This is a genomic window from Dyadobacter sp. HNCC25DJ187, assembly GCF_056895255.1.
Map to the genome: position 1 here is coordinate 1,211,100 of NZ_JBXHAT010000002.1, position 57,671 is coordinate 1,268,770.

At 41.9% G+C, this 57,671-nt stretch carries 48 protein-coding genes (2 of these 48 cut by a window edge); 30 read left to right on the forward strand and 18 right to left on the reverse strand.

The annotated features are described in order from the left end of the window. Nucleotides 1-773, reverse strand: the 5' portion of a protein-coding gene (gene bshA, locus AC1XUE_RS16070) for an N-acetyl-alpha-D-glucosaminyl L-malate synthase BshA (protein WP_483357004.1). The gene continues 364 nt to the left of window position 1, outside the view; the window shows 773 of its 1,137 coding nt (coding positions 1-773); it begins with the start codon at nucleotides 771-773; the stop codon falls past the left edge of the window. 193 nt (nucleotides 774-966) lie between these two features. Here bshA and AC1XUE_RS16075 point away from each other — a divergent pair, with 193 nt between their 5' ends. From AC1XUE_RS16075 to AC1XUE_RS16110, 8 genes are all read left to right on the forward strand, one after another. Then, nucleotides 967-1,848: a geranylgeranylglycerol-phosphate geranylgeranyltransferase gene (locus AC1XUE_RS16075; protein ID WP_483357005.1), complete on the forward strand. Its 882-nt coding sequence runs from the start codon at nucleotides 967-969 to the stop codon at nucleotides 1,846-1,848. Between the two features lie 96 nt (nucleotides 1,849-1,944). Beyond that, the gene (locus AC1XUE_RS16080) at nucleotides 1,945-2,640 is read left to right on the forward strand and encodes a TapB family protein (RefSeq protein WP_483357006.1); all 696 of its coding nucleotides are present in this window, start codon (nucleotides 1,945-1,947) and stop codon (nucleotides 2,638-2,640) included. A gap of 117 nt (nucleotides 2,641-2,757) precedes the next feature. Beyond that, on the forward strand, nucleotides 2,758-3,327 hold the full coding sequence (purN, locus tag AC1XUE_RS16085; protein ID WP_483357007.1) for a phosphoribosylglycinamide formyltransferase: 570 nt from the start codon (nucleotides 2,758-2,760) through the stop codon (nucleotides 3,325-3,327). A gap of 14 nt (nucleotides 3,328-3,341) precedes the next feature. Beyond that, on the forward strand, nucleotides 3,342-4,256 hold the full coding sequence (locus AC1XUE_RS16090) for a hypothetical protein (RefSeq protein ID WP_483357008.1): 915 nt from the start codon (nucleotides 3,342-3,344) through the stop codon (nucleotides 4,254-4,256). 35 nt (nucleotides 4,257-4,291) lie between these two features. After that, nucleotides 4,292-5,368 carry a hypothetical protein gene (locus tag AC1XUE_RS16095; RefSeq protein WP_483357009.1) on the forward strand — a complete coding sequence of 359 codons (1,077 nt, stop codon included), beginning with the start codon at nucleotides 4,292-4,294 and terminating at the stop codon, nucleotides 5,366-5,368. 40 nt (nucleotides 5,369-5,408) lie between these two features. Continuing rightward, nucleotides 5,409-6,743, forward strand: coding sequence for an APC family permease (locus AC1XUE_RS16100; protein WP_483357010.1), 1,335 nt, complete (start codon nucleotides 5,409-5,411; stop codon nucleotides 6,741-6,743). 195 nt (nucleotides 6,744-6,938) lie between these two features. Next, nucleotides 6,939-7,589, forward strand: a complete 651-nt coding sequence (locus AC1XUE_RS16105; RefSeq protein ID WP_483357011.1) for a porin family protein — start codon at nucleotides 6,939-6,941, stop codon at nucleotides 7,587-7,589. 176 nt (nucleotides 7,590-7,765) lie between these two features. Then, entirely contained in the window at nucleotides 7,766-9,103 is a 1,338-nt protein-coding gene (locus AC1XUE_RS16110) for a DEAD/DEAH box helicase (RefSeq protein ID WP_483358002.1), read from the forward strand. Between the two features lie 78 nt (nucleotides 9,104-9,181). Here the strand turns inward: AC1XUE_RS16110 and AC1XUE_RS16115 are convergent, their stop codons facing one another. Both AC1XUE_RS16115 and AC1XUE_RS16120 read right to left on the reverse strand, forming a co-directional pair. Next, nucleotides 9,182-9,934, reverse strand: coding sequence for a LytR/AlgR family response regulator transcription factor (locus tag AC1XUE_RS16115; protein WP_483357012.1), 753 nt, complete (start codon nucleotides 9,932-9,934; stop codon nucleotides 9,182-9,184). Between the two features lie 36 nt (nucleotides 9,935-9,970). Continuing rightward, complete coding sequence (locus tag AC1XUE_RS16120; protein ID WP_483357013.1) at nucleotides 9,971-11,581, reverse strand: sensor histidine kinase; 1,611 nt, start codon at nucleotides 11,579-11,581, stop codon at nucleotides 9,971-9,973. 276 nt (nucleotides 11,582-11,857) lie between these two features. Here AC1XUE_RS16120 and AC1XUE_RS16125 point away from each other — a divergent pair, with 276 nt between their 5' ends. Next, a complete protein-coding gene (locus AC1XUE_RS16125) occupies nucleotides 11,858-12,049 on the forward strand; it encodes a hypothetical protein (protein WP_483357014.1) in 192 nt (63 codons plus the stop codon). 34 nt (nucleotides 12,050-12,083) lie between these two features. Further along, a complete protein-coding gene (locus AC1XUE_RS16130; RefSeq protein WP_483357015.1) occupies nucleotides 12,084-12,314 on the forward strand; it encodes a hypothetical protein in 231 nt (76 codons plus the stop codon). A 457-nt stretch (nucleotides 12,315-12,771) separates the two neighbouring features. On the opposite strand, the gene hemA is transcribed toward AC1XUE_RS16130, so the two are convergent. Beyond that, nucleotides 12,772-14,031 (reverse strand): glutamyl-tRNA reductase, encoded by a 1,260-nt coding sequence (gene hemA, locus AC1XUE_RS16135; protein WP_483357016.1) that lies wholly within the window; start codon nucleotides 14,029-14,031, stop codon nucleotides 12,772-12,774. 342 nt (nucleotides 14,032-14,373) lie between these two features. Between hemA and AC1XUE_RS16140 the strand changes: the two genes are divergently transcribed. Beyond that, nucleotides 14,374-15,660, forward strand: a complete 1,287-nt coding sequence (locus AC1XUE_RS16140) for a sensor histidine kinase (protein WP_483357017.1) — start codon at nucleotides 14,374-14,376, stop codon at nucleotides 15,658-15,660. A 5-nt stretch (nucleotides 15,661-15,665) separates the two neighbouring features. Here AC1XUE_RS16140 and AC1XUE_RS16145 read toward each other — a convergent pair whose 3' ends face one another. After that, nucleotides 15,666-16,241 (reverse strand): hypothetical protein, encoded by a 576-nt coding sequence (locus tag AC1XUE_RS16145; RefSeq protein ID WP_483357018.1) that lies wholly within the window; start codon nucleotides 16,239-16,241, stop codon nucleotides 15,666-15,668. 111 nt (nucleotides 16,242-16,352) lie between these two features. On the opposite strand from AC1XUE_RS16145, the gene AC1XUE_RS16150 reads away from it, so the two are divergent. The 6 genes from AC1XUE_RS16150 to aqpZ all read left to right on the forward strand — a co-directional run bounded on the left by AC1XUE_RS16150 (nucleotide 16,353) and on the right by aqpZ (nucleotide 22,602). Beyond that, nucleotides 16,353-17,423: an acyl transferase gene (locus AC1XUE_RS16150; RefSeq protein WP_483357019.1), complete on the forward strand. Its 1,071-nt coding sequence runs from the start codon at nucleotides 16,353-16,355 to the stop codon at nucleotides 17,421-17,423. 238 nt (nucleotides 17,424-17,661) lie between these two features. Further along, complete coding sequence (locus AC1XUE_RS16155; protein ID WP_483357020.1) at nucleotides 17,662-18,261, forward strand: gluconate 2-dehydrogenase subunit 3 family protein; 600 nt, start codon at nucleotides 17,662-17,664, stop codon at nucleotides 18,259-18,261. 92 nt (nucleotides 18,262-18,353) lie between these two features. After that, complete coding sequence (locus AC1XUE_RS16160; RefSeq protein WP_483357021.1) at nucleotides 18,354-20,072, forward strand: GMC oxidoreductase; 1,719 nt, start codon at nucleotides 18,354-18,356, stop codon at nucleotides 20,070-20,072. Nucleotides 20,073-20,205: 133 nt separating this feature from the next. Then, nucleotides 20,206-21,390, forward strand: coding sequence for an acyltransferase family protein (locus AC1XUE_RS16165; protein WP_483357022.1), 1,185 nt, complete (start codon nucleotides 20,206-20,208; stop codon nucleotides 21,388-21,390). Between the two features lie 46 nt (nucleotides 21,391-21,436). Continuing rightward, nucleotides 21,437-21,826 carry an SMU1112c/YaeR family gloxylase I-like metalloprotein gene (gloA2, locus tag AC1XUE_RS16170; protein ID WP_483357023.1) on the forward strand — a complete coding sequence of 130 codons (390 nt, stop codon included), beginning with the start codon at nucleotides 21,437-21,439 and terminating at the stop codon, nucleotides 21,824-21,826. A gap of 92 nt (nucleotides 21,827-21,918) precedes the next feature. After that, nucleotides 21,919-22,602, forward strand: a complete 684-nt coding sequence (aqpZ, locus tag AC1XUE_RS16175; RefSeq protein WP_483357024.1) for an aquaporin Z — start codon at nucleotides 21,919-21,921, stop codon at nucleotides 22,600-22,602. On the opposite strand, the gene AC1XUE_RS16180 is transcribed toward aqpZ, so the two are convergent. Further along, nucleotides 22,599-23,075 carry a hypothetical protein gene (locus tag AC1XUE_RS16180; protein WP_483357025.1) on the reverse strand — a complete coding sequence of 159 codons (477 nt, stop codon included), beginning with the start codon at nucleotides 23,073-23,075 and terminating at the stop codon, nucleotides 22,599-22,601. The two genes, aqpZ and AC1XUE_RS16180, sit on opposite strands and share 4 nt — an antisense overlap. Before the next feature lie 344 nt (nucleotides 23,076-23,419). Here AC1XUE_RS16180 and AC1XUE_RS16185 point away from each other — a divergent pair, with 344 nt between their 5' ends. The 5 genes from AC1XUE_RS16185 to AC1XUE_RS16205 all read left to right on the forward strand — a co-directional run bounded on the left by AC1XUE_RS16185 (nucleotide 23,420) and on the right by AC1XUE_RS16205 (nucleotide 30,928). Beyond that, entirely contained in the window at nucleotides 23,420-25,714 is a 2,295-nt protein-coding gene (locus AC1XUE_RS16185; RefSeq protein ID WP_483357026.1) for a peptidylprolyl isomerase, read from the forward strand. An 82-nt stretch (nucleotides 25,715-25,796) separates the two neighbouring features. Continuing rightward, entirely contained in the window at nucleotides 25,797-27,167 is a 1,371-nt protein-coding gene (locus AC1XUE_RS16190) for a peptidylprolyl isomerase (RefSeq protein ID WP_483357027.1), read from the forward strand. Nucleotides 27,168-27,236: 69 nt separating this feature from the next. Next, complete coding sequence (locus tag AC1XUE_RS16195) at nucleotides 27,237-28,199, forward strand: AAA family ATPase (protein ID WP_483357028.1); 963 nt, start codon at nucleotides 27,237-27,239, stop codon at nucleotides 28,197-28,199. A 92-nt stretch (nucleotides 28,200-28,291) separates the two neighbouring features. Then, the gene (locus AC1XUE_RS16200) at nucleotides 28,292-29,881 is read left to right on the forward strand and encodes an aldehyde dehydrogenase (NADP(+)) (protein ID WP_483357029.1); all 1,590 of its coding nucleotides are present in this window, start codon (nucleotides 28,292-28,294) and stop codon (nucleotides 29,879-29,881) included. Nucleotides 29,882-29,971: 90 nt separating this feature from the next. Further along, nucleotides 29,972-30,928, forward strand: a complete 957-nt coding sequence (locus AC1XUE_RS16205; RefSeq protein WP_483357030.1) for a 3-keto-disaccharide hydrolase — start codon at nucleotides 29,972-29,974, stop codon at nucleotides 30,926-30,928. Here AC1XUE_RS16205 and truA read toward each other — a convergent pair. Continuing rightward, the gene (truA, locus tag AC1XUE_RS16210) at nucleotides 30,912-31,673 is read right to left on the reverse strand and encodes a tRNA pseudouridine(38-40) synthase TruA (protein WP_483357031.1); all 762 of its coding nucleotides are present in this window, start codon (nucleotides 31,671-31,673) and stop codon (nucleotides 30,912-30,914) included. The two genes, AC1XUE_RS16205 and truA, sit on opposite strands and share 17 nt — an antisense overlap. Nucleotides 31,674-31,833: 160 nt before the next feature. On the opposite strand from truA, the gene AC1XUE_RS16215 reads away from it, so the two are divergent. The 5 genes from AC1XUE_RS16215 to AC1XUE_RS16235 all read left to right on the forward strand — a co-directional run bounded on the left by AC1XUE_RS16215 (nucleotide 31,834) and on the right by AC1XUE_RS16235 (nucleotide 35,930). Then, entirely contained in the window at nucleotides 31,834-33,507 is a 1,674-nt protein-coding gene (locus AC1XUE_RS16215; RefSeq protein ID WP_483357032.1) for a glutamine--tRNA ligase/YqeY domain fusion protein, read from the forward strand. 514 nt (nucleotides 33,508-34,021) lie between these two features. Next, on the forward strand, nucleotides 34,022-34,279 hold the full coding sequence (locus AC1XUE_RS16220; protein WP_483357033.1) for a hypothetical protein: 258 nt from the start codon (nucleotides 34,022-34,024) through the stop codon (nucleotides 34,277-34,279). A 116-nt stretch (nucleotides 34,280-34,395) separates the two neighbouring features. Next, nucleotides 34,396-34,920 (forward strand): ferritin, encoded by a 525-nt coding sequence (locus AC1XUE_RS16225; RefSeq protein WP_483357034.1) that lies wholly within the window; start codon nucleotides 34,396-34,398, stop codon nucleotides 34,918-34,920. A gap of 113 nt (nucleotides 34,921-35,033) precedes the next feature. Next, complete coding sequence (locus AC1XUE_RS16230; protein WP_483357035.1) at nucleotides 35,034-35,471, forward strand: MarR family winged helix-turn-helix transcriptional regulator; 438 nt, start codon at nucleotides 35,034-35,036, stop codon at nucleotides 35,469-35,471. Between the two features lie 30 nt (nucleotides 35,472-35,501). Then, a complete protein-coding gene (locus AC1XUE_RS16235) occupies nucleotides 35,502-35,930 on the forward strand; it encodes an organic hydroperoxide resistance protein (protein WP_483357036.1) in 429 nt (142 codons plus the stop codon). Nucleotides 35,931-36,011: 81 nt separating this feature from the next. Here AC1XUE_RS16235 and AC1XUE_RS16240 read toward each other — a convergent pair whose 3' ends face one another. The 6 genes from AC1XUE_RS16240 to queG all read right to left on the reverse strand — a co-directional run bounded on the left by AC1XUE_RS16240 (nucleotide 36,012) and on the right by queG (nucleotide 46,844). After that, nucleotides 36,012-39,827, reverse strand: a complete 3,816-nt coding sequence (locus tag AC1XUE_RS16240) for a PVC-type heme-binding CxxCH protein (RefSeq protein WP_483357037.1) — start codon at nucleotides 39,825-39,827, stop codon at nucleotides 36,012-36,014. 204 nt (nucleotides 39,828-40,031) lie between these two features. Further along, the gene (locus AC1XUE_RS16245; RefSeq protein WP_483357038.1) at nucleotides 40,032-43,202 is read right to left on the reverse strand and encodes a PVC-type heme-binding CxxCH protein; all 3,171 of its coding nucleotides are present in this window, start codon (nucleotides 43,200-43,202) and stop codon (nucleotides 40,032-40,034) included. A 51-nt stretch (nucleotides 43,203-43,253) separates the two neighbouring features. Next, complete coding sequence (locus tag AC1XUE_RS16250; RefSeq protein ID WP_483357039.1) at nucleotides 43,254-44,144, reverse strand: ThuA domain-containing protein; 891 nt, start codon at nucleotides 44,142-44,144, stop codon at nucleotides 43,254-43,256. Nucleotides 44,145-44,362: 218 nt separating this feature from the next. Then, complete coding sequence (locus AC1XUE_RS16255) at nucleotides 44,363-45,277, reverse strand: hypothetical protein (RefSeq protein ID WP_483357040.1); 915 nt, start codon at nucleotides 45,275-45,277, stop codon at nucleotides 44,363-44,365. A 128-nt stretch (nucleotides 45,278-45,405) separates the two neighbouring features. Next, on the reverse strand, nucleotides 45,406-45,819 hold the full coding sequence (locus AC1XUE_RS16260; RefSeq protein WP_483357041.1) for a DUF1761 domain-containing protein: 414 nt from the start codon (nucleotides 45,817-45,819) through the stop codon (nucleotides 45,406-45,408). A gap of 77 nt (nucleotides 45,820-45,896) precedes the next feature. Next, the gene (gene queG, locus AC1XUE_RS16265; RefSeq protein WP_483357042.1) at nucleotides 45,897-46,844 is read right to left on the reverse strand and encodes a tRNA epoxyqueuosine(34) reductase QueG; all 948 of its coding nucleotides are present in this window, start codon (nucleotides 46,842-46,844) and stop codon (nucleotides 45,897-45,899) included. Nucleotides 46,845-46,957: 113 nt separating this feature from the next. Between queG and AC1XUE_RS16270 the strand changes: the two genes are divergently transcribed. The 3 genes from AC1XUE_RS16270 (at nucleotide 46,958) to AC1XUE_RS16280 (ending at nucleotide 50,169) form a co-directional block, all read left to right on the forward strand. After that, nucleotides 46,958-47,578: a nucleotide exchange factor GrpE gene (locus AC1XUE_RS16270; RefSeq protein ID WP_483357043.1), complete on the forward strand. Its 621-nt coding sequence runs from the start codon at nucleotides 46,958-46,960 to the stop codon at nucleotides 47,576-47,578. A 110-nt stretch (nucleotides 47,579-47,688) separates the two neighbouring features. Next, nucleotides 47,689-48,852 carry a molecular chaperone DnaJ gene (gene dnaJ / locus AC1XUE_RS16275; protein ID WP_483357044.1) on the forward strand — a complete coding sequence of 388 codons (1,164 nt, stop codon included), beginning with the start codon at nucleotides 47,689-47,691 and terminating at the stop codon, nucleotides 48,850-48,852. Between the two features lie 135 nt (nucleotides 48,853-48,987). Next, complete coding sequence (locus tag AC1XUE_RS16280; RefSeq protein ID WP_483357045.1) at nucleotides 48,988-50,169, forward strand: endonuclease/exonuclease/phosphatase family protein; 1,182 nt, start codon at nucleotides 48,988-48,990, stop codon at nucleotides 50,167-50,169. A gap of 80 nt (nucleotides 50,170-50,249) precedes the next feature. Here AC1XUE_RS16280 and porV read toward each other — a convergent pair whose 3' ends face one another. From porV to AC1XUE_RS16305, 5 genes are all read right to left on the reverse strand, one after another. Continuing rightward, nucleotides 50,250-51,407, reverse strand: coding sequence for a type IX secretion system outer membrane channel protein PorV (porV, locus tag AC1XUE_RS16285; protein ID WP_483357046.1), 1,158 nt, complete (start codon nucleotides 51,405-51,407; stop codon nucleotides 50,250-50,252). Between the two features lie 267 nt (nucleotides 51,408-51,674). Continuing rightward, a complete protein-coding gene (locus AC1XUE_RS16290; protein ID WP_483357047.1) occupies nucleotides 51,675-54,647 on the reverse strand; it encodes a glycosyltransferase family 117 protein in 2,973 nt (990 codons plus the stop codon). A gap of 476 nt (nucleotides 54,648-55,123) precedes the next feature. Continuing rightward, nucleotides 55,124-56,440, reverse strand: a complete 1,317-nt coding sequence (locus tag AC1XUE_RS16295; protein ID WP_483357048.1) for an ABC transporter permease — start codon at nucleotides 56,438-56,440, stop codon at nucleotides 55,124-55,126. A 60-nt stretch (nucleotides 56,441-56,500) separates the two neighbouring features. Then, nucleotides 56,501-57,415 (reverse strand): ABC transporter ATP-binding protein, encoded by a 915-nt coding sequence (locus AC1XUE_RS16300; RefSeq protein ID WP_483357049.1) that lies wholly within the window; start codon nucleotides 57,413-57,415, stop codon nucleotides 56,501-56,503. Between the two features lie 209 nt (nucleotides 57,416-57,624). Further along, a protein-coding gene (locus AC1XUE_RS16305) for a hypothetical protein (protein WP_483357050.1) crosses the window boundary here: on the reverse strand, nucleotides 57,625-57,671 show its final stretch. The gene runs 358 nt beyond the window's last position; 47 of the gene's 405 nt are visible here — the last part of the coding sequence; its start codon lies off the right edge, out of view; it ends in the stop codon at nucleotides 57,625-57,627.

The following is a 57,671-nucleotide window of genomic DNA, read 5'->3' on the forward strand; positions in this document are numbered from 1 at the left end:
AAGCGGACATCTGAAAGCATATCCAGATCCTTACAGAGACGTTCTATACGCGCCCTATCCGGACCATCACCGACCAATAACAACTTACTTGGCAGCAGATTTCTCAGCTTATTGAATATCATAATCACATCGTCAATACGCTTCACTTTACGGAAATTAGATGTATGTACGATGAGCTTTTCGTTATTAGGACAGATAGCCAGCTTAAAGTGTTCTTTCTTCTGACGATTAAAACGACTCAGATCAATAAAATTAGGAATGACCTCAATATCCTTTGTTACATTAAAATGCTTATAAGTATCTTTTTTCAAAGAATCTGAAACAGCTGTAATACCGTCTGACTGATTAATACTGAAAGTGACCACAGGTTCGTAAGATTCGTCTTTTCCTACAAGAGTAATGTCAGTACCATGCAAAGTTGTGATAACAGGGATATGTATACCCTGCTGGGCGAGAATCTGTTTTGCCAGATAAGCCGACGATGCATGTGGTATTGCGTAATGTACATGAAGAAGATCCAACTTAGCACTTTGCACAACATGTACCATGTGACTGGACAATGCAGACTCATAAGGTGGATATTGAAAAAGTGGGTACGTAGGTATATTTACTTCGTGATAATATACGTTTTCGTTAAAGAAATCCAGCCTTTGAGGCTGAGAATAGGTAATAAAGTGAACCTGATGACCTACTTTGGCGAGCGCTTTACCAAGTTCGGTAGCCACCACACCGCTGCCTCCGAAAGTAGGATAACATACAATTCCAATTTTCATAAATTTTGTTCTAATCGTGGTGATATGTTTGGAAAAACGGAGATATCTCCTTTAAGTTTCCCTTGATGACAAATCACTAACACAAAATAAATCCAATTTATCCCAAACGGAATGAGAAAGATTCTAATAATTGTCAATACTGCGGTAAAATGAATAATTTTACCCTCTCAATCATATTTCACAAAGAATTATAATGAATGCGTCTGCACGCTCAAAGGTAACCATTCGTGATTTTGTTGCTGGAAGCGTACGACTTGTTCGTATGACAAACCTGGTTATATTGGCGTTAACGCAATATTTCACCAGAATTCTTTTGATTGGGCCCAGCAGCGAATGGAAGCAGATCATTTCCGATCCCAAAATGTTTGTGCTGTCTCTCTCCACAGTCTGCATTGCCGCAGCCGGATATATTATCAACGATTACTTCGATATCAAGATAGACATCGTCAACAAACCAGAGCGCGTTGTTGTCGGTCGCTATCTTAAAAGACGCTGGGCCATGGGTGCTCATCAGGTGCTCAATGTACTGGGAGCCATACTTGGCCTGCTTGTAAGTCCCTGGATATTTTTGGTTAACGTTTTTTCGATTACGCTCCTCTGGTTCTATTCGGAAAGATTTAAACGAAAGGCGTTTATAGGGAATTTTATTGTATCGCTGCTCACCGGCTTGTCATTATTGATTCTTACTGTTCAGTTTCCTGCCAATCGGCACCTGGTTTTCATCTATGCCGTTTTCTCCTTCTTTATTTCTTTGATCAGGGAGATAGTGAAGGATATGGAAGATATCAAAGGAGATGCGGCACATGGCTGCCGTACACTTCCGATCGTATGGGGTATACCCAGAACCCGCACTTTTCTGTACACGGTCATCTTCCTGTTTGTCTTCACATTGTTTCTAATGGCGAAGGTGCTTGATAATCCTGTATTGATCTGGCTGTTTCTACTGCTATTAATTCCGATTGCCTATATGGTGTTCAAATTAGGCCGTTCGGATACAAAAAGAGAATTTAAAGAAATCAGCAACCTATGTAAAATCATCATGCTGTTAGGCTTGCTCACCATGCTTTGGGCGTAATCGAGTTGCCGTTCGCTCAATAGTTGACAGGATTAGTATTCCGCAAAATTTCAACTCCTATCTTTATAATCCACTGGTACTTAAACACGCTTAAAAATGAAAAAAAATATACTATTTATATCACTGCTGATCATGACGATTGTGCGCTTTGCAAATGCGCAGGACTGCATGGGTTTTAATCTGAAAGCCGGGAGTGGATTTGAAATGGAGAATTTCGATGGCAAAGGAAAGGCCGCAGGTAAACTTATTTATAAAGTTGCCGATGTAAGTAATGAAGGAGGTTTTGTTGTATATACAATTGATTTCGAATCCCTCAGCACAAAAGGGAAATCTGAGATTAAGAATACATATAAAATGCGTTGTAAGGGGAATGTACTTTCTCTGGACACCAAATCACTGGTCAGTCAGGAACAAATGAAACCTCTTGAAAATTTTGAAATGAAATTCACTTCAGATGATATAGAATATCCGGCCAAATTAAAAGCAGGCGAAAAACTAAAAAATGCGACCCTTAAAGGGGAAGGCGCTTCAGGCCCGTTAACAATGACGATGAATATGCTGATCAGCAATCGCGTTGTGGGAGATCAGGAAAAGCTGACTATACCAGCGGGAACATTCGACGTCCATCAAGTTTCATCGGATATGCTGATGGAAACCCAAATGGGAATAAAGATAAAAATCGATATGCATACCGTTTCCTACCGCGCCGACGGCGTGCTTTGGGACTTAAAAACCGAAACGTATCGCAAAGGGAAATTAATAGCATCTTCCGTTCTCACAAAGATTTATTAAAAGCCTATTACCCTCAACAAAACGGCTTTCGGTGAATCGGGAGCCGTTCTTTTTTATAGCTTTGCCAGATGCTTTCTTTCCTGAAACATCTTTGTTCCAATTATTCGCTTACTATCAATGAAACGTATTGCCATTTTCGCTTCCGGCTCAGGCTCCAATGCCGAAAAAATATCAACCTATTTCTCAGACCGGACCGATGTGGAGGTTACATTCATTTTAACAAATAATCCCCAGGCAGGTGTTATCGCCCGTGCTCGAAAACTGCATGTTCCGGTGCTGATTTTTGACAGGACAACATTCTACGAATCAGAACGTATTTTGGAAATACTTAAGAATAACAATATCGATCTGATTGTTCTGGCCGGATTTATGATGCTGATCCCCACTTACCTGGTGAATGGTTTCGAGCATAAAATGATTAATATTCACCCGGCACTTCTTCCAAAATATGGTGGTAAAGGTATGTATGGGCATTTTGTACATGAAGCAGTGGTCGCAGCCAAAGAGGTCGAATCAGGAATCACTATTCACTTTGTCAATGAGCATTACGACGAAGGCAACATTATATTCCAGGCCAAATGTGAGGTACTTACCTCCGACTCTCCTGACGACGTGGCAGCAAAAATACAGGCTTTGGAACACACACACTTTCCAAAGGTTGTGGATGAACTACTATCTCAGGACTGAGCTACCATAGTGATATGATCAATTTTATACTGGCCGTATTATTTACCGTTGCCTTATACCTGATTATGAGGGCTTACCCTCAATATAAGATCAACTCTTTTCACGCCATTGTATTCAACTATTATTCCTGTGTAGCAACAGGATTACTGCTCACACCGGATATCGGCGTTTTTAGTCAGGTATCGGCCACCTCACCAGGAACATTACTTACTCTCGCACTTGGAACTATGTTTGTGATCGCCTTTATGTTGATAGGACTAACGGCACAAAAGGTCAGTGTAACAGCAGCTTCTCTGGCAGGAAATATGTCTCTGGTTATACCTGTATTGTTCGGATTATTCATATTTAAGAATAACAATAAAGAATTTACTGCACTTAACTACGCAGGGCTTCTGATCGCGCTCATTGCACTGGCACTGGGAGCCATGCAAGTATCTGATAAAAAGACAACAGTAGCAGCTCAAAATAACTCAGAAAGTTATCTTTTATGGCTTTTGCCAGTACTCACCTTTTTGGGAAGCGGAACCAATAATACACTGATTAATTATGTATCCGCCACCTATTATCTTCCCGGCCAATCAACAGTTTTCATGATCATTGCCTGCGTAGGTGCAGCCGTGGTCGGAACAGCTTTACTACTTTATAAAATACTGGTTCATAAAGAAAATCTTACTTTACGAAGCGTTGCAGGCGGACTCCTCCTAGGTATACCTAATTTTCTCTCTCTGTATTTTTTACTGAAAGCACTTGCTGCATTTGGCAATAGTGCAGCCTACGTTTTCCCGGTTTATAATATTCTTACAATGCTGGTTTCTTCTTTTGCAGCATGGATTTTCTATAAAGAGCGACTTAATATTTATAATAAGGTAGGATTGCTTCTTGCAGTAGTTGCCATAGCGCTCATCTCTTATCAGGAACTGGGATTGTAATTACCCGGTTACCCATACAGCATTAATTACCAGAAATGACAAATACAGCTTCATTATTACGCATAGGGAAATCTACCTCAGATCTCAACAAACGTCAAAAAGAGTTCAACCTGCTTTGTGAAAGAATAGAAAAACTTGACGTGCAGATTCCAGAACTGGAAAATGCGCGGGAAGAAATTATTCGCCGTATTCCTCTTGACCTGAATCCTTTGGTGATGGAATATCAGGGCATACGTGCTGAGATCATACACTTGATGGATCGTACCTACGAGGCAGACATTTACCGGAAAATATATCTGACCAAGTTGTCTTATCTTATTACAGAAGGTGCTTTTGACCTGATTGCGAACTATGGCTTCGATGAGCTTAAGACGGTTTACAACAAATATGCTGAGATTGATATTGAAAAAGCATTGTCTCTTGCCAGTCAGCTACCGGAAAAAGTAACGGATCCTGCTTTCTTGCTGGAAGAAGACAATCCCGTTGCGGTCGAATTCCCCGAGAATTTTTATGAATGGGACGATGCAGATCAGCAGCGATATAAGGAAGAAAGAAGGGCTGGTAAGATCCAGGAACGTATTCAAAAGGCTAAACAGCAGCTTGATCAGCAGAAAACGACTAAATCCGTGAGAACGGTGTATATGGATCTGGTGAAAGCCTTCCATCCTGACCGGGAAATGGATGAAGCCGAAAAGGTCCGTAAAACTGAAATTATGCAGCGCGTTACTGTCGCTTACCAGCAAAATGATCTGATGGCTTTACTTAAACTGCAAATCGAATTCGATCAGATCGGTGAAGATCACCTCGAAAAACTAACCAAAAACCAGCTTAACTACTATAACAAAGTACTGTCTTTACAAATTGCTGATCTGGAAGCAAAAAAAGAAGTGGTGCAGAAAGAAATCTCAGCACTTTGCGGGCTGCCCTATCAGCATATTAATTCCTACATCACAGCCGTTGTTAAATTCAATTCCAACGTGAATGAAATGAAGTCGGAGATAAAAAATATCAGGCTGGTCTTTAAACAGTGGAAAACTCCATCAGTATTAAAAGCATATCTAAAAACCTATCAGATTCCCAATGAAGTGCATTTGGATGATGATGAAGATTAATTATTACCTATATTGAAAACAAAAAGATAAATTCTTCAATATGACTGAACCAGCCAGCAATATCCGTCCGCAAATTGGAATTTTCGATCTCGGAATGATTGTCGTAAGCCTGGTAATTGGAATAGGTATTTTCCGTACACCATCCATTGTAGCAAGGCAGGCGGCAAGCGAAGATATTTTTTTTCTTGCCTGGGCGGCAGGTGGTGTGGTAAGTCTGATTGGTGCCTTGGTGTTTGCAGAAATTGGTTCTCGCCATCACTTTCCGGGTGGTTTTTATAAACTGATATCGACCGCGTTTCACCCGGTGTATTCTTTCATGATCAATTGGGTTATTGTTCTTACCTATGGTGCAGGAATGGCAGGCGTAGCACTGATCGGGTCAGAATATATTAATCCACTACTACCAGATTCCCTTCATACAAGAATTGGAATACAGTCAACAGCCGTGATTACACTCCTACTCTTTTATATTGTAAATATGCTTGGTATTAAATCCGGCTCACGAATACAAAATCTTTTGAGCTCATTAAAAATTGTGATGATGCTGGTTTTGTGTACCGGAGTATTTTTTGCCACCCATGAAGCGTCAGAGAAAATTGCGGCACCAGTCCAATCCGGCAGCTGGCTCGCAGCTTTTGGAGCAAGTCTTATCGCTGTTTTCTATACATTCGGAGGTTATCAGCAGACACTTAATTTTGGTGCTGATATTAAAAATCCTGTCAAAAACACACCCAGGGGCATTCTACTAGGTATGTTTCTGATCATAGCATTGTACCTGTCTATCAACTATGCCTACTACAGTGTGTTAGGTTTTGAAGGCTTAAAGTCATCCAATCTGATCGCCGCAGACACAGCAAAGGCACTGTTCGGACCATGGGGAGAAGTATTCTTTTCAGTCGCTATATTTCTTTCGGTGCTGGGTTTCATCAATGCTACCATGTTATCACTTCCGCGGGTGTATTATGCTATGGCAGATGATCGCATATTACCTGGAATTTTCAAAAAAGTTAATTCAAAAACACAGGTTCAGGAATTTGCGCTTACATTTCTCATCGTAACCACTCTGCTTTCATTGCTGATGCTGGATACTTTCGAGCAGATTGTTAATTATGTGATGTCGGTTGACAGCATCGCTCTTGCCAGTTCTGCAGCCTGTATTTTTGTATTCAGAAGAAAAGCAGGCAATCCGGACCTTCATACAGGTTTCAAAATGAAGGGTTATCCATGGCTTCCGGCATTCTTCGTTCTCTTTCTTTGTGTGATCGCCGTGAATGTGATCGTCACAGATCCATCATCTGCCATTGTTGGCTGGGGATTGTTTCTCGGTGGCGCGCCCCTTTATTTCCTTCTTCAAAAGCTGGGTAGCCGCACATAATCTCATAGCAAATTGGTACATTTCCCTCTAATTTGTAGATATCATGCCACATATCTTTGACCATATCCCATTGTTTATAAATTGCAATGATCCCATATCGGCCTGATCAATAGCATATTGCATTTTTCGAGCTATATCGACTGGTGTGGTATAGAAATTGATGTTTTTGCTCATGTAATATTTAACCTGAACTACATGAAAAATTGCATTATTCTTTTACTGGCGGTTACATTTTCCATCTTCCGTGCGGAAGCACAGGAGAATGTATCCATCGGTCCTATTGCCGGAGTTTCTCTTGCGAATTTCCGCGGTAACACCAGCGCCATCGGTACAGATACCGACTGGAAGCCAGGTTTAACCATTGGTGGTTTCTACAATTACAGCTCCAAAAGCGGATTTGGCTTTACGGGACAGTTATTATTCACACAGATGGGTGCTCAAGTCTTTAATAAGACGAATGAGATTAATCTGAGCTACATTCAGGTTCCGTTATTCGCCACATTCTTTTTTGGTAAATATGGCGCACCGGTTCGTCCGAAACTATTTTTAGGGCCTTCTTTAAACTTTCTTGTAGGAGCTCATGATAAAGACAAGAACCGTCTGAATCCTGAGTCTGGCCCAAGAGTGTACAACCCATTTGATTTGGGAGTTACTTTCGGTGCTGGTGTAAACATTAAGCTTGTTGAAAAAATCTGGCTAAATCTTGATGCACGTTACGGACTCGGCCTACTTGATGTATCCGCAGACAATAACAGAATGACCAATCAAAACTGGGGATTCAATGCAGGTGTCAGTTTTCCACTTGGTACATACAATAAAAATACGGGACGTCTACGTACCAGATAAGATCAATTTCATACACTATAAAGAATACACTTCATACACTATAAACACTTCATGCACTATAAAAACAGAGGATGTCTTCAGGCATCCTCTTTCTACTTTTTGAGGTTCTGCAACACTTTGAATTCCTTGCTAACAAAGATTCGAGTACCTTTGTACTTTATTATTATTCTATAGGTATGACTTTCGAAGAACTGAATCTAACCAAACCCCTCTTAAAAGCACTCTCTGATTTAGGATATACAACGCCAACAACCATTCAGGAAAAGGTATTTTCTGTGATGATGTCCGGTAAGGATGTCTGTGGAATTGCCCAGACAGGGACTGGAAAAACATTTGCCTATTTACTTCCATCTCTCCGCCAACTTAGCTTCTCGAAGGACCGGCTGCCGCAGTTGCTCATCATCGTTCCTACCCGTGAACTTGTTGTTCAGGTAGTGGAAGAAGTAAGAAAGTTAAGTGCATATATGACTTTACAGGCGGTTGGCGTATATGGTGGTGGTAACATTAAAGTACAAATGGCCGAACTGAAACAGGGTGCTGACATCGTAGTGGCAACTCCCGGCAGACTGGTTGATCTGGCCATGAATGGATCGCTCAAAACCAAGGCAATTAAAAAATTAGTGATTGATGAAGTGGACGAAATGCTGAACCTCGGCTTTCGGACACAGCTCAAAAATATTCTTGATCTACTACCTCAGAAACGTCAGAACCTTCTTTTTTCTGCTACCATTACACAAGAGGTGGAGCAACTGATGCATTCCTACTTCAACAACCCTGTGCGTATAGAGGCAGCGCCCGTAGGCACACCGTTGGATAATATTGAACAGTCGTCCTATAAAGTTCCGAACTTCTATACTAAGGTAAACCTGTTGGATTCCCTTTTGGAAAAAGATCCGGAAATGAGTAAAGTGCTCATCTTTGTGGCTACTAAAAAACTGGCCGATCAGCTATTTAACCAGTTAGAACTGGGACACCTCAATAAGATTGGCGTCATACATTCCAATAAAGATCAAAATCACCGTTTTAACTCTGTGAATCAATTTCATGAAGGCAATTATCGGCTTTTAATCGCAACGGATATTATAGCCCGCGGACTTGATGTGGCTGAAGTATCCCATGTCATCAATTTTGATATACCCGAAATTCCTGAAAATTATATACACAGAATAGGGAGAACAGGCCGTGCCGATAAAAAAGGAAAAGCAATTTCTTTTGTTACAGAAAAAGAAGAGGAATTCCGTGAGGTGATTGAGGAATTAATGCAGTATGAAATTCCCGTGTTACCTCTTCCTGAAGATCTCAAAATTTCGGAAATATTGACTCCTGATGAAGAGCCAAAGATTTTCATGAAAAACATTGACCTGACACCTCAAAAGAGAGAAAGTACGGGTCCGGCCTTCCATGAAAAAATTGCCAAAAACCTAAAGGTTAATGTTCGAAGAGACCACGCAGCGGAAAAAATGATGAAATACGGCCGTCCCATCAAGCGCTCAGGCCAAAAACCAAAAAAATGATCGGTGATGTTCATTAACTGTTGGTTGTTAATGGTTAACGCATTAACAACTAACAATTGATAATCAATCAGTCTTAACTCACTTTCTGTTCATCATATTTTCTTCCAGCATTTTGAAGAACTTTTCGCGATAAGTTTCGCCAAGAGGAATATGAATATTTTTACCTAAAAATATTTGATTTCCTTCAATGTATTCTACCTTATTGAACGCAACGATATAGGAGCGATGCACACGCATAAAATACAAATCTGAAAGGTATTCCTCTACCTCCTTCATGGTCGAAAGTGTAACCAATCGGCCGGTCTCTGTAAATATACTGACATAATTTCCCAGCCCTTCAATATAGAGAATATCCTGAAAACGTACTTTCATGATTTTGCTGTCAACCTTCACAAACACGTGATCAGATGCTTGCTGAGGCGTGTTCACTGCCACAGGTGTGTGATCTAAAGCAGCCGCTGGAAATGTTTTTTGCTCAACTATATCCTGCACCTTTCTGACCGCGTGCAAAAAGCGATCGAACGGAACAGGTTTAAGCAGATAATCAACAACATCCAGATTATAACCATCCAATGCATATTGGCTATAGGCTGTCGTCAAAATTACCTTTGCCTTCCCTCTTAATAATTTAATCCAGTCCAAACCTGAGATTTCGGGCATGTGAATGTCAAGAAACACAATATCAATTTGTTCCCGGTTAATCAGGTCAAGTGCCGCGATTGGATCGGTATAAGCTCCTGCCAATTCAAGAAAGGGAGTTTTTGAAATATAATTCGTTAGTACATGGAGCGCAGCTTGCTCGTCATCAACAATAAGGCAACGTAGGTTCATATTATTATTGTAAAATAAGTATCTAAATCTGTCCGGTTACAGTTCAACAGTCAGTTCAGTTGTATAAAATTCCTCTTCGTCTGAGATAGTAAGGTTATGTTTTTGCGGATAACCCAATGCTAACCGGCGGCTGATGTTTTCCAGGCCAATTCCGGTTGAATCTTCCTTAGGACCTCTCCTCTTCCTGTTTCGCACAAAAAATGTTAGTTTTTGCGAATCTACTTTGAGGTGAATCTGTAACGGGTAGTTTGTCTGATGCAACTCTCCATACTTGAAAGCATTTTCTACAAAGGTGATCAACAATAAGGGCATAATACGCCGAATGACAACTTGTCCCTCTATGACGAAGTCGATCTGTAACTGGTTCGAAAACCGCAACTGGTTAAACTCAATGAAATTTCGTAAATGCTCTACCTCACCTGCCAGAGAAACTTTCGCTTCCTCGCTATTTTCCTGCAGGCCATAACGCATCATTTTAGATAAAAGCATAGTAGCGCGAGCCAAGTCCTCAGACAAAGGAAGCGATTGTGAGTAAAGGAAATTGAGGCTATTGAATAAAAAATGAGGGTTGATCTGGTATTTCAAAGATTGGAGGCGTGCATCTACAACTTCCTTTTCCATTTCCTTTTGTCTAAGCTGTTCCTGCTGCCGTGTTTCGGCTATAGTAGTCAGCTGTTTCCGGTATCTGGTAATCGTACGATCATAACCATAAATAAAACTGGCCATCAGAATAATGAGCTCTTTGAAGGCTGTTGACGCCACAATCATACCGATTGCTTTGCCCATTATATAATACACATTATTCTTGTCTCCTACCTTGGCAACCTCTTTATACACATCCTTTCCATCCAATATTGGTGGCATCCCAAGCCCCTTCGTAATCAGCAAAAACCAGCACGCTTTTACAAAAAGTAGCATACCCCACCAGCAAAGCGTGACCAGCAACGCAAGAAGAATTTTGCTGTTTGCCAACAAATCGAAGCTCGTCTTAAGATTGATATAAAAGAAGAGAATAGATGGAACCATCATCAGCAGTGTCGTTTCCCAAACTACAGTTTTACCACTAACCAATACGGGGGAAAGTGTAAAAAACAGCCAGAAAATCCAGCCCATTGACAGGTACAGAACATGTACCCCTGATGTGTTCAAAGATTGCTTTTTCCACCAATGCGTGAAGCGCTTTCTCAGATGCTTTTTTCTATGCCAGGATACAAACAGCCAGCTTATACCTAAGAAATAAAGTGCGGTTACAATCGTGCCACTTAAAAGCTCTGCTTTAACCTTAGACGCGCTTACCTCTTTATAGGGCATTGACATTGAATTGTGCATTCCTTTAAAAGAAGCTATGTACTCCTCGTCAGAAACAGCGGCAATTCCGGACAAATAAGAGGTGCCGCAAAAAACAATGAATGTACCAACCAGCATGATCCAACTTTTCCAGGGAGACTTTCCTACTCTGAACTGGGGATACAACCAGAAATAAATCACTGCATAAAGTGCTAACGCATTTAATACGGTGAGAGGCAAACCGATATATAGCCATTTGGAATAGTACCCCGGATAATCCCAGGACGACAAAATCGCTAAAATAATGAATAAGCTCAAAAATAAAGCAGACTTGCCGTATCGACTTAAAAACCGTGTCATATCAAAAATTGGAGTCAGAAGAATAGGTTAAAAGTACGCTTGTTCCGACCGATAGTCTAAAAATAGTGATGAACCTGCTATCATTCATGACGAAGCTAGTCTACGCAGTAAAAATTGTCAAAATACCTTTGAAAATCAGGTTAATCCAGCCGCCTTTCCTATTCATCATGGCATATCCCGGATTGGTCAAAACAAATTTTGATCCCCGTTTTCATACGCCACCTTTGTCGGGTCATCAGTGAAGACATAATTTTTAAAAACATATAACAAAACAAAATGATGAAAACGACTATCAAATTTTTCGCAGCCCTATTTATAGTGTCTATCCTTTTTGGCTGTCAGTCAGAAGCAATCAACCCGGTAGCTCCACAAGGCATTCACGTAAATGTAACTCCAACGGAAAATTTTGAAAACGGCTCCGTTCAAGAACCGGAAAATACGCAACATGCCGAAAACGCAATCATGTAATTTTTTAAAAAATCATTAATCACATACAGCTACCATGATGTTAATCAGTATTCTTTTAATCAGCCTTTGTTTAATAGCTATCAGCAGAGCCAGCACAAATTTCCTTCATCTTCCCGAAAAATTCCGTAAAGGGTTGACGTTAGCAGGCCAATTCGGATTTGGTTTCGTGGTGGGATTTGCCTTGTATGCACATGGAAATGAAATAATTGAAGGCTTTTGGACAGGCTTTTCAGCAGGTAAAAATCAGATAACACAACATCCTTAACAAGGCTACAAATGAACACTATACCATTACAGCTGAAAAGGCTCAGTTGTATAGCTTCTTCCCTACAGCGATCTGGATACCACTAATGAGTATCTGGATATAATACCACATTTGCATTTCTATTGGCCATTATTTCTCGAAATAATCTCATTAACCCTACGAGACGAAAAAAATCTGAAATATTTTTTAGTCTTATCAATCTGAAAAACCTTTTCCGTCGTATATATGATATTAGTGTTGGTTCGTGTAATCACGTTACCAATATTTAATAGCATAGATTTGGAATGAAGATCATTTGAAAAAAATGAAAAGAAATTCTAGATTATTGTGGAGGGTAAGGTAATGCTTAGAGCGGGATTCAAACAGATTCCCGCTCTTTTCTTTTAGTACCGATCAATAAAAAACCCCGAAGGAACAAGTCCTGCGGGGCATATATAAGCCATAGTAATTATTCAGATTAATGACGTATCTGTTCCTTTTCCAGGTTGAACAGATCGTTCAATACGTCGATCAGCGTTTCCGCTTCTCCCCGCTTGCAAGCCGCCTTCAATTGAAGAACCGGTAATTTGAGAATCTTTTGCATCATGCTGATGGTAATTCTTTCTACCTTTTCCAGCTCAGCGTCATTCAGATTTTTGGTAAAGCGTGTTAGCTCTTCCTTTCTGATCTGTTCCAAAGCACCTTTCAACTTCTGGATGGTAGGTGAAACAACCATTTCTTTAGACCAGTCATTGAACTCCAAGACCGCTTCATCAATGATTTCCCTAACTTGAGGTATCGATTCTAATCTTCTGTTTAAAGCTTCGTCCGCTCTGCTTCGGATAGAATCAATCGTATAAAGCATAACGCCAGGAATTTCCTCCACTTCAGGAGAAACACTACGCGGTACAGAGAGATCTATGAAATATTTAAAAGACATTCCACGCAGACGAACCATCATTTCCTTGGTAAAGAAAGGTTCATCACGTGCGATTGATGAAATGATCACATCGGCTTTTGAAACTTCCGCTTCGATATCTGATACATCGGCAACCCGGAAACCAAGTTCATCTGCCAGTGCATCCGCTTTACTTCTCGTTCTGTTGATAATCGTAACGTCCGCATCCTGCTTCTGTGCGAGGTTGCGGCAAACATCACTTCCTATCTCTCCCAAACCTACCACCAAAATTTTCGGACTCGGCATCAGACCTTCAACCAGATCCACAGCCGCATAAGACACCGAGGCTGCTCCATCACGGAAGAATGTTTCCTGTGCAACTCTCTTATTGGCAAAAAATATCGTGTGAAGCAAACGATGCAGAAAAGGACCTGCAAGGTTCAGATCTGCAGTCCACTGATAAGCATGCTTAATCTGGTTCGGGATCTGCATATCTCCTACAACCTGGGAATGTAATCCTGTAGCCACCTCAAATAGGTGCTGCACTGCGTTTTCGCCGGCAGAAAATTGCTCAAAATAATCTAAAAACGGCTGAACGTCAGAAATACCTTTTTCTATCAGCAAAAGCTTGATGATTTCCTCATTCAGGTCGTCAGCAGAAGAATAGTAGATTTCAGTGCGATTGCAGGTAGAAACGGTCAGAACGTCTGTAATATCAAAGAAATCCTTCAAACGCAGCATTATACCCTTAGCGCTGTCCTCATTCAGAGCAAGCTGTTCCCTTATCGCAAGAGGGGCTTTCCGGTGTGATAAACTTATTGATTTGAACTGATTATACATCACTGTTTCTAATTCTGATTACAAAAATACGGCACAAAAACTACAATAGGAAAGTGATTGAAAGGCCTGAGGTCTATTTAGAAATTATATAAATAAATCCAAACTTTGCTTTACAAATTTCCTGAGCTTACTTCGCTGCTTTCATGACCATTGTCATGTTTTAAACTGATCTTGCATCCCGTAAGTTGCACAATGGCCGATCCGGCACAGATATTTGTCATCATTATTGAACTGTTTGTCAGAACTATAATCCAGCTAATTACAAACTACAACTAAGATTAAAACAGAAGTGATGTAACTTCGTTTGTTTTTATACACCTATACGATCAGATCCTGATATTAATGAATTCTGATACCTCGAAACAAAAACCAAAATTCCGGCTGCATCCGGTCGCATTGCTCAACAGCAACCGGTTGAGACGATCCATGACTGACGTGTATGACCAGAAAATATTCCTCAAGTACATGATCGGTGTTATACTGCTTGTACTGAGTATAGGTTCTTTATTCTACACTAACAATCTGGTAGACAAGCTGGAAGAAAGGGAAGAAAGAGAAGTAATTCTTTATGCTGAACTGGTACGTACCATTACAACGACTGATATTAACGAAAACGTAAATGTGATCCTGACGGTGATTCAGGACGCTGTAAATTTTTATCAGATACCCGCTATTTATGTAGATGAAAATAACATCAGTCAGGCTAACCTGACCATAGAGAAAGACTATCCACCAAATGTTACGCCACAGCAAAAGGAAAAGATTATCGATGAGCACCTGGCTGTGATGAAGCAGGAACATACGCCAATACCAGTAGATCTCGGAAAGGGTAAAACAGGCTACATTTATTATAGCAATTCCTTTTTGCTTACGCAGCTACGTTATTACCCTGCCATCCAGCTTTCTGTAATGCTTCTGATTGGTTATCTGGCTTATCTTGCCTTTAGTTCTGCCAGAAAAGCGGAACAGAACAGAGTATGGGTAGGACTCGCCAAAGAAACAGCACACCAACTCGGCACGCCGCTGTCTTCGTTGATGGCATGGGTGGAGTATTTCAGAAGTGATCCCAATATAGAGCCTTATATTGCAGAAGAGATTGAGAAGGATGTGATAAGGCTGGAAATGATCACCACCCGTTTTTCAAATATAGGATCTGTACCTACAATGAAAGAAGAACCGGTTTCAGAAATTGTGATTGACTTTATCACTTATCTTCAAAAAAGAGTTTCTTCGAAAGTGAATTTCACGGTTGATAACCAACTCGCTCCGGAACAAACCACTTCATTGAATAAAAACCTGTTTGAATGGGTGGTGGAAAATATCTGTAAAAATGCGGTAGACGCAATGGGAGGAATTGGAGAAATCAACGTGACCTTACAGGCTCCGCCAAATACAAATCATATCCTGATCGATATTTCAGATAATGGAAAAGGAATGACCAAAGTAAACATGAGCAAGATATTTAATCCGGGGTTCAGTACGAAAAAGCGTGGCTGGGGATTGGGACTAACGCTGGCAAAACGTATTATTGAGAATTACCACTCCGGTAAATTGTTCGTCAAAAGCTCTGAGCTGGGCAAGGGTACCACTTTTCGAATTGTGCTACCTGCCCAGGTTATTGAAGATTAGTAAAATTAATTTCTTGGAATCGGCACTGTAACAGCATCTTCTTCCGGCACTTCAATCTGATTACTGATGTGGAAAGCGCGGTCGATGATTCTTACCTTGTATCTTCTCTCTGCCATTACACTGGTATTACCAATCGGATTTCTGATATACATATCTAAAACACCCTTGATTGGTCCCGGTTTACCATCTGTTTTTAACACAGGAAAGAAGTTCACACTATCCCCCGAAAACACCGCTTCATTCCAGGATCCATTTGGTTGCTTTGTCATAGTAACGGCTTCATAATTAGCGGGAAGTCCCCATCCTGAAGCCCTGGCATACGCAGCTGATACCTCAGGATTTTGCAGATCCTGAACATTTTCTCCCAAATCACCATCACCATCTTCAAACCGGACAGATAATATCACAGTTTCATACCTCTGAACAGATTGCGCCGGAGTTCCTACATCGAGCGTATCAATTTCGGTAAACTGGCTGATACCATTGTAATATATAGTAGGTGTATTGCTGAAATCGGGGATATCAACGCATCCGCTTAACGCGATCACAGGTAACAACAAGGCGGGTAATTTATACTTCATACATTTTTAGCATTAATATGAAAGAAAAGGATCTTGGTAAACTTTATACGCTGTTTCGCATTTCTGACTTTCTACATCTAACTTTGTCCTTCAAACACGAAAGTAACAGTATTGAAATTGTCAAGCAACAAATCTTTTTCAGAACAACGTAACCATTTACGTCAACAAATCATAGAGCTGAAACCTTCCGGCTTTTCTGACCTGGCTTTGCAGATTTTCCAATTTCAGGCAGCCAATAATCCGGTTTACAATCAATACCTCAACAATCTGAAAGTTGACGTTTCCCGTGTTAAGGAACTGACAGAGATACCATTTCTGCCCATTCAGTTTTTCAAGCAACATGCGATTGCAACTGGCCCCTTAACTGATCCGGTTGTAACTTTTGAAAGCAGCGGTACTACTCAAACAAGAGGATCATATGCTTTGCCAAGTCGCCACATGCTCTTCGATGCAGACCTATATACATCCGTTTCCAAACGAATTTTTGAAGAACATTATGGCCCGCTGAAAAATTTCCATATCCTGGCGCTGCTACCTTCCTACCTGGAACGAAATAATTCGTCACTGGTGTATATGCTGGACCACTTTATTACGGAAACTGACTCAGAATTATCAGGCTTTTATCTCCACAATATCAATGATCTGCTAAAACGTCTTCGCGCGCTGTCTGCCCGACCGGATGGAAAGAAGATTTTACTTATGGGTGTTACTTTTGCACTGCTGGATCTGGCAGAAAGTGATACTGATTTATCCTTTCTTTCCGCTATCCATGATCTGTATGTAATGGATACGGGAGGCATGAAAGGTCGCAGACAGGAATTGTTGAGGGAAGAAGTGCACGACATCCTCACCCATGCATTTGGTGCCCATGTGATTCATTCAGAATATGGGATGACTGAACTGCTCTCTCAGGCATATTCAAACGGACACGGTATTTTCAACCCAGGCTACTCCATGCGTATTCTTCTACGCGATGTAAATGATCCTTTCGCCGTATTTGACCACAATATCACTGCTTCTAAAACTGGTGGCGTCAACGTGATTGATCTCGCCAACCTTGACACCTGTTCATTTATTGAAACTCAAGATCTGGGTCGCTTCGGACAAGATATTGATTCTTTCTACATTATGGGACGTTTTGATAACTCAGATATACGTGGCTGCAACCTGATGGTAATCTGAAATATTCGACTCAATAAAAGACCTTCGGCTTCTGTCACATGAACATCTCGTAACTTTAATTTATTTTTAATCACTACAGCAAACTGATTCACAGATATATAGCTCATTCTGTTTTATATAGAATTATTCTAAAAATCAATGAGTAATAATATTTCCTAAATTAGCCAAATTGTTGTAATTGCATTTATCAAATGTATTATTACACTATGGGATTATTAACCTTACATGTGATATTAAAATGAAAAGACGTGATGCAATAGGCCGTGTTGCACTTTTGATGGGAGGTGCACTTTCCGCCCCAACCATGCTGGCTTTTTTGGAAGGTTGCAAACAAGCTGGTGATGCTGCTACCGGAATAACCTTCCCTTTTCCTACCGAAAGAAAAAATCTTGTTTCAGAAGTTGCCGAAATCATTATTCCTAAAACAGATACTCCTGGTGCTAAAGATGCCAAAGTGGGTGAATTCATAGAGATGATGCTGAAGGATTGCTATCCGGAAAAAGACCAGGCTAGCTTTAACAAAGGCTTAGACGAGCTAGAGAAAAAAGATTTCCTGAAAGCTTCTCCGGAAGAACAAGTAAAAATTCTTACCGAAATGCAGACTGCAGCTAAAGAGGAAACGGCTAAAGCAGGTGAAGAGAAAAAGAAATATACGGAAGCAGGTAAAGAATATACCGACGGTGGTGTCCCTTTCTTCCGCCTGATGAAAGAACTTACTTTACTCGGATACTTCACCTCAGAGCCTGGCGCTACGCAGGCACTTGAATATGTAGCTGTTCCTGGTCGTTACGACGGTTGCATCGACCTGAAGACAGGTCAGAAAAATTGGGCCATGTAATTATCCAGATTGGTGAAATACCTGAAGAAAAAGATAGTGAGATGTGGTATTTCAAAAATTAATCAATTCAATAAAATCTGAAATCATTCATCATGAATTTAAATATAAAGGCAACAAAACAAGCCACGTACGACGCAATCGTGGTGGGTTCCGGAATAAGCGGAGGCTGGGCTGCAAAAGAACTGACTGAGAAAGGTCTCAAAGTTCTGATGCTGGAGAGAGGACGTGATATCAAACACATCGAAGATTATAAAACTGCAACTCTTGCTCCCTGGGAGCTGGAGCACAGAGGCCGTGTAACTACCGTAGCAAAGGAAGAATACTGGGCAGGAATGAGAACAGGTTATACAGCCAACGAGGAGCACAGATACCTGTTTGAAAATGATAAGGAAAATCCATACAAAGAAACAAGAGGTTTCGACTGGATTCGTGCCTACCATACAGGCGGACGTTCACTATTGTGGGGACGTCAGAGTTATAGGCTTAATGCAGCGGATTTCGAAGCAAACGCAAAAGACGGAATATCTATCGACTGGCCTGTACGCTACAACGAAATAGCTCCGTGGTACGACTACGTTGAAAAGTTTGCCGGTATCAGTGGAGCAAAGGATGGTTTGGATGTATTGCCAGATGGAAATTTCCTGCCGCCAATGCAGATGAACTGTGTGGAAACAGCTGTAAAAGGAGAGATTGAGAAAAAATTTGCAGGTCGCCATGTGATCATGGGCCGCGCTGCACACTTAACCCAGCCTCAGGGATTTCACACAGAGCTGGGCAGAGCTGCCTGCCAGTTCCGTAACATGTGTATGAGAGGCTGCCCATATGGAGCCTATTTCAGTACGCAATCTGCCACGCTGCCAGCTGCTCGTAAAACCGGAAATCTTACGTTGATCAACGATGCGATCGTTTCTGAAGTGATTTATGACGAAAAAGCGGAGAAAGTAACAGGTGTTCGTATCATCGATCAGAACACGCTGGAGTCGAAAGAGTATTATGCAAAAATCATATTCCTTAACGCTTCCGCCATTGCATCTGCATCTATTCTGATGAACTCCAAATCCAAGCGTTTTGCAAACGGACTTGGTAACGAAAGTGATCAGCTTGGCCGTAACATTATGGATCACCATCTTGCTGTAGGCGCACGAGGAACAATGCCTGGCTTTGAAGACAAGTATTACTTCGGACGTCGCGCGAATGGTATATATGTACCTCGCTACCGTAACTGGGGTACCGACAAACGCGATTATCTTCGCGGATTCGGATACCAGGGAGGTGCAAGCCGCGATAACTGGGGACGTGGCGCAGGTATGGATGGATTCGGTGCTGACTTTAAAAAGCAACTTACTGAGCCCGGTGCTTGGAATATGAACCTGGGAGGATTTGGAGAAATGATCCCTGACGAGAAAAACCGCTTCACCCTGCACCCTACCGAAAAAGATAAATGGGGATTACCTGTAGTGGTATTTGATGCTGCTTATGGCGATAATGAAAAGAAAATGCGTGTGGATATGATGAACGATGCAGCTGAAATGCTCGAAGCTGCAGGTCTTACCAATGTAACTCCATACAACGATGAGTCAAAACATCCTGGTATCGGTATCCACGAAATGGGAACGGCAAGAATGGGTAATGATCCTAAGACATCAGTGCTTAATAAGCACAACCAGGTTTGGGGAGCTACCAACGTATATGTAACGGATGGAGCATTTATGACATCTGCTTCATGTGTGAACCCATCACTTACCTATATGGCCATGACCGCACGCGCTGCTGATCATGCTGTAAAGGAATTGAAAAAAATGAATATATAATATAAGATCAAGCTATCATAATCAAAACCTCACCCGGTAAAACTGGTGAGGTTTTTTCTTTGTAGGTATAGCCTATCATCATGGTGTAGCGGTAATACTTCAATAGAAAACCTCATTCAATAAAATAAGTTAAGTGAAAAGCTCTGTCATATCTGCACGAATATCTTCCGTTGACGCTTATCGTGGCTTCGTTATGTTGCTCATGATGGGCGAAGTATTACGATTTGGAGATGTCGCCGAAGCATTGCCAGAAAGCTCTTTCTGGCGGTTTATGGATTTTCAACAGAGTCATGTGCCATGGGTAGGCTGCTCATTGCATGATTTGATCCAGCCTTCATTTTCATTTTTAGTCGGAGTCGCTCTTCCCTTTTCTATATCGAGTAGATCATCGCAAATGCAAAGCCGGAATGTGATGTGGATGCATACCCTGAGACGATCAATCATTCTTATTCTTCTTGGGATTTTTCTGCGCTCAATGCATAAAGAGCAAACCAATTTTACTTTTGAAGATACATTGACTCAAATTGGACTTGGCTATCCTTTTCTGTTTGCATTGGGATTTTCGACAACTCGCGTGCAAGTCATTACTATAGTATCCATACTGTTCAGCTACTGGTTAATTTTTGCGCTTTATCCCTTACCCGGCCCTGATTTTAACTGGTCGGAAGCAGGAGTTTCTCCCGATTGGGAACATCATCTGGACGGATTCGCAGCGCACTGGAATAAGAACACCAATGCTGCGTGGGCCTTCGACCGCTGGTTTATGAACCTTTTCCCTCGCGAATCTTTATTCCATTTCAATGGAGGAGGCTACAGCACACTGAGCTTTATTCCAACACTGTGTACGATGATACTCGGACTCATAGCCGGACAGTGGATCAGAAAAATTGGTGCAGGAAATGCGTTGCTTAAAAACTTTCTCGTTACGGCCGCTTTTCTTTTTGCGGCAGCCATATTATCAGATGTAACTGGAATCAATCCTATCGTGAAGCGAATCTGGACTCCCGCCTGGACGCTTTTCAGCGGTGGGTGGTGCTTCCTTTTACTTGCAGCATTTCATTATATAATTGATCTCAAACAAAAGGTATCCTGGTTCACTGCGCTAATCATGATTGGTAGCAACTCCATTGCAGCCTATGTGATGGCAGATACACTAGCTGGTTTTTTCTCACATTCATTCGAAATACATCTGGGATCTCAATACAACCAATTTTTAGGCACCAGCTATCAGAATTTGGTTACCGGAACGATGGTTCTTCTGATTGAGTTTTGGATACTGCAAAGCATGTACAAGAAGAAAATTTTTATAAAAATCTGATTGATTGAAGGTATATATTTGAAAAACAAACCAGTCAATTAAAAATATGCAGTTTATAAAAGCAGTACATCATATAGCCATTATTTGTTCTGATTACGAAAAATCAAAACAGTTTTATACCGACATTCTTGGCTTTCGTATAGAGAGAGAGGTTTTCCGTGAACAAAGAAATTCATACAAACTGGACCTCTCCCTGCAAGGTCATTATTGCATCGAATTATTTTCCTTCCCGGATCCTCCCGCGCGCCAATCCCGTCCTGAGGCATGTGGACTTCGCCATATAGCTTTCGCTGTGGACAATATCGAACATGCGATCGAGTACATCAATGGAAAAGGTGTAATTACAGAACCTGTGAGAATTGACGAATTTACCGGGCGAAAGTTCACCTTTTTCTCTGATCCTGACGATTTGCCAATAGAATTCTACGAGGTGTAAGCCAAATTCTACTTCAATTTCTTATATAAAAATGTGACTATTAATAGCCTCCTGTCGTCTAGGCTGAAACAATCACAAACACTATAAGAAATATGAAAAAGTATTTAGCAGAATTCATCGGAACATTTTGGCTCGTTCTGGGCGGTTGTGGTAGTGCCGCACTTTCAGCTGCATTTCCGGAAGTAGGGATAGGCCTATTAGGCGTTTCCCTGGCCTTTGGTCTTACTGTAGTCACCATTGCTTACTCGCTGGGACATATTTCAGGAGCTCATCTTAACCCGGCTGTTTCTGTAGGCTTGTGGTTAGGAGGACGATTCTCTGCCAAAGATTTGATTCCATATATTATCTTTCAAATACTTGGAGCACTTGTAGCAGCAGGCGTTCTGCAAATGATAGTTACTGGTAACGGAAGTGCAATCGGTGATTTTGCAGCCAACGGATATGGTGCTCATTCACCCGGCAAATACAGTATGAATGCTGCACTCATTACCGAGTTTGTCATGACATTTATATTTCTTATCGTGATTTTGGGAGCAACAGATCGTAAAAGTGCGCCGGGTTTCGCTGGCTTAGCTATCGGTTTGGCACTTACGCTTATCCACCTCATCAGTATTCCTGTCACTAACACTTCTGTGAATCCTGCGCGAAGCATCAGCCAAGCGATATTCGTAGGTGGTTGGGCACTGGAGCAGTTATGGCTTTTCATTGTTGCTCCAGTTGCTGGCGCCGCAGTGGCAGCCATTGTCTATAAATTAATTAATACAGATGACAATTAAGCTGCACCTCTGATCACCACATGCCCGTAATGATCGTGTTGATATTTGGAAAGGATTTTGTAAAATTCAGAAATCCTTTCCAAATGGTCAGTTAGAATATGCTTTACATCGGTCACATATTCAAGATGACTCTCAAGTGATTGATAGGATTGAAGAACCGTTGATTCTATATTCATCAGATGTTTTACAATCTGACTTCCTTCCTCTACGTTTGCCAGCTGATTACTGAATGTCGTATCCGAATGTTTATTACTCAGATCCTCGTCAGTGAACAAACACTTTATGTAATCATATATGCCTTGTATTTCCTTCTGAAATAAAAGAGCACTAAAGTATCCCTGACTCAATGTTTTTCGTAGAGACCCTATATTATCTTTTTGCAATGCCTCCCGGTATAGAGATGCTCTTACACGCTGTGCCTTCCAAAGTATAGCTACTTTACTCACAAACTCCCTTGCTGCTTCCTGTTCCATATCTCTCCGCGTTATTATGATACCATGAGTGACAACATAATTGTGCCCGGAATCTACATAACAAACTACAAATTGGATAAGTGTAAGTTTTCATTCATTTTTTCCATAAATAAAAAGTAAAGGTCATGTTGTAACAGTATTCCTGTTATGTGCGTATCAGTAAATACAAAGGAATGGGCTATTTAATACCCACTTATCACGCTTTTATGAACGCTCTGTCCTGGTTACATTTTTAAACTGAAAGGAAAGAGGCTAACTTTGCTGCCTTTGTTATAATAGAAATCCCTTGAAAGAGTTTATATTCTTATACGAGGCTATTACCAGTTTACGAATTTTGGATTAATATGTTTAAACCCCGCTTAATACACGCTCTGCTTATTACCTGTGCTGTTACTGCCTGCCGAAAACCTGCTTCCAATCAAGTAGTGGCAACCTCAGAAACCCCGTCATTGGTCAAAATCGGAGCTAGTGACTTCTCTCCATCAGAATTTACTGAATCATACGAAAAAAATAAGGCAGCTGCTGATTCATTGAAAACGCTGACTCCGGAAGAATACCTGCCCTTGTATACAGACCTGAAAATAAAAGTCTTACAGGCAAAAAATGAAGGAAGAGATACCACGGCTGCTTTTAATGAAGAAATCAGCTCGTACCGTGAACAACTCGCTAAGAACTTTCTGACGGATAAGCCAATGATTGAAAAGCTGGCTACAGAAGCTTACAACCGATTGAAACAAGAAGTAAGAGCATCTCATATTTTGATAAGTGTACCTGAAGATGCTTCTCCTGCCGATACTTTACAAGCCTATAGAGCAGCAATCGCTTTGAGAGGCAGACTGGAAGAAGGCTCAGACTTTGGTGAGTTGGCATCTCGTTTTTCTGCTGATCCATCCGCTAAAACAAATAAGGGGGACCTTGGGTATTTTACAGCTTTTCAAACGATCTACCCATTTGAAAACGCGGCCTACAGTCTGGCTCCCGGAAAGGTGTCTCAGCCAATCCGTACCAAAACAGGTTATCACCTGATTAAAGTAACAGACAAAAGAAGCAGTCGCGGAATGGTGCAGGTGGCTCATATCATGATTCGCATGGACTCAACAGCTACACCTGTTCAAAAGGAAGTTGCTCAAAAAGCAATCCAGGATGCGTATTCAAAACTTGAAGAAGGCGCCGACTGGCAAAGTGTCGTGGATGAATACTCTACCGATATCCAGTCAAAAAGAAATAAAGGATTGTTACCCTTATTTGGAACCGGGCAAATGGTACCGGAAGTGGAGGAAGCTGCGTTTGCATTGAGTAAACCGGGCAGTTACTCAAAGCCTGTGAAAACAATGTATGGATGGCATATCATCAGGCTCGTTGAAAAGAAAAACATTGAGACCTATGCCAATATGGCTCCTTCCCTACGCCAGAAAGTAGTGACTGATACCCGCGGAAGAGCATTGGATCAGTCAAATGCCCTTCGTTTACGGAAGAAGTTTAAGGTTGAAGAATTTGCTGATGCCTGGAATTCCCTTTCAGTACTGGCCGATAGTAGTTTACTGACCGGAAAATGGGATTATGCAAGAGCTGTTGGTGCAGACTGGTCAACTACGAAACTTTTTACGATTGAACTTCAGCCATACTATGCATTGGAATTTCTGAATGAGGTCAAACGGATTCAGAAAGGCAAACCTAAAGGATCTTTCGCTGGAATTGTCTTCAAAAAGTATTATGATGATTATCTTACAGCGAAACTGGCTCAATACGAAAGAGCTCATCTGGAAGAATCGAGCGCTGAGTTCCGTAGTCTGATTAACGAAATAAAAGAAGGAGTGTTATTATCACAGGTGATGGAGCAAAATGTGTGGCAGAAATCCCTGACTGATTCACTAGGTCAGGTTCGTTTTTATGAAAAAAACAAGGTAAACTTTCCAATGCCCGAACGAGTAAAAGCAACCCTTGTTTCAGCACCGGACACACAAACAATCAACACGATCAGGCAAACACTTGCTCAAAGCCCTTATAAACTGGAAAGAAAAGGAATTGAATTACTTTTTGCTGAGGGAATTAATGATTTGAGTAAACAGCAAAGTGAAGAATTATCAGAACTCTTTGCTGTAATGAAAGCAAATCCTGACTACCTGGTAGAAATCGCAGGTTACAGATCTGCTTCTGAACCTGAGTCCATGTCGGCAAGCCGCATTAAAAACATAGTGAAATACCTGAGTTCAAAGAATATTTCATTAATCAGAATCATTGAGAAGGACTATGGCTCGTTCCGTCCATCAACGGAGCTTGCAAGAAACAGAAGAATCAGCTTTCAATTTTTCAGCAATTCGCGCAAAGATGTAGAAAAGACCTACAATGGCGGGGGAGACGAAAACGTTATCATCAGCGAAGGATATTTTACCAGAGAAAACCCTTTGTTAACCAATATAAAATGGCAAACCGGAGAGCAGCTTGTTGCAGGAAATAATAAAGCTCTTTGGATCAAAATTGATGCGATTGAACCGGCAAGAATCAAAACCTTCATGGAAGCGCGCGGCAGTGTGATCAATGGTTATCAGAAAGAACTCGAAAAACAGTGGATTTCGCAATTACATGAAAGATATCCCGTAAAAGTGAATCAGGAAGAATTACAAAAAATCAAGCGTTAAAATGTACTTTAGCATTTTGAAATGTAATTGGTAACAGCTGAAACCCAAACACTCCTTTAAAGAGAAGAACTTAATAATCAATATGAATATAAATAAACTGATTGCAATTGGTCTGTTTGCAATTCTATCACTAGGTTCAGGTCTGCTGAGCTACGGACAAGGACAAAAAGGTGTCACGATTGACAAAATTATAGCTCGGGTTGACAACCACTATATTCTGAGCTCTGAACTGGAAGAAATGTATTCCAGCTACAAGGCAAATGGCCAAAAACCACCGGAAAAATGCCAGTTACTTGAATCTTTGATTATCAACAAAATGCTCCTTGCAAAAGCTGAGATTGACTCAGTAACCGTTGATGATAAAGAGGTTGATAACGAGTTGGATGGCAAAATGAGCTATATGATTCAACGCTTCGGCTCAGAGAAAAACATTGTGGAAGCCTATGGCAAAAGCATTGAGAACCTGAAAACAGAACTGAGAAATCAGGTTAAGGACCAGAAAGTCGTTGAAAAAATGCAGCGTACCATTTCTGGTAACGTCAAAATCACACCTAATGAAGTTCGGAAGTTCTTCAATTCCATCCCGAAGGATAGTTTGCCATACATTCCTGCTGAGGTGGAGATTGGACATATTGTTCGTAAAGGAAAAGTAACAAAAGAGCAAAAAGAAAAGCTGGTAAACCAATTACAGGATTTAAAAGCAAGAGCTGAAAAGGGCGAAGATTTCGCTATGCTCGCTCAGATCTATTCAGAAGACTTAGGATCTGCCAAAAACGGTGGAGATCTGGGGTTCGCGAAACGTGGGGCCATGCTTCCGGAATTTGAAGGTGCTGCCCTGGCTCTGAAACCAGGCGAAATGTCGGGGATTATCGAATCGCAGTACGGCTTTCACCTTATTAAACTGATTGAAACCAGAGGAGCCGAATACCACTCCCGCCATATCCTGCTAAGACCGGATTATAATAAGGGTACTGATATGACCTCTGCCAAACAGGTATTGGACAGTCTGCGTACACTTATAACAAGTGATACCCTCAAGTTTGCAAGAGCTGCGCGTGACAATTCCGAAGACAAAGAAAATGCCGAAGCAGGTGGCCTATTGCAGGATCGCAACACAGGTCAGGCACATTTGACATTGGATGCTTCTATGGATCCCGCGCTTTATTTTGCAATAGATACGATGAAGGTAGGTGATATCAGTATGCCAATCTCTTATCGTATGGACGACGGATCCAGTGCTATGCGGATCTTGTGGTATAAGAGCAAAAATGAACCACATACAGCCAACTTACGTGACGATTACGAAAAAATTGCAGATATTGTATTGAGCAACAAACGAAATAATGCGCTGGAAGAATGGTTCCAAAAAGCACAGGGTGACGTATTCATCAGCGTTGAACCAGAATATAAAGATTGTAAAATTCTGGGGCTGGAGCACGGAGACGACTCCTGACAACGGTGACCAAACATCCCGCAGAGCTCCTGAATTTATGCCAGTTTTAAGAAACTAAATCTAAACATTGTGAAGTACTCATCGGACGTTGAAGCTGCTGAAGCTATGAAAATAGCTTATGAAAAAATTCGTGGTGAAATAGGTAAAGTGATTACAGGACAAGATGATGTCGTCAGGAAACTACTGACCGCCATCTTTTGCCAGGGACATTGCCTGCTGGTAGGAGTTCCCGGACTTGCTAAAACATTGCTTATTCAAACGATTGCCTCATCGCTCGATCTGAATTTTAATCGTATACAGTTTACCCCGGATCTGATGCCTTCTGACATTCTGGGGTCAGAGACACTAGATCAGAACCGGAACTTTAAATTCATTAAAGGCCCTGTGTTTGCCAATATCATTCTCGCGGATGAGATCAACCGTACGCCGCCCAAAACACAGTCCGCACTATTGGAAGCGATGCAGGAATACTCAGTAACAATTGCTGGTGTAAAACATCCATTGGACCGTCCGTTTTTTGTACTGGCTACGCAAAATCCTATTGAACAGGAAGGTACCTATCCACTGCCCGAAGCACAGCTCGACCGTTTCATGTTTATGATTCAACTCGACTATCCTTCGTATTCAGAAGAGGTAAGTATTGTTAAAAATACAACCAATGATGTACGCAAGCAGGTCAACGAGGTAATTACCGCAGAAGAAATCCTGGAGTTTCAGCATTTGGTTCGCCGCGTGCCCGTAACCGATCATGTTATCGAGTATGCCGTGAAACTGGTTCATAAAACTAGGCCGGGATCAACTCATGCGGTTAAAGAAACAGGCGATTATCTGGAATGGGGTGCTGGTCCCCGTGCTTCACAGGCGCTCATTCTTGCTGCTAAATGTAACGCACTGTTATCTGGTAAGTATTCACCTGATGTAGAGGACGTAAAAGCAGTAGCTCTTCCTGTTCTGAGACACCGTATCATACGGAATTTCAAAGCCGAAGCCGAAGGAATTTCAGTAGAAGACATCATCACAAGACTTGTATAGGTTGGTGATGCGCACATAAAATTCAATTCAGAAATGCCAATCTACCACAGATTGGCATTTTTTTTAGTGTTAAAATTAAAATTCAGTTTGATATGTCCATTCAGGGAAAAAATTTCATAGGTTATTCTCTATCAGCTGACGGAGAAAAAACATTCCAGTCCTATCTACCAGCACAGGATCAATACCTTCCTGAGAAATTTCACACTGCCACGGGCGCTGAAACAGAAAAAGCGATTCTACTCGCAGAAAAAGCGTTTGACGCCTACTCCAAAATAACCGCTCAGCAACGAGCCGATTTTCTGATCGCGATTACTGAAGAAATGATGGAGTTAGGTGACGAATTGATTGACCGGGCTCATTTAGAAACCGGCCTTCCACTGTCCAGGCTGCATACAGAACGAGCCAGAACGATTACACAGCTTACACAGTTTGCCGATCTGATCCGTGAAGGCTCTTGGGTAGATGCCAGCATTGACACCGCGCTACCGGATCGTTCTCCGGCTCCCAAACCTGACCTTCGGAAGATGCATATTCCCATTGGACCAGTCATTGTTTTTGGTTCCAGTAATTTCCCTTTTGCCTATTCAGTTGCTGGTGTTGACACGGGTCCTGCCTTGGCCGCGGGAAACCCGGTTATCGTGAAAGCACACGCTGCTCATCCGGGTGTAAGTGATCTTACGGCGCAAGCTATTGTAAAAGCTGCCCAAAGAACTGGTATGCCTGAGGGCGTATTTTCAATGCTGTATGACAATGGTTTCGAAGTCGGTACGCAATTGGTAAAACACCCCGCAAGCAAAGCCGTTGGTTTTACAGGCTCATTCAAGGGAGGAATGGCACTTTATAAACTGGCTCAGGAAAGAGAGGAGCCTATACCTGTCTATGCTGAAATGGGAAGTGTGAACCCGATCGTCATTCTTCCGGAGTATCTGAAAGATAATGCAAATCAACTGGCCAAAACACTGGCTTCTTCAGTAACACTAGGAGCAGGCCAGTTCTGCACCAATCCCGGAATTGTTTTTGTCACGGACACTCCCGGGTTTAGCGAATTTAAACAAAAGTATGCAGAGGAAATCATGGCTACTGTGCCTGCCACCATGTTGACTGCCGGAATTTGTAAGGCGTTTCATAAACTGAAAAATGAAGCAAAAGAAGAAGATCAGGTAAGCGTATTAGCCCAATCCGATCAAACTTCTGATCTGCATAATCAATCTCAGGCAACAGTTTTGCAGGTTTCAGGCGAGGCATTTATCAAAAATCCGAAGTTACAGGAAGAGGTATTTGGTCCTTTCTCACTACTTGTTGTTTGCAGAGATACGAAGGAAGTATTTCATGCCATATCAAAACTCAAAGGCCAGCTTACAGCTTCTCTCATGACGACCCAAGAGGCAGTAGGTAGTTATCCGGAGATCGTAAGGCAGTTGGGTAAAATATCTGGCAGATTCATTATCAACAGCGTGCCAACGGGCGTGGAAGTCTGTCCTTCTATGCATCACGGCGGGCCGTTTCCAGCAGCTAGTATCAGTCAGTTTACCTCAGTAGGAAGACATTCTATTTTACGCTTTGTTCGTCCTCAATCCTATCAGGATTGGCCGGATACCCTACTTCCACAGGAGCTTAAAAGTGCAAATCCACTCGGAATTTATCGCCTTGTTAATAATGTACTGACCAGGGATGCTGTCTAGCTGCCGGGCATTGAAACTAATAATTCATTATCAGCAGAACTGATATTAAATTATTAGTAATTTGGTAACCTAAACTTTTTAACCAAAACTATGAATCAAAAACTTGGTACTGCACTTATTTGTCTGTCACTTTTATCAGCACAGACCAACAATATTTATGCAGATGGGAATACAAAAATTCTAATGGCTGCAGCACCCATTGAAGGTCGTTGGGATATCACCATAGATGTGGATGGCAAACCGTTGCCATCGTGGCTGGAGGTACGGCATTCTGGCCATACTATGCTGATAGGCCAATTTACCGGAACTTCGGGAAGTGCCCGTCCTATATCCAGAGTTAACTTTAAGGATGGGAAACTGAGTTTTGCAATTCCCCCTCAGTGGGAAAAAGGATCAGAAGATCTTCGGGTAGAAGGCACACTTGCTGGTGACAAACTTACCGGCACTTTGACAACCAGTGAGGGCAAAACCCATAACTGGACAGGCGTACGTGCTCCTTCACTAAAAAGAACTAAACCTCCTGTATGGGGAAAACCTGTTACACTTTTTAATGGAAAAGACTTATCAGGTTGGAAGGCACTTGGTACAAACCAGTGGATTGTAAAAAATGGTGTTCTGGAAAGTCCTAAATCGGGTGCAAATCTGATTACAGAAACCAAGTACGACGATTTCAAACTACATATTGAATTCCGTATTCCGAAAGGAAGTAACAGTGGTGTATATCTTAGAGGACGTTATGAGGTACAGGTAACGGATAGTAAAGGAATGGAACCTGCTCTGGATCAGATGGGTGCAATTTACGGATTTCTTGTACCAAGCGAAATGGTTGCCAAGGAGGCAGGTGAATGGAACACGCTTGACATCACCCTCATCGGTCGAATGCTGACACTTGTAGCAAACGGCAAGCAGGTTATTACCAATCAGGAAATACCCGGTATTACTGGGGGGGCCCTGGACAGTAATGAGGGAGAACCTGGTCCCTTGCTTATTCAGGGAGATCATGGTCCCGTAGAATACCGGAATATTGTAATTACCCCGGCAAAATAACTGGAGGAAGTAATTCGGCGGGATAGCCTACTTCTACTAAAAAAAGTCCTTCAGCTGGTGCCTGTGCGCCGGCTTTTTTTCTGTCTCTTGCTTTTATCAATGCTTCAAAGTCGGCTACCGTTCGCTTCCCTTTACCTACATCCAGCAATGTGCCGACCAAAGCCCTCACCATTCCTCTCAGAAAGCGATTGGATTGAACATGGAAGATCAGCATGTCCCCTCTTTGCTCCCATATCGCTTTGGAAATACTGCATCTGAAATTATTAACATTGGTATGAATTTTACTAAAACTCTCGAAATCAATATATTCCAGCAATAAAGCTGCTGCTTTATTCATTTTTTCTATATCAACCTCACCCTTCATGGTGTAAGCCAAATTCACTAAAAAGGGATTTTTTCTCCTGCAGATCCTGTACTCATACCGGCGGTGTGTGGCAGCGAATCTTGAATTGGTATCATCAGGAACAGAAAATATATTTTTGATGGCAATGTCATAGGGTATTATTCCATTGAGCTTGTATACGATAGATGTAATATCCGGAATTTCTTCAGAATCAAAATGTGCATATTGCTCCTCTGCATGAACGCCGGTATCTGTACGACTGCTTCCTATGATTTCGATAGGCCTCCTTAACACTTTACCAAGCGCTTCTTCAATAACCTGTTGCACACCCAGTGCATTGTTTTGTTTTTGCCAACCATTATAGGCAGTTCCCTTGTAGGCGAGTTCAATAAAATAACGCATACCACAAAAGTATAAGAATACCGCCAATTATTGTATAAAACAATGATTTAAGCTTTGGATTACAGAGCGGGAAAACCTGTGCAAAAAGTAACAAAATAAAATATTTTCGGGTTGAACTTAAGAACATTAACTTTGTCAATTGAAAAATGGCACGCCAAGTATGATCACGGAAGAAAAAAAAGAAGAGAAGAACCTGAATTTCATAGAAGAAATTATTGAGGCTGACTTACAGTCAGGCAAGTACGAGCAAATTATCACCCGTTTTCCGCCTGAACCGAATGGCTACCTGCATATAGGACATGCCTCCAGTATATGTCTCAATTTCGGCTTAACAGAGAAATTTCCGGGGTATACTAACCTCCGCTTCGACGACACCAACCCAGTCACTGAAGATACTGAATATGTTGAAAGTATAAAAAATGACATACGCTGGATGGGTTTTGAGTGGAAGAACGAGCTCTATGCGTCCGATTATTTTGATCAGCTTTATGCATTTGCCCTGAAGTTTATCCATGCAGGATTGGCTTATGTAGATGACTCCACTTCCGAAGAAATTGCAGCACTGAAAGGTACGCCGACAGAGCCAGGTAAAGATAGTCCATACCGCGACCGAACGGTAGAAGAAAATCTTGCACTTTTCGAGCAAATGAAAAACGGCGATTTCCCGGATGGAAGCCGCACCTTACGTGCCAAAATCGATATGGCACACATCAATATGTTGATGCGTGATCCCATTCTGTATCGTATCAAACATGCACATCATCACCGGACAGGCAACAAATGGTGCATCTATCCGATGTACGATTTTGCACACGGACAAAGTGATTCCATTGAAACGGTAACGCACTCGATCTGCACCCTGGAATTTGCTCCGCATCGTGAGTTATATGATTGGTTAATCGCGAAGTTGGAAATTTACCCTTCGCATCAATATGAGTTTGCGCGCAGAAATCTTAACTATACCGTAACCAGTAAAAGAAAGCTATTGCAACTGGTACAGGACGGCCATGTAAACGGTTGGGACGATCCGCGTATGCCTACCATCAGCGGCATGCGCAGAAGAGGATTCACAGCTGCAAGTATTCGCGATTTCTGTGACCGTATTGGAGTTGCACGTCGTGAAAATATGATTGATGTTGGCTTACTTGAATTCTGTGTTCGCGAGGATTTGAACAAAAAAGCACTTCGTCGCATGGTAGTAATGGATCCTCTAAAGGTTGTAATTACTAACTTCCCGGAGGGGGTTACCGAAATGTGTCATTCCGAAAACAATCCGGAAGATGTATCAACAGGTATGCGCGACATTCCTTTCACGAGAGAAATTCTGATTGAAAAAGAGGATTTCATGGAAACTCCTGCTAAAAAGTACTTCAGACTTGCAATTGGAAAAATGGTAAGACTGAAAGGTGCTTACATCATTCAGTGTGATACTTTCATAAAGGATGAAAGTGGTGAAATTACCGAAGTTCATTGCTCATATTTAGAAAATAGCAAGAGTGGTCAGGATACGACCGGCATCAACGTAAAAGGAACGCTGCATTGGGTATCAGCTGAGCATGCCGTTCCGATAGAGATCAGACTCTATGACAGATTGTTCTCTGTTGAAAATGTATCTACAGAGGAAGGAGATTTTAAAGATTATATCAATCCTGAATCTCTGGAAATCATTACTGGTTATGCGGAACCTGCACTTGCGGATACACAAGCTGGTGATTCGTTTCAGTTCCTGCGCAAGGGATATTTTGCAACAGATACAGATAGCACAGCTGAAAAGCCTGTTTTCAACCGCACAGTAACGTTACGTGACAACTGGGCCAAAGCGGTCGAGAAATAGGTTTGTCAGAGGTTTCAGGCAAAAGAATTAAGATTTACGCAAAGCACGCAACGACTGGATTGCGTGCTTTTTTGTTGAAGGGCTCTTACGTACCTTCTGAAGTCTTAGACCTGTCCATATACTACCGAAATTTCACCCCCAAAGGGATTTCCAGCATAGCTATCAGGAAATTCAGGTGTAGGTGGGATGAGTCGAAACAGATAATTCCGTCAGGGATATCATATCGGCAGCAAATCAATATCAACAAATGAGCATAAGTGTCGTAGGCATGTAATCACTTATCTCATTTACTCTATTTCTATATTCACGCGTCGCAATCTTTTCTAACCAAAATATAATTAGAATGCTTTTAAATAAACTTGCATTCAATTGGGTTTGAAACTATCTTTGTGACAGGATTTTAAAATACAAACGCCGGATTGAAGTGAATTTCCATAACGAATTGTTCAGTACCCCAAAAGGTTTCAGCTATCAGTGTGATAACAGTTCACGGATTATTTTGAGTTTTGCTGATATGAAAGCTTCTTTCCGTATACAGGATTTCCTCAACTTTCGTAGATTCATTAACAAAATAGATATTCAGAGCAGGCTATTTGATCTTTCTGATGAGTCTGATTATGAGTTTGTTGAAGCTCCACAAGTGAATATTTACAAAAAGCTAACGCTTTGTGAACTGATCCAACTACGTGATCTGGTAAATGGTACTCACTTTGCTATTGAATTAAATTCGATGTTGCATGAAGTACTTTATTCAGAGTCAGAATTAGTCTAAATAGCTCATTCCCTTCATTTTAGACCAATTCCAAATTTTCCCTACCTGCTTGCAATACTGAACTTTCCGCTGATATTTGTGCTTATCAATACGAAGCATAATAATAAATATATATCATGAAAGACCTACTTAGACAACGGACTTCCCTTAAAGAGGAAATAGAAATATTATTGAATAATCAGGTAAAAATGGAAGCTGAAGCTTCTGCTAAATATTTGGCTATGGCGTCGTGGTGCGACCGCAACGGTTATAAAAACAGCGCTGCTTACTTCATGAAGCAATCTAACGAAGAGCGCGAACATATGCTGAAGATCTTTAACTATATCATGACTGTAGGTGGTACAGCGGTATCTCCTGAAGTTGCAGCCGTGAAGCAAGAGTTTGGTTCATTCAGAAATGTATTTGAATCGGCATTACAAAGCGAAATCGCGGTGACTCATGCGATCAACAGAATCGTAACGCAGAGCCGCAGAGAAGAAGATTATGCAACTGAGAACTTCCTGCAGTGGTTTGTTAACGAGCAAATCGAAGAAGAAGATAATGCACGTCGTGCTATTGAACTATTCGATGTGATCGGAGAAGAAGGAATTGGTCGTTACCAAATCGACAAAGCAGTTGCGAAAATCGGTTCGGATAATTAATTCGAAATTCACATTACACAAAGAAAGCTGCTATTCACTGAGCAGCTTTTTTTGTGCCTTTAGTTGCAATTTAATTTTATACAATTTAATTTTATGCAATTAATAAAGTAACCATGGAACTCTTAAAGCTATCAAACCAACTTTGCTTTCCGCTTTATGCGCTTTCCCGGAAAATAACAAGTCATTATCTCCCTATCCTTGACAAGATGGGATTGACCTACCCTCAATATCTGGTGATGCTTGTGCTTTGGGAGGAACAGAAGCTGTCTGTGAAAATGCTGGGAGAAAGACTTATGCTTGATTCAGGAACGCTTTCTCCACTATTAAAGAAGCTTCAGGAACGGCATTTGATTACCCGCAACCGTTCGCAGGAAGATGAACGTGTCGTCCTGATTGAACTCACCGATATTGGAAAAGACCTGAAAGAAATGGGGTCAGAAGTACCTAATGACATCATGTGCAGTCTTAAAATGTCTTATGAAGAAATGGAACAGATGCGCAAACTAGCGACCGGAATGCTGGAAAAGCTCAATCAGCTGGAGCCAGCTTAAGAATTAACATTAAACTAATCTTTACAAATTATGATTAACGCATTGTATACCGCCTCGGCAACGGCAACTGGTGGCAGAAACGGAAAAGTTGTTTCATCCGATAACGTATTGGACCTGGAAGTAAAAACACCCAAAGAATTGGGAGGAGCTGGTGGCGCCTACACCAATCCTGAACAATTGTTTGCTGCAGGATATGCTGCCTGTTTTGACAGTGCCCTCACACTGGTAATACGTGGAGCGAAAGTAAAAACCGGAACTACGACTGTTACTGCGCATGTCGGCATAGGTAAAAATGAATCTGAGGGATTTGGCCTTATCGTAACACTGGAAGTGAATATACCAGAAGTAGACCAGACTACAGCGGAAGAACTGGTTGCCAAAGCGCATCAGGTATGCCCCTACTCTAATGCTACACGTGGAAATGTAGAAGTGACATTGAAGACTGGCACAAACAACTAATCAGCATTAATAACCTAAAAACTGCCCCGTGTCAAACCTATATTGAAACGGGGCAGTTTTTTAATTTTAAAATAATATAGCCTACCTGGTTGTTCGCAGAAAAGCGACCAATTCTGTAATTTCTTTATCTGACAGGGATTCCAATAATCCGGAAGGCATCATAGATGTAGGCGTAGTTTCCCTTGTCTGTATATCTGACTTATTCAATAGCACTGCATCCTGTCCTACAATACGTAGTGTAATTTGTCGCTCAGTTTCCTTTGCAATATTACCAACATACGTTCTTCCATCACGGGTGGTAACTACTACCATTTTGTAGTCATCCTGAATTTCTCCACTTGGATCCAGTATATTTCCCAGCAGATAATCAAGATTTCTTCGGTTTGATCCTGTCAGATCTGGTCCTATAATCCCTCCTTCCCCGTACATTTTGTGACATGGACCACAGGTATTGCTAAATATCAGCTTCCCGTTATTGGGACTCGCTACCGCGACAGCCTGATCTGTCAGCAATTTTCTGTACTTGGTATATGACTTTTCATCGAAGGCTACGTGATCGATAGGTCCCCAAACTTCAACAAAACCACTCCCGACAACCCGACGCAGCTGGCGTGCTACGTAAGTCGGAACATCCTTTTTAGCAATAGTCTTTTTGGAAATGGCCTGAGTAAGAAGCCAACCATATTTGGGCCGTGATGCCAAAGTTTGAATTGCTTCAGCTTTTTCCTCAGGATTAAAGTTGTGGTATTTTTCAAGCAATAATTTGCCTAGAGATTCCTGGTCATAATTAGCAATTGCCCTGATCGCATCAAAACGCAAAGCAGTTGTACCAAGCAGCGCAGGTAGTTCTTTCACAAGTTCAGGCCGTTGCCGGGAAGCCAGAGACTGCAACGCCTTCTGTCGTTGACTTGCCGACGCCTTGATATTTTTCAGAGTTGCCAAATATGCTTTCGCCGCTTCGGTATCACCAAAATGCTGTGCTAATTCTGTAGATAATGATGCAGGTTTTCCACCGGCCTGTTTCAGTTGTGCATACACAGACTTCCAATTTACGGGTGTCTTTACATCAGAGCGCCCTTCAAGACCATCCCGCATACCTTCCAGCAAATCGATTTGGTTAGCCGGTTTTTTCGCTATCGCAGTTAAAAGTATTTCAACTGCATCGGCATCCATTACACGACGAGCTATGAAATTACTGACCATCGGCATCTTACAGGTTGATGCCAGTTCAAGTGCCTGTGCAGGATTAGCTTTTACAAGAGGCTCTATGCCGTACCAAATCATTTTTGGCAGATTATGATCATTACGATCTTCTGCATGTCCCAGCAATGCTTCTGCGATTCTCCAGCGAAATTCTGGTTTCATGCGCTGCAGCGCAGATGCCAGATACAATCGCACCGTAGCTGACGGATCGTCAAGTGCCATGTTTTCAAACTTCGTAATAGCCACCGATGAAGCTGTTTTATTTTCACACAAAAACTGAACTGCCCATGCACGCACGTACTGATCCTTGTCAGAAAGCGCAAACAATAGATCTTTTTCCTCCAACCGACCCGTCACCTGTAATGCCCACATGGCGCGAAGGCGATAATCTGAATTGCTGCTACTCCTGTAAATATCAACCAGTTTATCAAAAGCGCTTTTGGAAAATTTACCTTTAGAAGCTCTGTTTTGTAAGATAATACGAGCTCTCCGTGCATGCCATTCACTTTTGCTGGTTTGCAGATCGGCCAGCCTCTCATCACTCCATGTATCCAGATCACTATATCTTCCTTCCCAGTTTTCTGCCAGTGATTTTTTGGGCATAATCCTGAATATCCTTCCTGTTTCTGAATTTAAAACATCAGATCCACAAATGTCTGCGTCATGCCAGTCTAGTACGTACAATCCCCCTTCCGGGCCTATTTCCATGCTAAAACCTACCCATTGTGCATTATTAGCCATCATAAAATCATCTCCATGTTTACCGGTAAATCCAGAGCCCCGCTTTTCAAGAATATCAGATAAGATCCCGTGTTCATGAATGTTAGCCATAAAAATTCTCCCACGTTCTGATTCAGGAAAGGCATCAGAAAGATAGACCCGCGCCCCTCCATGCGCTGACCTATGACTGTGTTCAGCTATTGTTTTTATATCATTATAGACATAGGGATTAAAATGCTGTCCTCCCTGGCGGTGATAAATACCACCCGGAACTACGTGCCAAAGGTGAGGAATTACACAGGCTGTCATCAAAAGCTGACCCTTTGCATCATAGTCTATCCCCCAGGGATTACTGAACCCATGCGCCACTACTTCAAATTTATCCCTTGTAGGATGATAGCGCCAAACACCGCCATTGATGTCCACCCCTTCTTTCAGAGTGTCATCCGGAAACGGATCTTTGTGCTTGTACAATTTCCCCTTTCCAATTGGCTTCCCCACTTTCGAGGGAGTTGCAAACCCTTGCAAGCCATATAACCAGCCATCTGGCCCCCAATGAAAACTATTGATGGTTTCATGACGATCCCTGATTCCCCAGCCAGTTAACCGAACCTCAATATCATCCACATCGGCCTTATCATCCTTATTTCGATCGGGAACAAATAGTAGGTTGGGCGGAGCGCCTATAAATACACCGTCGAAACCAACCGCTATGGCAGAAGGAAATGCAATACCTTCCATAAAGACCTTTCGGCTATCCACCACGCCATCATGATCTGTGTCTTCCAGTATTAGTATACGACTATCGCCTGCATTGGAAAATCCTTTTCCTCTTGACTCATAATCTCTGTTTTCAGCGATCCACATACGTCCGCGGTCGTCCCAGCAAAATGCCATAGGCTGGGTCATCATAGGCTCAGATGCCCAGGCGTTGACCATATATCCATCTTTGATAGTCATAGCCGCTACAGCTTCCTGAGCACTCAGAAACTTAGCTTCTCTTCCTTCTTTTTGTGCAATTGCCCAAAGCGCAGCAGTGTTATACTGACCGCTATTTCCGATGAATTCGCCAAAAGTTTTATTGAGTGCAACATCATTAAGTTCACCTGTATAAATTACCAATTCATGTTTGATGACTTCAGTTTCACCTTTTTTAATATGCCAGTCAGCTTTACGTGCACGAGCAGGGCCTGCACCCAATTGTCCGTCGACTCGCCATGTTTGTGGATATCCTTTATTCTCAGGGTGATCCAAAATGGCTATATGAGCCATATCATTGCGCCCTTCCAACTGCATACCAATATCAACCCACATAGCGGCCTGCCCCTCCGCTTTTTCATTACGCTGACGGGCAGTATTGACCACCTCGCCCTTTATTCCTTGCTTCCACGGCATTCTTACAAACAGCCCACCGTAATCATACTTTCCTATTGTTACGTTAGTCTGCGCTTCACCATTCCATTCCAGATCCAGCAAGTATTTCCCATCTTTTTCTCGCATAGACCAGTTTTGTGTTTCGGTCAAAACCGCCTTACCTGTGGAATCAAGAAGGTTATATACGGTTTGCCACTTTACAGTCTCCCCTTTATCTTCAGCAGCTGTAGCAGATACACGCTTCCAATAGTCTCCCTCAGGATGATGAAAATAATCTCTGCCATTCACCCTTGTATATCCCCAATAAATACCTGTCTGATGCTTATGATGCCCCGGACTATATTCCGTCAATATACCTTTGCCATCGGGGGCTATAATCGGATGCAAAAAAGGTCTGAAATTAGCCTTTGCATTTTGAACCAGAATAGGTTTAGATTCTGAGCCTCTGAAAATACTGATGGTCTCAGCTGTAGTATCCTGAACGATATGGAGCTGTATTTCTGCATCCGATGTTGCTAATCTTTTTACCTCTGTTTGCCGGAAAAGATAGCCTAAGTTCAGTAACAGGAAGAGGGCCAGAATGGGTAAAGATTTTGACATAATGAGAAGAAATAAATACAAACCAATAACTTTATAAAGTTAATTTTTATCTAATTTTAATTATAGATATTAAAAAATAACTTAATGCATAAAACCCCACCGCATGGCGACGAAGACGGAGTGGATTAGCAAGTAACTAAAAGCAAACAAGTCCGCTTCAAAGCAAATTGAAACGGACTTGTTTTACTTCCTTTAATGAAAGGATTATTTCTCCAACGGATATTCTTTCAGCAATTGTTCAGGAGAATAAAAGTCTTCCTTAGCCGTTGTTTCATCCCTTACCTTTTTTACCTGCGCTGTAGTGATCGGTTTCCCTTGGTTACCGAATGAATTTCTCACATAAGTTAGCACTGCAGCTACATCCTGATCATTCAGCAATCCACCAAATGGCGTCATGGGGACTTGCCCTGGATATTTTTTACCATCCACTTCGATCGGACCAAGTAGTCCTTTCAATACCAGTTTAATCAAACGTTCATCACTACCATTCACCCATTTGTTGGGTGTCAATGGAGGGAACCCAGACGAAGCCAGTCCCTTTCCATCCGGTTGGTGGCATGTAGCGCAATAACCTTCTTTCGCATAGATCTCCCTTCCCATATTAAACATTTCAAGATCTCTGCCTCTCAAGCCTGTTTTAGCTACAACCTCCTTTTCTTTTTTCACAGGCAATCCACTTATATGAGCCAGAGCTGCTTCATACGCATGAATCATCCAGTCATCCAACGGTTTCTTTTTCGCCTCTGCTAAAATTGGCAAACCCTTTTCCTTAGGAAGCCAGGATGCGGCCACAATCGCAGCAAGTCGTACTCTTCCATGTTCATCTTTTGCTGCCTGCATAAGTAACTCGGCCTGATCCGCCACCTGATGTCCGGTATACCTTACTACGTTCACCGCCGCGGCGCGTGCATGATAATCCTTAGCATTCAGCATTTGCTTCAGCAGCTTCTGATCTACTTTATTCATTCCCCAGGTTACCCAAAGTCCTTCCAACACATGATGCTCGTAACGAGGATCTTTTTTATCCAGCGCTGCCACCCACTTGGTTACACCTGCCAATACTTCCTTCGTATCACGGCCGCGTAACTCACGACGTGTCCGATAGCGGGTTCTGTATTCAGGCAACTTAAGATTATCCAGCAATTCCGCAATAGTGGCACCATCTACTTTAGCAGGTTTTACCAGAGGTCGCGATGGATACGTAATACGGTAAACACGTCCATGCGAGTGGTCGCGTAAAGGATCACGTGCATTATGTTGCATGTGTCCGATTAAGATATTGTGCCAGTCAATCACATACAAAGAACCGTCCGGAGCAAATTCCATATCTACCGGTCGGAAGTTTTTGTCGTCACTTACTACCAGATCCATTCTGTGCTTGCTCTTATAGCCGGTACCTTCATCTTTTAAGGTATGTTCTTTTGTTCCCAAAAAGCCAATGGTATTGTTGATCAACATATCTCCTTGCAATTCATCAGGAAAATGACGACTTGAAACGAATTCCAAACCCGATGTAGGACGAACACGGTGCGCATCTTCGATCAGCTGTACCGATTTATGTGTAGCTTCTCCATAGCGTGGCAATACACTTCCGGGCATCATCCATCTTACGTCAGGACTTGAAGTCTCAGCAAAAAATGGTTGTCCCCAATCGTCAAAAGCAATGCCCCATGGATTTGGAATGGATAGCTGGGCAGTACGTTCCAGCTTTTTCAGCTGCGGGCTGTAGCGGTAGAAACCACCATTAGTTGCACGTACAGGGCCATACGAAGTTTCAACGTTGGTATGCAGGAACACTCCCTCTCCCGAATAAATGGCACCGGAAGGATCCACAGTAAATGCATGACTGTTGTGGTGCGTGTCGTGGTCATCAAATCCACTCAGCAGAATCTCACTTTTATCTGCCTTGCCGTCTCCGTCGGTATCAACATACAATTTAAGATTTGTTCCCTGAGAAACATAAACACCCTCAGGAGCAATCTCAAAACCTACCGGCAGATGAAGTCCGTCTGCGAAAACAGTTTGTTTGTCTGCTTTCCCATCACCATTGGTATCTTCCAGAATGATAATCTTATCGTTAGGTTTTGAATCACCGGGCTTGTAATGCGGATAACTTGGCATGGTAGCAATCCAGAGACGACCTTTATTATCAAACGACATCTGCATAGGTTTCGCCAAATCCGGAAATTCCTCTTCCGAAGCAAATAGTTCTATCTTATATCCATCCGGCACCTTCAGCGATTTCAATGCTTTTTCGCCATAGAGGTATTCCAGACTTCCGTTCTTCTCAGGATTAAAATTGGTTTTAACTTCGGGAAGTTTAACCGTGTTCTTATCGGCAGCTTTCAGATCAAATTTCTGTCCTTTTGAAGCAGCAAGCCAGATAGCCGAATCTCTGATAGCTGTAAGCTGTCGGATTTTTTCTATTTCTGCAGGATAGTTATCAGGTCCGAAGGGATTGTAACGACGGCCATATGCATGTACACCATTCGGAATTTTAATGTCGTTGTGCCACATCCAGTTTTTTTCCAGAACAGCTTCCTTTACCAGTTTACGGTTTGCTTCCGTTTTCGCTTTCCCTTTGCCAAAAATCTGATCAGACAGCAACACGGAGAGTTTTTTATAGCCTTCATCATTCAATTGAGAGCCGTCAATTGTGAGATCTTCAGAGGTAGAGGCATACCATTTTTGCGATGGTGTGAAGGCATCTACGTATAAAACCTTATTATTGTCAGCAACTTCCTTCATCGCTTCTGCGTACAAAGCAATATTTTCATTCTCTTTTTTACCGTTCGGCAAATCGAATTTTGCAGACAAGTCTTCAAAAGCGATCGGAGAAACCAATGCTAACTGAGGAACGGCAGTTCCGTTGTATTTCTGTGCAAGTGTATGCTTTACAAATGCATCCAATTCAGCTTTATAATTAGCCAATCCAGCTTTTCCATTGAACGACTCGTTGTATCCAAAAAAGGCAATAATCACATCAGCCTTTAATCTGGTCAGCCATTGATCAGGCGATTCAAAATGTCCTTCACTGGATGAGTTGGTTGCCAGCTCGGTCTGAAACTTCTCCGCTCCCGGAAATGCCCATGGAAGATCTCTGCTTGCATGAGGCCTGAAACCCGGCGTATCTCCACCGTCACTCATATTCCTGATAAACAAAGAATAGTCGGGATAGCGCAGTTGCATTTCTGTTTCGAAATGTCCATAGTTCATCATTCTTGAACCCAGGTTATTTCCTAACAGAACAATCCTGGATCCCTTTTGAAGCCGCAATGTTTGTGATTGATAAAACTGGAAAGCGCTGAATGCAACAATTCCAATCGCAATCACCAGCAGCAATCCTGTAATTCTACTCTTTCCGGGTTTAGTCATGGTAAATATAATTAGCATCAAATATTCGCAACAATAAAATCTGTTTTACAACTATTTAGGCTCACGATAAGGAACCTGAATATCCATTTTGCCTTTCCAGGGATCAGGTATTTTTTTATCTACTCCCCAATGAATTGCATTGATTATCAATCGCTGAAAACCTTCCTGTCTGAAATCTTCAGGATGGCCGAGTGTGGTCATGAATACTTTTCCTCCAAATGAATTGGTACCTGTCCATGCAACGGGGTTATCAATAGCGGCCTTATCAGGATCTACTGCTTTACCCATTAATAACCAGGTAGAGCCTTTTACCGGATAGTCGGGCAGAACGCGATACAACCATGAACGTACATGAAATGAAGGATCAACCCCAGTCAAAAGTGGATTTTTTGCTTGCTCGGGTATAACAGTTACGTCTGTACTACTATGATGACCATAATGGGTATGCGCTGCTTTTCCACCCCAACCCGGAGGTGCATTCAACGCAAATTCACCGAATGCATTCCATTTAACACTTTCATGATCTTTTGGGAAATTGAATGCATGGGTAGTAGTTCTAAAACCGATTACGGGCTTTGCCTTTTTCAAATACTCCTCTATCATTACGAGTTGCTCCTTAGGAAGTTGCCGCCACCGCAGATAGAACACAGCCAGATCTGCATCTTTAAGTGCTTCCAGTCCGGGAATATTTTTCTCAGAATTGTGATCCGGATATGCTTTCAATACTACCGTTCTCATACCATAGTTTTTCTCCAGCTCAGCAGCAATAACAGGAAGCGTTTCTTCACCACTATACTCATGGTCACCGGTTACAAATACAACGAGTGGTTTTCCCGATTTGGATGTCTTTTTTGACTGAGAAAAGGACTGAATTGAAAACAAAACTGAACAAATAACAATAAGGGCTAATGACCTGGAAATGGCCTGGATTCTTGTGCTCATTTGTGTAGGTGATATTGGTAAAAGGCTTTGTACTATTTTGAAGACCGGCAGGTATTCAATCTACCATAACAGCTTCCAAATTAATTGAGAGATTCTTATGCATAGTATAACCTAGACTAAAAAATCCAAATTATCCCTTACTTTATACCAAAAGCATTTACGCGTAATCGCAGAAGAACCTGGTAGCCGACTATTATTGATAAGAGAACCGAGACGATTTATTGAACAAATCTTAGGGCAAGTGTAATCGATGCTCGCGACAGGTCTTCCAGCTCATGATGAGAGAGATTGACAACCTCTGTACGTCCTTTGTATGTCTTATTGAATTTAAAAACATTTCCAAGCATGCAATTGCCTGTCAATCCAACAGCTAATTTTTTGGCAATACGATGGTCGATACCTACACTTACAGCCCATCCCATCGTGTCGGCACTTAATTTATAATCCTGCCCTATATAACGCGCCCTATTGCGATAAGGCTGGTAACCAACCATAAACGAAGTTAAAATGGCAGTAGATTGGTTAGGAAACATTTTTCGATGAGCAACACCCAATCCCAGAAACTGGATAGTCACATGATCATGGGTTCGTATATCTCGCTCTGCACGATTACTATATAGATCATATCTCATTCCTAAACCAACACTTTTCCAGGGGAAATAAAAGACATCTGCTCCAGCTGAAATACCAGGTTTAAGCTTCTGGTCGTAAAGTCTTTCATAATCGGTTGCACTTACCTTGGATCTGAACAAACGACGGGCATATCCCACATGAACACCAGTCTGCCATTTAATCCATGCCAATGTATCTTTACGGGTGGTCTGGTTAATTTTTAAGTCACTAGGTTCCCGCCGGTCTTCCTTTCCTGATGCAGCCGTATTTTTGTGGGAAACCCGAAGTGAGTCACTATTGACGTAAAATCCATATACAATTGCACTAACCCTATCTTTTCCAAACTTATGGAAGATATCCTGATTATATCGAGTATAAGAAAAATGAACCTCGGTACGGGTCTCCTTTCTGATATGGCACGAAATCGAATCACCGACATTGGTTACAATCAGATCCTGGGCTGTCCCTTTTCTGCCAGAAAGAATAAGTATCAAAAAGACAACGCAGCAATATACTCTCATTTATAATCTCATAGTCAGCGGTTTACACTTCTTAAATTCAGTACTTAACCTACTCATCATCATTAATAGAAAAACAGTTGGCAAATATACTCTTTTGAAACATACGAATTAAAATTGTCAGATAAAGCCTACTCATACTTACGCCATGCACCGAGAATTGCACCTGTGGTGGCATATACCCCTACCTGCACGCCTCCATCTATCAATGAAAGCAAAACCGGCCTGAGTGAAAACATATCCTTGACAGTCAGGGGACATAGTACAAACACGACACCAAACAGCAAACCTATGAGAAAGCCGTATACCAAGGATTTAACAGGGATTTTAGTAAATATCCAGGCCATAGTATAGGCCGAAAAAGAAGATGCTACGATACTGGCCAGATAAGGAGCAGGACTATTTGCTGATTGAACCTGTTCCGTCGTGAAGCCGTTAAGGGCTATCCAGGTTTCAGAAAACGCTCCATACCATAATGCAGGTACAATTTGTGAAATCACCACACACACAAGCACGGCCCAAAGATTGACAGATTGTTTTCTCATATTATAGAGTGTTTATTCGGTCATCAAAAGGTACTACCAACGCCAAATATAAGAGGTTTGAAAGTATATCGCAGCTTTTATTTCGACTGCTTCACGAATTCAATGTTTCTCGACAGCCCCTCAAATTTGGTTCTTTTTAAAGGTGATTTTCTGAAAACTTCTCGAAAAACCTCCTCTGTAATCTCCTTCCAGTCATTTGCAGACAAAGCTGCCAAATCCGGCGATGCATTAAATTCAGGAGTTGTGTGCGGACGGGAAAAACGATTCCATGGACAAACATCCTGACAAATATCACAGCCGAAAATCCAGTTCTCAAACTTACCGCGTGCATCTTGAGGAATCGCTTCTTTAAGTTCAATTGTATAATAACTGATACATTTACTGCCATCCACCACATAAGGCTCCGTGATCGCGTCAGTCGGGCAAGCATCCACACAGCGTGTGCAGGTTCCGCAATAATCTACTACTGCACCATCAGCCTCCAGATCCAGGTCACAAATAATTTCACCTATAAAAAAGAAACTGCCCATGTTCCGGTTGAGCAGATTAGAATGCTTGCCAACCCAACCCAATCCGCTTTTAGCAGCCCAGGCTTTATCCATTACAGGAGCTGAATCTACAAATATCCTTGCATCTACTTCACCGATCTGATCTCTCATAGCGACAAGCACATTACTCAACTTTTCTTTGAGAACGAAGTGATAATCTTTTCCATAGGCATATTTGGAAATTTTCATATCTCCTTCTCCTTCCGGTAACTTCTCTTCCGGATAATAATTGAGCAATACAGAAATTACACTTCTGGCTCCATCAACCAATTTGCGTGGATCAAGCCTTTTATCAAAATGATTGGCCATATAGGACATGGCGCCGTTATGATTTTTATTGAGCCAGCTTTCCAGCCTGGGTGCTTCCTCTTCCAGAAATCCGGCTTTGGAAATGCCACAAAAGTCAAAGCCGTTATCTTTGGCAATGGTTTTAATCAATTGGCTCCTCTCCTGCCGTATGAAGTCGGTCGTCGTCATGACGCAAAGTTACTAATACTGACTAAAAATGTCATCTTGTCAGCTTTTTCCTTTTGGCAAAGTAATTTAGTACTGTCAAAACGATACAAAAGTCATAAAAGTACCCATACGATATGTCTAAAAATACCGAGTTTAATATAGATCAAGACTTAAAAAACGAAATGAACGAGGAGAACTCAGTTCCGGATACGGAAAACGTTAACAATGCAGAGTCTGCCAATGCAGTACCGATGGATAATGCAGGCCAGGAAATCAGCGAGGAAGCACAGGCTGTGCATGAAGTAGATCCGCTTGAAGCTGCCAAACAAGAAGTGGCGGAACTCAAGGACAAATACCTCAGGTTATATGCCGATTTCGAAAACTTCCGCAGACGTACATCGAAAGAAAAACTGGAGCTGATATCTACTGCAGGTGCGGACGTAGTAAAATTGATTCTGCCGGTAGTGGATGATTTCGAACGTGCTATGTCATCTTTTGACTCTACAACGGATACAGGTGCTTTGAAAGAAGGTGTTGATCTGATTTACACCAAATTATATAAAACACTGGAATCGAAAGGTTTAAAACCTATGAACGCAAAAGGTGAGACTTTTGATGCTGACATACACGAATCCATTGCCCAGTTTCCTGCTCCTACAGAAGAACAAAAGGGGAAGGTAATTGATGAAATTGAAAAAGGTTATTATCTGCATGATAAAGTATTGCGCTACGCGAAAGTAGTTGTTGGTGCTTAAAATATAATTTAGACATGTGTGATGTGCATAACCAAACGCATCCGACATTGATTCCTGACAATCAGGCGGTAAGCCGAACGGATATTGCATACTACATACGACATTAAAAAATGGCTAAGAAAAGAGATTATTACGAAATATTAGGTGTGGAGCGCGGTTCTTCAGCCGATGAAATCAAAAAAGCTTATCGTAAGCTTGCGATTAAATTTCACCCGGATAAAAATCCGGATGACCCTACAGCGGAAGATAAATTCAAAGAAGCTGCAGAAGCCTACAGTATACTAAGTGACGAGCAGAAACGCGCACGTTACGATCAGTTCGGCCATGCTGGCGTTGGTGGCCCTTCCGGAGGCGGTGGTTATCCGGGTGGTGGATTTTCGATGGATGACATCTTCTCTCAGTTTGGAGATATATTTGGTGATAGCAGCCCATTCGGCGACATATTTGGTCGCGGCGGCGGAGGCGGTGGTGGACGCCGTGTTCGCAAAGGATCTGATCTTCGTATTAAGCTGAAACTTAATTTGGAGGAAGTAGCCAACGGAGTTGAGAAAAAAATAAAAGTAAAACGGCATGTAAGCTGTAATACTTGTGGTGGAAACGGTGCCAAAAATGGAACATCGCTTACGAATTGTAACGGGTGTAATGGAACGGGTCAGGTAAGAAAGGTGGTAAGCACAATGCTAGGCCAGATGGTATCCACAAGCACCTGCCCTACCTGTAACGGCGATGGCAAGATCATCAGCGAGCGATGTGATGCGTGTGCCGGTGAAGGACGCCTGCTTCAGGACGACCTGATCACGCTGAATATCCCTGGTGGAGTTGCTGAAGGTATGCAGCTTTCGATGTCAGGAAAAGGAAATGTTCCTTCCCGTGGCGGCGTGGCTGGAGATCTACTCATCGTGATTGAGGAAGAAGAAAATGCACAACTTAAGCGTGATGGAAATAACGTAGTATTTGATATGCATTTGAGTTTTATTGATGCTACCCTTGGAACTTCAACTGAAATTCCAACCATTGATGGAAAGGCAAGAATCAATGTAGAAGCAGGTACGCAGGCAGGCAAAATTCTTCGTCTGAAAGGAAAAGGAATAAAGGATTTAAATGGATACGGTAAGGGCGATCAGCTGGTACACATCAATGTCTGGACTCCTCAGCAATTGTCCTCCGACGAACGTGAAACATTGGAGTCTTTGAGAAATTCACCAAATTTCCAACCTAAGCCAGGTAAAAACGAAAAAGGATTTTTTGATAAAATGAAAGATTTCTTCCATTGACAAGCATAGCCTTTCTTATCTATTTCTATTACGAGTCGTCACCATTTGTGGCGGCTCTTTTTTTGTTAATATGCTGCTTAGTTTAACATTCTTTATCTTCGCATTACCGACAAATCAAGATTAATATAATTTTTTATGAAACCATTACTTCTGCTATTCTCTATGCTGTCAGCAGGAATTTTACAGGCACAGTCATCAAACAAACCATCGGAAATTACATTTGCGACCTACAATGTAAGTATGGAAGCCGAAAACTACGTTCCGCGCGGTACGAAAGATAATTCCGAAAAAGTACTGGTACAGGAACTCAGCACCGGAACGAATGCCCAGATTAAGAACATTGCCTCCATTATACAAACGGTAAGGCCTGACGTAATTCTACTCAACGAATTTGACTACATTCAGAATCCGGATAAAGGGGTAAAAGCTTTCATTAAAAATTACCTGAATAAAGATCAGAGCGGATCTAAAGCTATTGATTATCCTTATTTCTATTATTCGACAGTGAATACAGGGCAACCGAGTCCCTTTGATCTCAATAATGATGGGAAATTTGACAATCTGGGTAACGACGCCTGGGGCTTTGGAAATTATCCTGGTCAGTACGGAATGGTGCTGTTGTCCAAATACCCTATCGATACAGAGAATGTAAGAACATTCCAGCATTTCAAATGGAAAGATATGCCGGATCACCAAAAAACCATGAAAGCGGATGGCAGTGATTGGTATGTACCTGAGGCATGGACTCAATTTCCCCTTTCTTCCAAGTCGCATTGGGATGTGCCGGTTATTGTCAATAAAAAAATAATACATGTATTAGCCAGCCACCCTACACCACCTACTTTCGACGGACCTGAAGACCGGAACGGAAAAAGAAATTTTGATGAAATACGGTTTTGGAGAGACTATATTACCGAAGGATCCAACGCTTATATCTATGATGACAAAAAGACCCGGGGTGGCTTGAAACATGGCAGCAGCTTTGTAATCATGGGAGATCAGAATGCCTCGCCAGACGAAGGAAATGCAATTACAGAAGGGATTCGCTCACTGATCTCGCATCCCCTTGTGAATAACGAAAATGAACCGGAAAGTAAAGGAGGCGCACAACACAGTCCGGATAATTCCTTTGCAAAAAATCACACGGCATTCTGGCGCATGAGAGCCGATTATGTACTTCCTTCCAAAAAGGGTTTACGCATAAAAGACAGTGGCGTATTCTGGCCTGTGAAAGGAGAACCCATGTGGGAATTAGTGGAGAAGCGCGAGTCCAGCTCAGATCACCGGATGGTATGGGTGAAGTTGGAATTACTATGAGTAAGTAATTAGATAATGTTCAAGGAGCCCGATATATCGCTAAATAACCGGTATACCGGGCCTTTTGTAACTTATCCTATTCAAACTGATTTTTTACCAAAATCAAACTGCGCGCTGATCCTGTAAGTTTGTTGTAATGGACTGTTTTTTTCCTGAGGAATCAAATAGGAAAAATCAATTCCATAATCTTTGAAGATACGTACACCGGCACCTGTTGTGAAATATCTTCTACCCCCTTTATTTTTATGTTCTCCAAAATATCCTCCGCGGAGCGCCAGCTTATTCTTATACCAATATTCCACTCCACCAGACAGGATTATCTCCTGCATTTCTTCCTTAAAACCACCAGGTGCGTCCGAAAATGATTTCCACACATTACTCAGGACGGATGTTGTTACGGGATTAATACCAAGCGTAGGTGTAAGCAACTTACTGGCATCAAGAATAAAATTTAATTTATGCTTGTCATTGTTGGAGACAGAGAGCCCACCACCTAATTTCAGCATCGTTGGAAGAAACTCCTGATATACGGACGCCGTACCATTATTATAGTTAAGCCTATCACCTAAATTCGCTAAAACAGCACCAAACGACCAGGTAGTTGTCCTGCCAGTGGATGTGTTAAAATACTGTTTTCTATAATATGCACTAATATCTCCTGCCATCACGCTTGCTGCTTTCATATCAGCTGCGTTGACCAAAAAAGCGTTTGGATAAGAAGAATGAATATATTTCAAGCTAAGTCCCATGGAGAAATTAGCTCCTAGTTTTCGGGAATATGCCAGACTGTATGCATTATCAATAGTGCGCCGGCTACCTATGTTTACAGGAGGATTACCAGCAAATAAGGTATAGGTTCCCCAGGCTAAATGCCTGACTGAAGCGGCTAATGCCTGTTTACCCCCAAACTTCTTGTATAGACTAACATTACCTTGCCATGCATCGTCCATTACCGACGACAGCCATGAGCCATAGGTAATTGATGCGCCAAAATCTCTGTCTGAAAATGCGTTTTTTGAGGCGTTCCAATGGATGGAATTAGCATCCGGACTCAACGCTACACCTGCATCTCCCAAACCCGCACTACGCGCATCCGGAGCTATAAGTAAAAAGGAGGAAGAGCCATAAGGTATGGCTAAATACCCTGTTTGCGCAAGTAGTGTTGATGAGCAAAGTAAAAAAAGAACAAGTAACTGGACCAAAATCACCGGAAATGATCTGAGCGAAAGAGAGGGCATAAAAATATATTTAGGGTGAAGAAAGCAATCGCATACAAAATCAGGTGCCAAGCCGTTTTTATATTCCATCCTCGAGCCATTCACTTTCGGCATCCAGACAATGAACGCTAAGTTAGCATACGTTAGTATACTTAAGTGTATTTTATGTTACTTATAGATATGATGATCTTTGAACTCCAAATCCATATTATTCCAAGCAAGCGCAATAAAAAAGCGGAGACCGTATGACTACGATCTCCGCTTCCGTATTAAACCAATTAAAATTCGTTACTGTCCACCGTACATATTAAACGCAGCAAGGTGTTTTTGGAAAATAGCTTCATATTTCTTGGCAGCATCTTCCTGCTTTGCCTCTCGGCATTCCTGCACGATTGTCTGCATAATGTACAGATATAGATTACTATCCCTACGTTTGGTAGTACCATTGTCTTTGGCCCAGGTTAGTACCTCGTCAGCACGGGTAGCCATAGTTTCAGCAATGTCGAGGGCCTTTTTATTCTCCCCTAGGTCGAACAATATTCCGATAAAATTAGCTGAGAAATTATCATATGGGATACTCTTATCTGGCATGGTTGACAGAGAGCGTTCTACTGCTTTCTTCGCTTCATCTTTTCTTCCATCAGCGATCAGCTGACCAGCCAGACGAAGGAATGCGATACGTGCTGTAGCTACCGGAGAACCTAAATAGGTATTGTCGTAATATGTATTAGGGTTATCCAGCTCTCTCCATTCCATTTTCGTCATCATGTTGTTATACATGACATCCGAATTCACGTAACCGTCCTGAGCTCCCGGAACGCGTACTGGCAGCAAACGATAGGCGTAACCTTCCAGTTGCATATACTCTTTCAGGTTCAGGTAACTTGAACCTCCCAACGTGGAGGAGAAATAGATCGGACGTTTCCAGTCATTCGTAGAAATGATGTCCAGCATGATCAAATCAGATTTATACAAATCACCCTTACCGATTGTCCAGCTGATCGAATCAGACACAAACGGTACAAGATCACTTTTTACGATATTCATCTTCTTAATCGCCTCAGCATCAACAGGCAGAAACAATACAGATGATGGCAGGATTGAAGTCATATCTCCACTTGTCAACGGTACCTGAATCGCTTTGTTTTCAGTCTTTACCAAACTCATGTATTCTTTCAGGTTAATTCCACCCTTTACACTTGGAATTTCATAGAAAGGAACGATGTCATTTTTACCAAATGCATAATTATTCTTGTCAAGAGATATTGGTAGCGCCTCGGACAGATACGTCTTACGTTTCATCTGATCAATATACCAGTCCGTACCCAACAAGCTCAGGTTACAAACCCTTACATCTGTACGGAAACCCTCTACTTCCTGTACATACCATAATGGGAATGTGTCATTATCGCCACCCGTAAATAGGATTGCATTCGGTGCACACGAATTCAAAAGATTTTTAGCGAAGTCAACAGAGTGGTATCTGTTATCACGGTTATGGTTATCCCAGCCTTTTGCTCCCATAATACCAGGAACGATTAAACAAAGCGCGGTAGCAACACCAGCACGGACACTGCCTTCTTTCACAAATTTACCAATGGCATCCGCAATCGCTATAACCCCGAAACCAATCCATATACAGAAAATGTAGAAAGAACCCACGTAAATATAATCACGTTCTCTTGGCTCAACTGGTGGAGAATTAAGGTATATCACAAGCGCAAGACCTGTCAGTAGGAATAAAAGTCCGAGAATAAGCAGATCCTTTTTCTGACGATAATATGCAACTACAATCCCTAAAAGACCAAGGATAAACGGAAGCATAAAATAATTGTCATGTGCTTTGTTATTGGCTATGATCGAAGGATATTTCTTGGCTGCATCCCACGGAAGAAGATTACCTGCACCTTCTTCATCGCTTTCACGTCCTACGAAATTCCATAAGAAATAGCGCCAGTACATGTGTCCGATCTGGTGAGAAATCATAAAGGATAAATTATGTCCCATTGTAGGTTTTTGTCCTTCCGCCAGACCCGTCATTTGCTGATACAACTGCGGATGCCCGCCTTGTGTGCTGTACATACGTGGCAAAAGCATACTTGCACCTGGCTCATATTCGTATTCAGGACGGTAGTCGTAGATCACATATTTGCCATCCTGCTTGCGGTACATAGGCGCACCACGTTTCTGGCTTACAGGACGAGATACGAACGATGGACCATAAAGCAGAGGGCGGCTGCCATACTGCTCTCTTTTCAGATAGGATACAAAGCTTAATACATCATTGGGATTGTTCTCGTTAATCGGAGGATTATACTCTGCACGAACAAGCACCATCAGATAACTTGCATAACCCACCAAAACGAAAGCCAATGAAAGAAGACCTGTATTTAATAAAACCTTATTTTTCTGTTGAGAATAACGGATACCCCAGATAAGTGCGCCCAGGAACAAAACGATGAAGAAGATCACCCCTGATTTGTAAGGCATTCCGAGTGAGTTCACAAAGAAAATTTCAAACTTACCTGCCATACTTGGTAGTCCGGGAATGATACCACTATTGATTATTCCAAGTACGACCAACCCACATACAAACGAAACAATGCCGCCGAACACGGTCGGTTTAGGAAATTTCTTGAAGTAGTATACCAATGCAAGTGCAGGTATAGTTACCAGGTTAAGCAAATGGACTCCAATAGAAATACCTACCAGATAAGCAATAAAGATCAGATAGCGATTTTCTGCAGCAGGATCTTCGATACGCTCCCATTTAAAAACAGCCCAGATCACGATAGCGGTAAAGAATGAAGACATACCGTAAACCTCAGCTTCTACCGCTGAGAACCAGAATGAATCTGACCAGGTATAGGCCAGTGCTCCTACAATACCAGATCCTAACAACAGAATAATGTCAGCCTGGGTTAGATCCTTATCAGCTTTTCCGATCAGCTTTCTTGCCAGAAGAGTAATAGTCCAGAAAAGAAATAGGATAGTAAACGCCGAACTCATTACAGAAACCATATTCACCCAATAGGCTACATTGGTGAGGTCACCAAAAGCAAAAAGAGCAAATAGACGACCTATCAGCAGAAAGAAAGGAGCACCCGGAGGGTGAGGAACCTGCAATTTAAAAGCACAGGCAATAAACTCGCCGCAGTCCCAAAAACTGGCCGTTCTTTCAACGGTAAGCGTGTAGGTAATAAGCGCAATGGCGAAGACAATCCAACCCGTAAGGTTGTTGGTACGATTGAAACGGGTCATTAGTTAGAATCTAAAATGTAAAACTTGAATAGCAAATGAACACAAACTGATGCGTCTCTTATAGCCGCTATGATAATGATCGGGTCAAAATTAGTAAAATAACCTCAACTGCAAGGTTTAGCGGCTCCTAAAAAATGTTAAATGGGAAGTTAGAGGAGTTACGAGAAGTGAAGAAGTTACCGTCCGGTCTGCACGCCTTCGCGAGCTGAAAGGAAAAGCCGCAGATTAAAAAGAAGGTAAAGGAAGTTAGGAGATGTTAAAGTACTTACCTCCGGTCTGTACGCCGAAAGGCGGGCTGAACGGGAATTGAAAAGTAGAGAAGTTAGAGTAGGTAATGAAAGTGAATAAAAAAGCTGAGGAGTTAAGAGATGTTTAAAGGAGCTAAACTATCCGTTCAGACCGCTTGCAGCGTTCAGACCGGAATTGACGCCAAATGCAGCGTCCTAACTCCTCTAACTTCTTAACTCCTATAACTCCTACTTATAAAATATCCACTTCGCCAGTTCCTTATAAGTCACTTTTTTCCCATACATCAGAATACCTACACGATAGATACGGGACGCAAACCATATCGTTCCCATAAAGCCAAGAACCAGCAATACCATTGATAGTGCGATTTCCCAGGCTGGCACACCAAAAGGAATCCTAACCATCATGATAATGGGAGACGTAAAGGGTATCATCGATGTCCAGAATGCCAGGCTTCCGTCCGGATCGCGAAGTACAAACTGTGCAAATACGAATGAAAAAATAATCGGCAGTGTAATGGGCAACATAAACTGCTGCGTATCTGCATCGTTGTCTACTGCCGCTCCAACAGCACCGAAGAGCGCGCTGTATAGCAGATACCCTCCCAGGTAATAGAACAGGAAGCAGGAAAGAATTAAGGGAATATTAAGGCTGCTTATTGCTCCCATCACTTCTGCAACCGGATTTTGCACATTGCCTCCCGGCATTCCGTTGGCAGGCATGTTCTTCTGCTGCATTTCTGCAACGGCCTTTGCCTCACCTGCCAACTTATCACTCATCACGCTGGTTGCAACGGATGACAATGAAGCCGTAAGAAAAATCCACAGAACGAATTGCGTAAGTCCTACGAGCGCCACACCAATAATCTTACCCATCATCAGCTGATAAGGCTTAACAGAAGAAATAATTACTTCTACGATTCTGTTGGTTTTCTCTTCCGTAATTCCGCGCATCACCTGCGTTCCGTATATGAATACAGACATGTAAATCAAAAAGGCACAGATACCCCCAATCACTGTTGCAGCACCTGAACTACTTGTTTTCTCTCCCTCGTCACTCAGACTAATCGTTTCAGATTTCACATTTACTCGCGAATCTTCGAGAATTTTGTGCGTAATGCCTGCTTCAGAAAGCTTGATTTCTTCAATTTGTTTTTCAATCACATCTTCAATCCCAGATTTCAGCTCCATGCTTACATTTTTGGCAGCATAAATCCGGACGCTTTTGGGTTGTTTAATGACATCCTTTGGAATATACACCAATGCATTGGCTCCACTCTTTTGAAACTCCCTTTTGGCAGAATCAATGGGTGAGGACAGATAAGTAAATTTCAGAGATTCAGAATCTTTGAATTGATTTGTGAACATGTTGCTCTCATCAACCACCTGTACCGTTTTCAGCTCTACTGAGCCAATGGCGATCCAGATAACGGCGGCATAAAATGCAGCAAAAAGCAACGGGCCGAGAATGGTCATAATCAAAAACGATTTCTTTTTGACTCTCACCAGGTATTCTCGTCTGATAACCAGAAATATATTACGCATTAGCTAGTTTTGTTAATGTTTAATTCGATAAATAGAATGTTTGCAGAGTTCAAATAATCATTATCCTTCCGGAACTTCATTGACAGCCCTCATGAAGATGTCGCTCATTGTTGGTATATTTTCACCAAAAGAACGGATCTCAACCTGATTAAGCAGATTTGCCAGAAGTTGATTGGGAGTTCCCGTCTCCGGCAAATGTATATTTATTCTTCTAAACCCATTTTCCAACTCCTTTACTGCTTCCAGCTGATACCCTTCAAAACCGGTCGTCAGATTACCCCTGCACTCCACAAAGAACGTATTGGTTTTAAACTGCTCCTTTATATCATTTTTAGCACCATCCAATACCTTTTTCGATTTATGAATCAGTGCAATATTATCGCACAACTCTTCTACGGTTTCCATTCGGTGTGTAGAGAATATGATCGTACTCCCCTTTTGTTTCAGTTCCAGAATTTCATCTCTTATCAGGTTTGCATTGATGGGGTCAAAACCTGAAAACGGTTCATCCAGAATAATCAAATCAGGTTCATGAAGGACTGTTGATACAAACTGCACCTTCTGCTGCATACCCTTAGAAAGATCGGACACAGTTTTATCCCACCATGTTTTAATATCGAATTTAACAAACCAAACCTTGAGTTTATCCATTGCCTCCTTTTGGGAAAGGCCTTTCAATTGTGCAAGATAAAGCAGTTGTTCGCCTACCTTCATTTTTTTATAAAGACCACGTTCTTCAGGAAGATAGCCTATTCTGGAAATGTGGCTTGCGTTGAGTGGTTTTCCATCAAACAAAATCTGGCCTGCATCCGGTCCGGTGATTTGGTTGATTATCCTGATAAGTGATGTCTTTCCTGCTCCGTTAGGACCAAGTAATCCAAAAATGCAGCCTTTAGGAATATTGACACTTACATCGTCCAATGCTTTGTGAGCGGCGTACTCCTTGGTTACATGTTGTACTTCAATAATATTCATATTAGTAGTTTAAGTAGCGAAGATTTGGAGTAAAATGCTGAATCATCCTCACGGAAATATGTGATTATTTCAAAGATGCAAACTATCAGCGCCTTCTCAAAAGTATGTATTACGAAAGCCCCGTTTTAAATGACTAATGGCTTAAAATAAAAAACGAGCGGGTCATCCGCTCGTTCAAATACTATTTTATTAAATCTCAAAAACTCGCTTCAATCTTCCGGATAAGGAACATATACAAATCCCGAAAAGTCGCCCA

Bases quoted from the DNA above. Each gene is read 5' to 3' on its own strand.
- AC1XUE_RS16075 (WP_483357005.1), top strand. From the start codon at position 967: ATGAATGCGTCTGCACGCTCAAAGGTAACCATTCGTGATTTTGTTGCT.
- AC1XUE_RS16080 (WP_483357006.1), top strand. From the start codon at position 1,945: ATGAAAAAAAATATACTATTTATATCACTGCTGATCATGACGATTGTG.
- purN (WP_483357007.1), top strand. From the start codon at position 2,758: ATGAAACGTATTGCCATTTTCGCTTCCGGCTCAGGCTCCAATGCCGAA.
- AC1XUE_RS16090 (WP_483357008.1), top strand. From the start codon at position 3,342: ATGATCAATTTTATACTGGCCGTATTATTTACCGTTGCCTTATACCTG.
- AC1XUE_RS16095 (WP_483357009.1), top strand. From the start codon at position 4,292: ATGACAAATACAGCTTCATTATTACGCATAGGGAAATCTACCTCAGAT.
- AC1XUE_RS16100 (WP_483357010.1), top strand. From the start codon at position 5,409: ATGACTGAACCAGCCAGCAATATCCGTCCGCAAATTGGAATTTTCGAT.
- AC1XUE_RS16105 (WP_483357011.1), top strand. From the start codon at position 6,939: ATGAAAAATTGCATTATTCTTTTACTGGCGGTTACATTTTCCATCTTC.
- AC1XUE_RS16110 (WP_483358002.1), top strand. From the start codon at position 7,766: ATGACTTTCGAAGAACTGAATCTAACCAAACCCCTCTTAAAAGCACTC.
- AC1XUE_RS16115 (WP_483357012.1), bottom strand. From the start codon at position 9,934: ATGAACCTACGTTGCCTTATTGTTGATGACGAGCAAGCTGCGCTCCAT.
- AC1XUE_RS16120 (WP_483357013.1), bottom strand. From the start codon at position 11,581: ATGACACGGTTTTTAAGTCGATACGGCAAGTCTGCTTTATTTTTGAGC.
- AC1XUE_RS16125 (WP_483357014.1), top strand. From the start codon at position 11,858: ATGATGAAAACGACTATCAAATTTTTCGCAGCCCTATTTATAGTGTCT.
- AC1XUE_RS16130 (WP_483357015.1), top strand. From the start codon at position 12,084: ATGATGTTAATCAGTATTCTTTTAATCAGCCTTTGTTTAATAGCTATC.
- hemA (WP_483357016.1), bottom strand. From the start codon at position 14,031: ATGTATAATCAGTTCAAATCAATAAGTTTATCACACCGGAAAGCCCCT.
- AC1XUE_RS16140 (WP_483357017.1), top strand. From the start codon at position 14,374: ATGAATTCTGATACCTCGAAACAAAAACCAAAATTCCGGCTGCATCCG.
- AC1XUE_RS16145 (WP_483357018.1), bottom strand. From the start codon at position 16,241: ATGAAGTATAAATTACCCGCCTTGTTGTTACCTGTGATCGCGTTAAGC.
- AC1XUE_RS16155 (WP_483357020.1), top strand. From the start codon at position 17,662: ATGAAAAGACGTGATGCAATAGGCCGTGTTGCACTTTTGATGGGAGGT.
- AC1XUE_RS16160 (WP_483357021.1), top strand. From the start codon at position 18,354: ATGAATTTAAATATAAAGGCAACAAAACAAGCCACGTACGACGCAATC.
- gloA2 (WP_483357023.1), top strand. From the start codon at position 21,437: ATGCAGTTTATAAAAGCAGTACATCATATAGCCATTATTTGTTCTGAT.
- aqpZ (WP_483357024.1), top strand. From the start codon at position 21,919: ATGAAAAAGTATTTAGCAGAATTCATCGGAACATTTTGGCTCGTTCTG.
- AC1XUE_RS16180 (WP_483357025.1), bottom strand. From the start codon at position 23,075: ATGGAACAGGAAGCAGCAAGGGAGTTTGTGAGTAAAGTAGCTATACTT.
- AC1XUE_RS16185 (WP_483357026.1), top strand. From the start codon at position 23,420: ATGTTTAAACCCCGCTTAATACACGCTCTGCTTATTACCTGTGCTGTT.
- AC1XUE_RS16190 (WP_483357027.1), top strand. From the start codon at position 25,797: ATGAATATAAATAAACTGATTGCAATTGGTCTGTTTGCAATTCTATCA.
- AC1XUE_RS16200 (WP_483357029.1), top strand. From the start codon at position 28,292: ATGTCCATTCAGGGAAAAAATTTCATAGGTTATTCTCTATCAGCTGAC.
- AC1XUE_RS16205 (WP_483357030.1), top strand. From the start codon at position 29,972: ATGAATCAAAAACTTGGTACTGCACTTATTTGTCTGTCACTTTTATCA.
- truA (WP_483357031.1), bottom strand. From the start codon at position 31,673: ATGCGTTATTTTATTGAACTCGCCTACAAGGGAACTGCCTATAATGGT.
- AC1XUE_RS16215 (WP_483357032.1), top strand. From the start codon at position 31,834: ATGATCACGGAAGAAAAAAAAGAAGAGAAGAACCTGAATTTCATAGAA.
- AC1XUE_RS16220 (WP_483357033.1), top strand. From the start codon at position 34,022: ATGAAAGCTTCTTTCCGTATACAGGATTTCCTCAACTTTCGTAGATTC.
- AC1XUE_RS16225 (WP_483357034.1), top strand. From the start codon at position 34,396: ATGAAAGACCTACTTAGACAACGGACTTCCCTTAAAGAGGAAATAGAA.
- AC1XUE_RS16230 (WP_483357035.1), top strand. From the start codon at position 35,034: ATGGAACTCTTAAAGCTATCAAACCAACTTTGCTTTCCGCTTTATGCG.
- AC1XUE_RS16235 (WP_483357036.1), top strand. From the start codon at position 35,502: ATGATTAACGCATTGTATACCGCCTCGGCAACGGCAACTGGTGGCAGA.
- AC1XUE_RS16240 (WP_483357037.1), bottom strand. From the start codon at position 39,827: ATGTCAAAATCTTTACCCATTCTGGCCCTCTTCCTGTTACTGAACTTA.
- AC1XUE_RS16245 (WP_483357038.1), bottom strand. From the start codon at position 43,202: ATGACTAAACCCGGAAAGAGTAGAATTACAGGATTGCTGCTGGTGATT.
- AC1XUE_RS16250 (WP_483357039.1), bottom strand. From the start codon at position 44,144: ATGAGCACAAGAATCCAGGCCATTTCCAGGTCATTAGCCCTTATTGTT.
- AC1XUE_RS16255 (WP_483357040.1), bottom strand. From the start codon at position 45,277: ATGAGAGTATATTGCTGCGTTGTCTTTTTGATACTTATTCTTTCTGGC.
- AC1XUE_RS16260 (WP_483357041.1), bottom strand. From the start codon at position 45,819: ATGAGAAAACAATCTGTCAATCTTTGGGCCGTGCTTGTGTGTGTGGTG.
- queG (WP_483357042.1), bottom strand. From the start codon at position 46,844: ATGACGACGACCGACTTCATACGGCAGGAGAGGAGCCAATTGATTAAA.
- AC1XUE_RS16270 (WP_483357043.1), top strand. From the start codon at position 46,958: ATGTCTAAAAATACCGAGTTTAATATAGATCAAGACTTAAAAAACGAA.
- dnaJ (WP_483357044.1), top strand. From the start codon at position 47,689: ATGGCTAAGAAAAGAGATTATTACGAAATATTAGGTGTGGAGCGCGGT.
- AC1XUE_RS16280 (WP_483357045.1), top strand. From the start codon at position 48,988: ATGAAACCATTACTTCTGCTATTCTCTATGCTGTCAGCAGGAATTTTA.
- porV (WP_483357046.1), bottom strand. From the start codon at position 51,407: ATGCCCTCTCTTTCGCTCAGATCATTTCCGGTGATTTTGGTCCAGTTA.
- AC1XUE_RS16290 (WP_483357047.1), bottom strand. From the start codon at position 54,647: ATGACCCGTTTCAATCGTACCAACAACCTTACGGGTTGGATTGTCTTC.
- AC1XUE_RS16295 (WP_483357048.1), bottom strand. From the start codon at position 56,440: ATGCGTAATATATTTCTGGTTATCAGACGAGAATACCTGGTGAGAGTC.
- AC1XUE_RS16300 (WP_483357049.1), bottom strand. From the start codon at position 57,415: ATGAATATTATTGAAGTACAACATGTAACCAAGGAGTACGCCGCTCAC.